Here is a 57,671-nt window from a genome sequence, read left to right on the forward strand (position 1 = left end):
GAGCCAGCTCTGCACGACGGATGAAGCCGGTCAGCAGATCGTCGACCTTCACTTCGATACCGTTTGCCTGGACTGCCGTCACGACGCAGGTCACAACAGCACCCTTCTGGATGCGGGACAGGGTGTCGGCTGCCGGATCTTCCTGAAGCTGCTTGATGCCCAGGGAGATGCGCTCCTTCTCAGGATCCACGTCGAGGACCTTGGCCTTAACGACCTGACCCTTCTCGTAGTTCGCCATGGCTGCTTCGCCAGCTTCGTCCCAGGACAGGTCGGACATGTGAACCATGCCGTCGATGTCTGCGGAGAGGCCGATGAACAGACCGAACTCGGTGATGTTGCGGATTTCGCCTTCGATGACAGAGCCAACCTTGTGCTCTTCTTCGAACTGCTCCCAAGGGTTGCGCTGGACCTGCTTGAGACCAAGCGAAATACGACGCTTGGAGCTGTCCACGTCCAGAACCATGACGTCGACTTCCTGGGAAGTAGCGACGATCTTGCCCGGATGGACGTTCTTCTTCGTCCAGGACATTTCGGAAACGTGCACCAGACCTTCGACGCCCGGCTCCAGCTCGACGAATGCACCGTAATCGGTGATGTTCGTAACGCGACCCGTGAAGCGGGCACCAGCCGGATACTTGATGGCGACGTTTTCCCACGGATCAGCTTCAAGCTGCTTCATGCCGAGGGAGATACGCTGCGTGTCCGGGTTGAAGCGGATGACCTGCACGCGAACCGGCTGACCGATCTGCAGAGCTTCGGACGGGTGGTTAATGCGCTTCCATGCGATGTCCGTGACATGCAGGAGGCCGTCAACGCCGCCGAGGTCAACGAACGCACCGTAGTCGGTGATGTTCTTGACGACGCCGTCAAGGATCATGCCTTCCTTCAGGCCCTGGATCAGCTCGGAACGCTGCTCAGCACGGGTCTCTTCAAGAACGGCACGACGGGACACAACGATGTTGCCACGTGCGCGATCCATCTTCAGGATCTGGAACGGCTGCGGCTGACCCATCAGCGGGCCGACGTCGCGAACCGGACGGATGTCAACCTGGCTGCCCGGAAGGAACGCCATTGCGCCGCCGAGATCAACCGTGAAGCCACCCTTGACGCGACCATAGATCGTGCCGTTGACGCGCTGGTTGTTGCCGAATGCACGCTCCAGAGCGGTCCATGCTTCTTCACGACGAGCCTTCTCGCGGGAAAGAACGATGGAACCGTCACGGTCTTCGTAACGCTCGACATACAGCTCGACAACGTCGCCCGGCTTTACGTCCGGAGCAGCGCCTGGCGGGCCGAATTCCTTAAGGGAAACGCGACCTTCGCTCTTGAGACCAACATCAACGATAGCGAATTCGTCGGTCAGACGGATCACGCGGCCAGTGACGACGGAGCCGTCAAAACCGGTGTCGCGGCCCAGGGTCTCTTCGAGGAGGGCTGCAAAATCTTCCATGCCGTGAGCGGCAGGGGCCTGTGTGGCTGAAGCCATGTAAATACAATATTCCCGGATTTTCGGCCTGAAACCGATCATCCACGTCTGCGCCACGCGGATCGAAATCTGGCATGACGACTCCCCGCTGCCTCAAAAGGTCAGACCGGGTCCGTTAAATTATGGCCCGCACGCAAAACGCATGACGGACGACACTTTCCCCCTTCGGGCAATGTGCTAACCCGCAACAACACCTTCCACAGGCGCTCTGTCAATAAAAAAACAGGTGTCAGACGGGCAGATACCGCAACTCAGATCCGAGTTATGCGCCGCCTGATTTCTTCATGCGCCTTTTCAAGCACTTGCTCTGCAGAAAGCTCATCCGTCTCAATCAGAAGCGCATCTGCGGCCTGCACCAGAGGCGCAGTATCCCTCGAAGAATCCCGCGAGTCACGCGCAATGATCTCAGCGATCGCAGCGTCCAGCTCAGCCTCTGTGATCGCTGCGTCCCCGTGCACTTGGCGATGGCGACGAAGGGCCCGCGCCCTAGGGGAGGCCGTGATGAAAAACTTTACGTCCGCATCCGGGAAAACAACTGTGCCGATATCCCGCCCGTCAACAACGGCCCCTGTCTGGGCGGCGAACACACGTTGACGCTCCAGAAGAGCTTCACGCACAGCAGGCTGGCTAGCTACCAGTGAGGCACCGCGGTCGATTTCCGGAACACGCAGATCGCTTCTCCGCAGATCCTCCTGCTCTAGCGCTTCCGCCTGTGCAGAAGCATCGCCCGCAGGGTCAAGACCTGCATCAATCATGCGCCTTGCAACCGCACGATACAGGAGGCCCGTATCCAGATAGGGCAAGGACAGCCGGGAGGCGAGCGCCTTGGCCAGCGTCCCCTTTCCGGCAGCTGCTGGCCCATCAACGGCAATGACGAGCGGACGGCTCATGCCCGGATATCCGCACCCAGACCATTCATGAGGTCAACGAAACCGGGGAAGCTGGTTTCAATGAAGGCCGTATCATCAATATGAACCGGCTTCTGCGCCGCCAGACCAAACACGATCCCACTCATGGCCAAGCGATGATCCATGTGCGTCGTCACGCTTCCGCCACCTAGTGGGTTCTGAAAACCACGGACAATCAGGTCATCGCCAACCACTTCGGTTTCAGCACCATTCACATTGAGCAGGGAAACCGTAGCAGCCAGACGGTCACTTTCCTTCACCCGAAGTTCTTCCAGACCACGCAGGCGGGAGGAACCTTCCGCAAAAGCGCAGGCAACGGCCAGAACGGGGTATTCGTCAATCATGGAAGGTGCACGCTCTGGCGGCACATCCACACCCTTGAGCTTGCTGTGTCGTGCGCGAAGGTCGCCTACAGGCTCGCCGCCCTCAACACGCTCGTTTTCAATGGTCAGATCAGCACCCATTTCGAGCAGGGTAGTGAACAGACCCGTCCGAAGCGGGTTCAAACCAACATTCTCAATCAGCAGATCGGAACCAGGAACCAGCAGCGCAGCCACAAGCGGGAATGCAGAAGACGACGGATCACCCGGAACTGTCACGTCCCGTGCGGTGAGCTTCACCGGTCCGGTCAGCTCGATTCGGCGTCCACCAGCATCCAGAACGGAAACATCAACATCCACGCCAAAATGACGGAGCATATTTTCCGTATGATCGCGGGTGGCGACAGGCTCTTCCACAACCGTACGGCCAACCGCATTCAGCCCGGCCAGAAGAACTGCTGATTTCACCTGCGCAGAAGCAACTGGCAGACGGTATTCAAGCGGTGTCGCCTGACCATTGCCACGCACGGCCATCGGCAAACGGCCGCCCTCACGGGACAAAAACTCGGAACCATTCTTCGAAAGCGGGTCCATCACACGACGCATTGGACGGGAGCGCAGGGAAGCATCCCCGGTCATGACGCTGTTCATTCGGTGGGAAGAAAGAATACCGGACAGGAGCCGCGCTGCTGTCCCGGAATTCCCCATATCCAGCACGTCTGCCGGCTCGGTCAGCTCACCGACGCCACGGCCGTCAATGGTCCAGACGGCGCCGTCACGCGTGATCGTCGCACCCAGCGCGCGCATGGCGTCTGCGGTGCGCAGAACGTCTTCACCCTCCAGAAGGCCGTAAACCTTCGTACGGCCATGTGCGAGGGAGGCCAACATCAGCGAACGATGGCTGATGGATTTGTCACCCGGTACGAGGGTACGGCCGGAAAGTCCCTTCGGGGACGCGGAAACTGTCAGAGGTCGCGCTTGCATGTGCACTTTCATGCGAGGGTCATTCCTGTGTGTCAATCACCCTGAAATACGTCCCCTCATGCAGATTTCGGGACACTTCGAGTTTGACATGGCGGAAACAAGCTGGCATGGCCGCGTTCCTTATCCGAGGCATTGGCAGGCTTGCGCAACATGGCAAAACCCGAACTCGGTCTAAAACGGACGTGCGTTGAGTGCGGCGCCCGCTTCTATGACCTGAACCGCGTCCCTACGGTGTGCCCGAAATGTGGCACCACCCAGCCGAACGATATCGGCCGTCTCAAGCGTAGCGAAGGACCGCTGCCTGAGGAGAAAGATCCGAACGCTCCGAAGGACGAGAACGAGGATGATGTAGACGTCGATCTGGACACGGACGATGATGCAGATGACGATGTCATCGCAGCAGACGACGATCTGGATGATGACGATGATCTCTCGAACGACATCGAAGTTTCGACTGACAAAGACGACCGCGACGACCACTAAGGTCGTCCGTGCTCTTTCCTTTGCAGCAGTATTGAGCGGCTGTGCCGGTCCGGGAGACGCCTTGTCCCCGGATGGCGCAGCCGTTCGTGCATTAAAGGACCGCCTGGAGCGTCATCCCAGCGCAACAGCAGTTCTTCAGGAGCATTGCTCCGTTCTCATTCGCGTTGTGCGCCTCCCCGTTGGAGAACAGCCTTCACAGGAAACCCTGCGTCTTCTGGAGGTCTCAGACCCTCAGCAGGTTCGCACACGTCACGTTCAGCTTCTGTGTGGGGATGTCCCGCTCTCTGATGCTTGGAACTGGTATGTGCCGGAACGTCTGACAGATGACATGAACCATCTGCTGGAAACGACGGATACGCCTTTTGGCAAAGCTGTCTCGAAGACGAATTTTTATCGCCAACGACTCGAAACACGTTTTCCAGATAACGCCACAGGAATCGTGCTCGAAAACCGTGCGGTCCTCAGACGCGCTTCAGACAACGCACCAATTTCTCTGGTTGTGGAAGATTATCTGCCTGGTGCGCTGAAACCTCAGCCCTAATTTATCGCGCAGGCGACCAGTTCAGGTGTTGCCCGCCATCCATGGCCAGCATCTGCCCCGTGACGGACGGGAGAGAAAAAAGCGCGAGCGCGGCTTCAGCGATTTCTTCGGGAGACGACCCGCGCTTCAGAGGCGTTTGCGCGCACATCTTGTCAAAATGCTCCTGAGACTGCCGACCTACTGTTGGCAGAACAGGCCCTGGGCCAATGGCATTAACGCGAATACGCGGTGCCAGTGCCAGCGCAAGCGTTTGAGTTAGCGTCCACAAGCCTGCTCGGGACACGGTGTAGCTGATAAAATGTGGCGTCAGATTCCACACGCGCTGATCCAGCATGTTCAAAATCAGCCCTTCAGCCTCTGACGGCAGGGCTGCTGCCATCGCCTGAGAGAGGACGAATGGAGCCCTCAGATTCGGCTCAAGATGCTGGTCCCAGCTTTCGCGAGTTACAGTCTCGACTTCATCACGAATGAACGCTGAAGCGTTGTTGATGAGCACACCGATCGGACCAAGCTGATGAACTGCTTCAGCAATCAGCCTGTTCACATCCGATTCACACGACAGATCTGCGCCAATCACACATCCGCGGCCGCCAATGTGATCGAGCAGATCCAGCGCTTCTGTTTTGCTGTCGCGATAATGAATGGCAACAGAAAAACCCTGCCCGGCCAACATTTCAACCAGCGCCCGACCAATCCGACGCGCGCCACCAGTCACAATCGCCGTACGGGGGACCAGAGCGGAAATCATAACGCGCGTCGTGCAATCAGGGCGGCGGCCAACGTGCCATCATCGAGCACATCCAGAGCGCCCCCCATGGGAACACCATGTCCGACACGGCTGACGACCACGCCCGTTGATGCCAGTTTTTCCTGAAGCCAGTGCGCTGTTGTCGCCCCCTCCACTGTCGCGCCAAGAGCAAGAATGACTTCTCTCACTCCACCTTCGGCAATACGGTCCAGCAGGGAAGAGACATTCAGATCTTCGGGCCCGAGACCCGCAAGCGCCGATAACGTCCCACCCAGAACCTGATAGACCCCGCGATGTACGCCAGCACGTTCAAGGGCCCACAGATCACCCACAGTTTCGACCACGCACACCAGACCGCCATCACGGGTTGAGTCCGTACAGATGTGGCAGGGATCAATGGTGTCGAGATTGCCGCAAAGGGAGCATGTGCGGACGCTTGTGGCAGCCCGTTCCATGAGATGCGCCAAAGGCAACATCCGCGCCTCTGGCTGCCGCAGCAAACTGAGCGCAGCGCGACGGGCTGACCTAGGGCCGAGCCCCGGCAGGCGAGACAGCATGGAAATCAGCTGCTCGATGTCATTGCTGATCATCATGATGTGACGCCCGCAGAAAAACTATTCAGATCAGAACGGCAGCTTCAGACCCGGCGGCAGATCCAGACCGCCCGTAACGTCGCGCATGGCTTCAGAGCTGGCCGCTTCAGCCTTGTTCTTGGCATCCGTATAGGCTGCCACGATCAGGTCCTGCAGCATTTCCATTTCATTCGGATCGGCCAGCTTCGGATCAATTTTCAGACCCCGCATTTCGCCTTTACCCGTAAGTTGAAGCGTCACGAGACCAGCGCCAGCCGAACCATCTACCGTCAGATTTGCCAGATTTTTCTGGGCCTCTTCCATTTTGGACTGCATCTGGCTGGCCTGCTTCATCAGTCCTGCAAGGTTCTTCATAACGTCTCCTGGTCTTTCAGTTCAGATCATCTTCATCAAGGAAATCAGCGTCCAGAGGCGCGAATTCCAGATCCGGAGGCGAGTCCTCCGTCAATGGTGCGGTTATTTCGGGTGGAAGACCGTATTCATCAAGGGAGTGATCTTGCACATCGCCGATTTTCGCACCGGGGAAAGCATCAAGAATGGCTTGGACCAACGGGTGTGCCTCAACCATTGCACGGTTGATGGCCACCACCTCCGCACCCTGTTCGTCCAGGGTTGGCTCACCTTCGGCTGTGGAAAGACTGATGCGCCACTGGCCGGGAAACATCTCTTCAAGAAAATTCTGAAGGAGACGGTCCGCTTTGGTGTGCTGGTCTTCCAGGCGAACCTGCACATCTGGGGGTGAAAAACGTACCAGATGCACCGACGAGCGCAGAACCCCATGCAACTGCGGCTGCTTGTCCCAAACCAGAGCGACCATCTCGCGCCATGTTCGCGGCGGGGTCGGAGGAAGTTCGGGCTCCGGGGCCAGCTCAGGAGCGGCCTCCGCATAACCCGGCTCAATAATTTCGCCGCCATTGGCCACCAGACGGACATGCGCACGAGGGCCACCCGTGTCAGTGGGCGATACGGACGTCGACAGCACAGGCGCAGTCTGCAACCCAGACGACATCTCTCCGGACGGAGTTGCTCCACCCGAAGGGCCTGATGGCAATGAGAGATCGACCCCGCCTTCAGTCAACTGACGGATCAGACGGTCAGGCGTCGGGAGAAGGCTGGCGTGGCACAGTCGAATCAGGACCATTTCAGCCGCCTGACGACGATCCGGCGCGGATTCAACTTCGTTCACACCCTTCAGAAGAATCTGCCAGGCTCGTCCCAAACTGCTGGTTGAGAGCCTGTCTGCCAACACGCCACCACGCAGTCTTTCGGCTTCTGGAAGGTCCCGGCTTTCACGAAGACCCGGCATCGCCTTAAGACGGGAAACAAGATGCAGAAGATCCAGAAGATCCGTCAGGAGAACGCCGAGATCAGCACCACGCGCATAAGCCTGATCGGTAAGGTCCAAGGCCTCTGCTGCCTTGCCAGCCATAAGGGCATCAAGCAGATCAAAGACCAGTCCACGATCTGCCAGACCCAACATGTCTGACACGGCATCGGCGTCGCTTGCACCCTGTGCAATCGCCTGATCCAGCAGAGATAATCCGTCACGGACCGAGCCATCAGCTGCACGGGCAATGAGCGCCAAAGCGTCTTCGGAAAGAGTGGCTCCTTCCTTTTCGGCAATACGCCCGAAATGTTCGGTCAGCAGCGCCTGAGGCACCCGCCGGAGGTCAAACCGCTGACAGCGGGACAGCACCGTCACCGGAACTTTCCGCAACTCCGTCGTGGCAAAAATGAACGTGACCTGTGACGGAGGCTCTTCCAGCGTTTTCAGCAGGGCATTGAACGCATTGCGAGACAGCATGTGCACTTCATCGATGATGAAGACTTTCATGCGCGCCTGCATCGGGCGGAAACGGGTCGCCTCAATGATTTCACGCACATCATCAACGCCCGTGCGAGACGCTGCATCCATTTCCAGAACGTCCGGATGCCGGTCCGCGAGGATGGCAGTGCAGTTTGCACAGACGCCACAAGGCTCCGCGGTCGGTCCACCTTTCCCGTCTGGCCCAATGCAGTTCAAGGCGCGTGCGATAATTCGGGCGGTCGTGGTTTTCCCCACGCCGCGCACACCCGTAAGCATGAAGGCATGCGCCACACGCTTCAGCTCGAACGCACGACGCAGGATTCGTACCAGCGAGTCCTGACCAATCAGATCATCGAGTGTCTGGGGGCGATATTTTCGGGCGAGGACACGATAAGGCGTGCTTTTTTCTGCCTGAACAGGAACTGGAACCTGCTCGGCCGGGGCTTCACCAAAGAAGCCACCACCGCTCTCAGGCGGCAGGGGAAGATCGTCGATATCGTCAGTCATGAAACTGGAAAGCCGTCAGAGCGGGGAATGAGACCGCACTCTGTCGGTCTTGCACCGGGGCGCCTGGCAGTAAAACTGCCGCGCCCACAGGCTGCACTAGGTAGGAGGCCGGACATTTAACCCGGATAAAACTCACTGCGGCTGCTTCCTTCCGGACCTGACCGGGTTGGCAAGGTATCCGTCCAAAGCCGACCTCCCGGCGCTCTCCTAACACGGAGATAGGGGTGTCTGACAACCCCCTATCATTCACCCGCGGCTTCACCCCCTGCATGACGCGGATCAGCAGCCCCATAAATGAGCCCGGTTTTGTGTGCGGAGAGGCTTGGACGGTCCGCAAGAATACCTTCCGCTACACCCCAGGGACGGTGCAGAGACAGCGCATATCCTTCAGATTTTAGCTTATCCATAACGTCGTCCGTCAAGGCACCCGGTTCCAGCTCCACAGCAGACGGCTCCCACTGCTCGTGGATTCGCGGCAGATCCACGGCCTGACGGATGTCCAGCCCGTAATCGAGCACGCCCAGAATGGCCGAAAGTGTGATCGTCGGAATACGGGAACCACCGGGGCTGCCGATCACCATAATCACCTTGCCATCCTTGGAGACAATCGACGGTGACATGGACGACAACGGCGTCTTGCCAGGCGCAATGGCGTTGGCTTCTGAACCCACGATCCCAAACATATTGGATGCGCCCGGCTTGGCCGAGAAATCATCCATCTCGTCATTGAGCCAGATGCCGGTGTTTCCACCCATGACACCCGAGCCGAACCACCCGTTCAGAGTATATGTCGCGGAAACGGCCATGCCGCTCTTGTCCAATACCGAGAACTGGGTCGTCTCGTGTTTTTCCTGCGTGTCAGGAGCAGCCTGGGCAGCTTGAACCGGAAGCGCCTCACCGGCCCGGAGGGTGCTGGACGGCAGGGCGTGATCAAGCGGAATCCCTGCCCTGACCTGTGCGGCATATGCCGGATCATTCAGGTGCTCGATCGGGTTCTTGACGAATGCCGGATCCCCGAGATCGCGTCGATCCGAGTACGCATGCCGCATAGCTTCAATTTCACGCTGCGCAGACGTCGCCGTGTGCAGGCCAAGGGCGTGCATATCGTAGCCGGAGAGAATGTTCAGAATTTCACATAGTGCAATGCCACCACCGCTCGGAGGGGGGGCCGTGTCGATCGTATACCCACGATAGGTGCAGCGGATCGGCTCAAGAAACCGGATATGATAGTTCGCGAAATCTGACGGCTTCAGAAGGCCACCGCCTTCTTCGCTAGCCCGCACAATTTCAGCAGAAATCGGACCTTCGTAAAACGCTTTCGGACCATTCTTGGCGACCAGTTCAAGAAAATTGGCCAGGTTTTTCTGAATCAGCCGGTCTCCAGGCTGAAAGGACGATCCGTCCGGACGCAGAAAAATAGACCGTGCGTATGGGTCCTGACGGAAATACTTCGTGGACGTGTCGAGAAGTTGCACGTCGCCTTCATTGAGCACAAACCCATCACGGGCGAGCGCTATGGCAGGGGCCATGACTTTTGCCCGCGGCAAACGCCCCCACTTCTGAAGGATCGTGTCCAAGCCTGCGACAGTCCCCGGAACTGCAACTGCTTTCCAGCCTTCCGTTGAAAGCCCCGGAATGACTTTGCCAGACGCATCCTGATACATGGTGGCTGTCGCAGCACCCGGGGCGTGCTCCCGGAAGTCCACAAACACTGTCTGCCCGGATTTCAGGCGGATCGTCATGAAGCCGCCACCGCCGATGTTCCCTGCAGCGGGATAAACGACAGCAAGCGCATAGCCAACGGCCACCGCAGCGTCGATGGCATTGCCACCTTCCGCCAGGATTTTGGCACCAGCATCAGAAGCGAGATGCTGGGCAGAAACCACCATGCCATGCTTGCCAGAGACCAGAACGCCCGGAGAGGTATGATCCGGGCCAAAAGCCAGTGGATCATGGGCAGAGCTCAAAGGGGCTGTCGTGGGAGCAGCCAGCGCTGTGCCCCCCGTCAGGCCCGCGACAATCAGGGCAAAGAGTTTTTTCATGCGCCAGCTCCTCCGTATGGGGGCTTGTTGTAACCTTTCGGGGACAGCGTGAAGATTTCACATCCGTCGTCCGTCACGCCAATCATATGCTCGAATTGTGCAGACAGCGTCCGGTCACGCGTGACAGCTGTCCAGCCATCATCAAGAATTTTCACTTCAGGTTTGCCGATATTCAGCATCGGCTCAATGGTGAAAACCATTCCCGGTACGAGCTTTACGCCCTGCCCTGGCTTTCCGTAATGCAGAACATTCGGAGCGGCATGGAAGTCCCGGCCAATGCCATGCCCACAAAAATCGCGCACGATGGAGAAGCGGTTCTTTTCCGCATGGGCCTGAATGGCATGACCAACATCGCCCAGCGTCTTGCCTGGCTTGACCTGCTCAATACCAAGCATGAGGGACTCATACGTCACCTCAACCAGTTTTTCAGCTTTCTTGGGGGCCTTACCGACGATGTACATCCGGGAATTGTCCCCGTACCAGCCATCCAGAATGGACGTGACGTCAATATTGACGATATCGCCGTTGGCCAGCTTCTTCTCACCGGGGATGCCGTGACACACAACATGGTTGATCGAAATGCAGCAGGATTTCGGGAAGCCATGATAATTCAGGGGCGCCGGCGTGGCACCGTGAGCCAGAGTGAACTCATGAATAAGAGTGTTGAGTTCTTCCGTCGTAACGCCCGGCTGCACGTGCTCGGTGATCATATCCAGCGTTGCCGCTGCAAGATGACCGACCGTTCTTAGATGTTTGAAATCTTCACTGTCATAAAGAACAATCCCACGCGAACTATCATCCATGTCTACCGCCCGATCCTCAATCTCAAAACTGGTCGGGACAAAATGCGACCGTCACGAGCGGATCGCAAGGCACGGAGGCGAGTTTTTCACCCGCGTGGGTGACGACCTGCCTTGTGATGGGCAGCAACATGGTGCGCACTGACCATGCGAACCGAGACAGCATGATGCGCAACACGCCCATAACGACGTGGTGACGTTGGCGCATCCGCCACTTCAACAGGACGGCTGGATGCAACCATCGTTCCATGATGAGCGAAACGACCACCACGACGCGCAGACGCGATCATGACAGTGCGCGGCGCGACCGGATGAAGAAGAGGCTGTGGCGCGACGCCTTCTGAAGCAAAACCATCGTCCAGAATGGACGCCATTTCCATCGAACGGCGCGCATTCGAGGACGACCCGAGCACCACACCAATCAGGCGAACGTTCCCACGGATGGCAGACGTGACGAGATTCCGCCCGGCAGCATCGGTGTAACCCGTCTTCATACCGTCAGCACCCGAATAGATTTTCAGCATCGGATCATGGTTGGGAACCAGATGACGATGGAAATAGAAGGAAGGCACGCCGAAATAGTGATAATACTGCGGGAAATCGTTGATCAGGTGCTGTGCAAGAAGCCCTAGATCATGCGCGGTCGTAACCTGATCAGGGTCAGGCAAACCGGAGGCGTTGCGGAACGTCGTGTTGGCCATGCCCAGCGCACGCGCCTGCTGCGTCATGAGCTGAGCAAAACGGACTTCGTCGCCACCACCCAGGAACTCGCCCAGAGCACAGGCAGCGTCATTCGCTGACTTGGTGACGAGCGCCAGAATGCCCTGTTCAACAGTCAGCCGGGTGCCCGGAACCAGCCCGAGCTTGGACGGAGCCTGCATGGAAGCATGAATGGAAACCGGAACTTCCTGATCCAGCGTAATCTGATGTGCTTCCAGTGCACGGAAGGTCAGATACAGCGTCATGAGTTTTGTCAGGGATGCAGGATACCGCTGAAGATCGGCGTCCGACTGGGACAGAACGGCCCCTGAATGTGCATCCATCACGAAACTGGATGTGTGGCCTGCGTATTGTGCCTTGGCAGAGCCCGCACCAACTGCAGTCAGAGCGCATAACAGAAGGGCCTTGCGGACAGGGAAACGCATTATGTGGCAGCCTCTGAACAAAACATTGAACGCTGGAAACATCGGACTGTTTAACGCAGTCCTTAATCCCGTTACTCTAGGCGCAACAAAAAGCGCCCGTCCACAAGGTTTGGGGCAGTTTGCTTAATTTTTCGTAAGCATGACCCAAACCCGACCAGAACATGTCAGGAAGATGGCGATATTCACGAAATGTACTCATCCTTACCCCCTTCTCAAGTCGGGGGAAGCGTCCCATATCATACCAGTCATGTCTTCTTACGATCTCCCTTCACCAGCCACCTCCCATTCTGAAGCCGAGTCCATTTTCGGACCAGTCAGGATGGGGTCGGGATCATCGGACCCAAAAGGTCCGACAAATCCACGCTTGCCCGATGACGAAGATCTTGAGATCAGCGTTGTCGTTCGCCCTCGTACACGAACGCGCAAGCCGTCGATGTACAAGGTTCTCATGCTCAACGATGACTACACACCGATGGAGTTTGTCGTGCACGTGCTGGAGCGGTTTTTCTCAAAGAACAGGGAAGAAGCCACCACCATCATGCTGCATGTGCATCAGCGGGGCGTAGGGGTCTGCGGCGTTTTCACTTACGAAGTTGCGGAGAGCAAGGTCGCTCAGGTTATGGATCTGGCCCGCCAGAACCAGCATCCGCTTCAGTGTACGATCGAAAAAGACTGATTTCCCGCCACAGTCATACAGGCATCGGACAATTTCTTGTTCAGCCTTACGTTTCTGACTGGCGTTACGTGTTGCACCACGACAAGATACCTCTTCCACGAGAGGTCGAGAGGAGCGCCACCCTATGCTGTCCCGTACGCTCGAACAGACGCTCCACCGCGCCCTGACATTCGCAGGTGATCGGCGTCATGAGTATGCCACCCTCGAACATCTGCTGCTGGCTCTGACAGAAGACGCCGACGCACTGACGGTTTTCCGCGCCTGCGGAATTGACCTCGACAAGCTGCGTTCGGACCTGACGGACTTTCTGGACAAGGATCTTGCCGGTCTTGCGTCCGACCGTCCGACAGAACCAAAACCAACAGCGGCTTTCCAGCGCGTAATTCAGCGCGCGGCTATCCATGTGCAAAGCACAGGCCGCGATGAAGTTACGGGTGCCAACGTTCTCGTTGCGCTCTTTGCGGAACGTGAAAGCCACGCCGTGTACTTCCTGCAATTGCAGGACATGACGCGACTCGATGCCGTGAACTTCATTTCGCATGGAATCGCCAAAGCGCCAGACCGTGGCGCTGGCCGTAAGGCTGCCGCTGCATCCAAGGATAATTCCGAGCGTGAAGAGCGTAAGGAAACAGCCAAGGACGGCGCACTTGCGACCTATTGCGTCAATCTGAACGATCGTGCCCGTGAAGGGCGGATCGATCCACTGATTGGTCGCGATCAGGAAATCGAACGCACGATCCAGATCCTGTGCCGCCGCACCAAAAACAACCCGCTGTATGTGGGTGACCCGGGCGTCGGCAAGACTGCGATCGCGGAAGGCCTAGCAAAGCGTATTGTTGAGAAAGATGTGCCTGAAGTCCTGCAGGACTGCACGATCTACTCTCTCGACATGGGCTCCCTGCTGGCTGGCACACGTTACCGCGGTGATTTCGAAGAACGCCTCAAGGCTGTCGTGACTGAAATGGACCAGACGCCCGGTGCGATCCTGTTCATTGATGAAATCCACACGGTCATTGGTGCGGGCGCGACGTCTGGTGGTGCGATGGATGCATCGAACCTGCTCAAGCCAGCTCTGGCTGCAGGCACGCTGCGCTGCATTGGCTCCACGACATACAAGGAGTTCCGTCAGCACTTCGAGAAAGACCGTGCACTGGTCCGGCGCTTCCAGAAGATTGACGTCCCTGAGCCGTCAGTCGAGGACACGATCAAGATCCTGCGCGGGCTTAAGGGCAGCTACGAGAAGCACCACAAGGTTCGCTACACTGACGAAGCCCTGCGTGGCGCCGTCGAACTGGCCGCCCGGTATGTGCATGACCGCAAACTGCCTGATAAAGCCATCGACGTTATTGACGAAGTCGGTGCGGCGCGGATGCTGGTGCCTGAGAACAAGCGCCGCAAGACCGTGACGCTGCGGGATGTGGAAGATGCAATCGCCAAGATTGCCCGCATCCCACCCAAGAGCGTCACGGCGGATGACCGCGAGACCCTGCGCCACCTGGAGCGGGATCTGCGGAACATGGTGTTCGGGCAGGACAAGGCGATTGACGCACTGGCTGCGGCAATCAAGCTGTCCCGTGCGGGCCTGCGCGATGCTGAGAAGCCGATTGGCAACTACCTGTTCTCCGGCCCTACGGGCGTCGGCAAAACGGAAGTTGCGCGTCAGTTGGCGTCGTCTCTTGGCATCGAACTGATCCGCTTTGACATGTCCGAATACATGGAGCGTCATTCGATCTCCCGTCTGATCGGTGCGCCTCCAGGGTATGTCGGGTTTGATCAGGGTGGACTGCTGACGGATGCAATTGACCAGCATCCTCATGCCGTCCTGTTGCTAGACGAAATCGAAAAGGCCCATCCGGACCTTTACAACGTCCTGCTTCAGGTCATGGATCATGGCCGCCTGACAGACCACAACGGCAAGACAGTCGATTTCCGCAACGTGATCCTGATCATGACCACGAATGCGGGTGCGGCTGACCTTTCCAAGGAAGCGATCGGTTTCGGCCGGACCAGCCGTGCGGGCGAGGATGAAGAGGCAATCAAACGCACCTTCACGCCTGAGTTCCGCAATCGTCTGGATGCGATCATTCCGTTCGCTAACCTGACGCCGGAAACCGTGGGCCGCGTGGTGGAGAAGTTCGTTCTCCAGCTCGAAGCCCAGTTGGCTGACCGTCACGTTACGATCGAAATCTCCTCTGCAGCCAAGGAATGGCTGGCCGAGAAGGGTTATGATCGCCTGTATGGCGCACGTCCTCTGGGACGCGTCATTCAGGAGCACATCAAGAAGCCACTGGCCGAGGAACTGCTCTTCGGTCGACTGGCCAAAGGTGGGGCCGTCAAGATTGGCCTCAAGAACGACGTGCTGGACTTCGAGATCATTGAAGGGACCGGCGTCAAAGGCGACAGCAGCGCCGAGAAGAAAGACGAAGCGACCAACTAGACCGCCCGTCACGAAAAAGCCCGTAGGACCTTCCTACGGGCTTTTTTTATTCGTAGCGGTGTCCGTTGACGGTCACATATCCGGGCCATGGCCATTTGCGGCTGGTGCCGTGATGCGTCCAGTCGATCCCCTGCTTGCGCAGGCTGTCGTAGTAGTACCGTCCCTGAACCTCGACGGTGTCGCCCTTCTGCACCCAGGGCCATTGGGGAGCGGTCATTTCATCAAGCCCGGAGACAATCCGGATGGACACGCCCTGCCCTACATCCAGGTAGAAATAGCCATGCCATCCGCTGCGGGTCCGCTTCGCATGGGGTGCAATGGCGATGACGCGCCCGCAAATATGCTCGGGAAGATCCGTCCGGGTGGCGCCACGTTGCTCGAAGGTCTGCTGGTCACTCAGGAATTTTGCATTGTCACAGCTTGGCGGCATCGGCGCTATCGCCTGTGCCAGAGCGGGAAGTGGCGCACCAAAACACGCCATCGCAGCCAGAAGTCTCAGACGGGACATCATCAAAAGCACTCTCCAGTCAGGAAAGTGCTTTTATGCGCCGAAACACATCCTGAAACAAATACCGTCGCCCGTTTACAGGGAGCCGAACAGAACAGCCGTATCGATCATCCGGTTCGAGAAGCCCCATTCATTGTCATACCATGAGCAGACGCGAACCATTCGACCACATTCCATGATGGCCGTCTGCGTGGCGTCAAAATTCGAAGATGCGGGTGAATGGTTGAAGTCGCTACTAACCAAGGGGGCGCTGCTATAGGCCAGCACACCTTTCAAGGGGCCTGCAGCAGCTTCCTGCATGACGCGATTGACGTCTTTGGCCGTTTCCGGTGGACGGCGGGACAGAAAGTCGAACGATACCAGAGAAACATTGGGCGTTGGCACACGGATGGACGTTCCATCCAGACGACCCTTCAAATGCGGCAGAACCAGACCAATTGCCTTGGCCGCTCCCGTGGACGTAGGCACCATGTTGAGCGAAGCGGCTCTGGCCCGGCGAAGGTCCTTGTGGCGCCGGTCAACGATCTGCTGATCTCCGGTGAAAGAGTGGATCGTCACCATGTATCCGCACTCGATACCGTAATTGTCGTCGAGCACTTTCACGAGCGGCGCCAGACAATTCGTTGTGCAGGAGGCATTGGAAATGACCGTCATATCCGGCTTCAGCATGTCATTGTTCACGCCGTAGACGATGGTTGCGTCCACATCCGTGCCAGGCGCTGAAATCAGGACTTTCCGTGCACCAGCCTGAAGAAGCGTGGAAGCTTTTTCCTTGGTGGTGAACAGTCCGGAGCATTCAAGAGCCACATCAACGCCGTCAAATGGCACCTTCGACGGGTCACGCTCGGATGAAATGCGAATGGGACCGTAAGACCGCCCGTTATGGGTCAGGGTCAGCATATCGCCTTCGACGTGGACTTCCCCTGGCAGGCGGCCATGCACGCTGTCATATGTCAGCATGTGAATCTTGTCTTCAACGGACCCAGGGCCATTGATGGCGACGGGCACAACGTCATCCCGGCCGCTTTCAAGAATGCTGCGAAGGGCCAGTCTGCCAATACGGCCAAAACCGTTAATGGCGATCTTTACTGTCATTGTCTTTGGTCTCCGTCAGGGAAAACCGCCGCAAAGGCGGTTTGTCCCGGCAGGTGTGAAAGCGCCGGGACAGTCGTGCCGAGGGGCAGGATCACAGACCGATCCGGTTGAGTGGCTTGCCCGCCATCAGGTTCCGCTCGATTTGCTCAAGGGAAACACCGCGGGTTTCAGGCACAAATTTCAGGGTGAGGTAGATGAAGAACGCATTGAACGCCGCGTACATCCAGAAGGTCTGGGCATTCCCGATGGTGTTCAGGAGCGTCAGGAACGTCAGGCCGACGATCATGTTCGTGACCCAGTTCGTGAAGGTGGAGCAACCGATGCCGAAATCGCGCCCTTTGATGGGCTGAACTTCCGAGCATAGGATCCACACCAGTGGACCGGCAGAGAACGCAAATCCGACGATGAAGGCCAAGAGCATGATCACGGCGCCATATCGCGCAAGTTCGCTATTGCCGGTTCCGAAGTAGAGCAGCGTTCCGACTGAAGCCATGCCGATCGTCATGATGATGAAGCCGGCAATCAGCATTGGGCGACGGCCCCATTTGTCCACGAAGCCAATGGCAATGAACGTCGACAGCACATTCACCAGACCGACAATCGCCGTGCCCCACATGGCTGCGTTATCGCCAAAACCTGCGACTTCGAAGATGCGGGGAGCGTAGTACATCACCACGATGATGCCTGTGAACTGCTGCATGGTCTGGAGCAGGATGCCCAGAAAAACAGAGCGGCGGAAATTGGCGTTGGCCTTGAACAGGCCGTAGCCACCTTCAATCTGCGCAAGCTGCTCTTCAATGTCCGAGATCTCGGCGCGCGCATCGCCTTCATGGCCACGCAGTTGATGCAGAACCGTAAAGGCTTCGTCCTTACGGCCCCGCAATACGAGCCAACGGGGGCTGTCAGGCAGCAGCAGCACGCCAAGCAGAAACACGACGCCTGGAATAGCGACAATGCCGAGCATCCAGCGCCATGAGCCGGAATAAGCCAGCAGCGCATCAGAGATGAACGCTACAAAAATCCCGACTGTAATCATGAGCTGGTAAACCGAGATCAGAGACCCACGGTAGTGCTGATGCGCAATCTCGGAGATGTAAAGTGGAGCGGTAAAGCTTGCGATGCCAACAGACACGCCAAGCACCATACGCCCCACAATCAGCAGCGTGACGGATGTTGCCAGCGCGCACAGCAGCGACCCGAGAACAAACAGGACAGCTGAAGACAGCAGCAGGCGCTTCCGGCCGAAGAGATAGGACAAGCGCCCACCGCAGACGGCACCTACCGCCGCACCAACCATCATCGATGAGACGATGCACTCCTTGCCGAAGTCCGTGACGTTGAATTCCAGACCGATGAATTTCAGAGCCCCTGAAATCACACCCAGATCGAGACCAAACATCAGACCCGCAACAGCAGCCAGAATTGCCGTCAGGACACTTTTACCATTCAGAGACACTGGCGGCGGTGGTGCCGAAAGGTCGATGCCACTCATTGCCTTATTCCTTACTTCAGATTCCCATTATGGGAATAGTCTTTCAACGCAGCATGTTCTCAGGTTGTTTATTCAAGTAAAATCAAATAAAAGAGACGAGTTATATTTCTTTTTATTTGAATTTACATGTTTGGATAGTTCGGCCCATCGCCTCCCTGCGGCGTTGTCCAAACGATATTCTGGCTTGGATCTTTGATGTCGCAGGTTTTGCAATGCACACAGTTCTGGAAGTTAATCTGGAACCGTGGCTGTTCATTCTCCGGACGCAGAACCTCATACACGCCCGCCGGGCAGTAACGCTGGGCAGGCTCAGCGTAGAGCGGCAGGTTCACCTGGATTGGGATGGATGGATCACGGAGTGTCAGATGGCAGGGTTGGCGTTCTTCGTGGTTGGTGAAGGCAAACGCCACATTGGTTGTGCGATCAAAGCTGAGTTGCCCGTCCGGCTTGCGATATTCAATCGGCTTGAAACTGGCAGCCAACCCTGTTGCCGCGGCATCGGACTTTCCATGTCCGAGCGTTCTGAAGGGAGAGTGCCCGGTCAGAGTTGTCATCCACATATCCAGACCACCGAGCGCAACACCGCCCAGGAGGCCAAACCGCTCCCAGAGAGGTTTGACGTTACGGACGGCCTTTAAGTCTGTCCCGACAGGGCCGTTTCGCAGTTCTTCCTCATAATCCGTCAGTTCATCCTGAGCGCGCCCAGCCGCCAGCGCTACGCGGGCCGCATCGGCAGCGGCAATGCCGGAGAAAATGGCGTTATGACTGCCCTTGATGCGCGGAACATTCACAAGCCCGGCGGAACACCCGAGCAGAACGCCGCCAGGGAAAGTCACTTTCGGAATGGACTGCCAACCACCTTCGGATAGCGCACGCGCACCATAAGCCACGCGTTTTCCGCCCTTCAGCAGTTCGGCCACCATCGGATGATGCTTGAACTCCTGAAACTCACGGTAAGGGTCCAGATACGGGTTTTCATAGCCCAGATGGACGACAAACCCGACGCAGACCTGATTGTTGTCGAGATGGTAGATGAAGGACCCGCCACCCGCCTTGCTGTTCAGCGGCCACCCCATGGTGTGTGTGACTGTGCCTTCATGATGCTTGGCGGGATCGATCTCCCAGATTTCCTTGAGGCCCAGCCCGAATTTCTGCGGATCCTTGCCCTCGGAAAGCGCGAAACGATCCATTAGCTGACGAGCCAGTGATCCCCGCGCACCTTCGGCGAAGAACACGTATTTCCCGCGCAGTTCCATACCAGGTTCGTAGGCATCACCCGGCGTTCCATCGGGGTTTTTACCGAACTCGCCAGCCACCACACCCGCAACGCGACCCTGTTCGTCATAAACGACTTCGCTTGCCGCCATACCGGGGAAGATTTCCACTTCCAGACCCTCTGCGACCTGTGCCAGCCAGCGGCAGACATTCCCCAGCGAGACAATGTAATTCCCGTGGTTGTCCATGAGCTTTGGCATCAGAACATTCGGCAGGCGGATCTGGCTCTTTTCCGTCAGCAGGAAGAAATTGTCTTCCCTCACCGGCACGGTGATGGGCGCATCCATGGTCCGCCATTCGGGAAGCAGCACATCCAGCGCGCACGGATCAATGACCGCGCCTGACAGGATATGCGCCCCGACTTCAGACCCTTTATCCAGTACGACCACGGAGAGGTTCGGCTCATTCTGTTTGAGCCGGATCGCCGCGGAGAGACCGGCAGGGCCAGCGCCGACGATGACAACGTCATAGTCCATGCTTTCCCGTTCGATCGTAGTCATGGTCTTTCTCCTCCCTGCAGACTGCCAGGGCCTGTCAGAGTTTTGCCGTCAGTTCGGGAAGGATGGTGAAGAGGTCTCCCACCAGCCCATAATCCGCGACCTGGAAAATCGGGGCGTCTTCGTCCTTGTTGATGGCGACGATCACCCGGGAATCCTTCATGCCCGCCAGATGCTGGATCGCCCCGGAAATACCGACTGCGATATACAGATCAGGCGCCACGATCTTGCCCGTCTGCCCGACCTGCCAGTCATTCGGCGCGTATCCGGCATCCACGGCCGCACGGCTGGCGCCGATGGCAGCATTCAGCTTGTCCGCAAGCTTGGCGATGGTGTCGAAGTTCTCTTTCGATCCCACGCCGCGGCCGCCTGAAACGATGTTCTTCGCAGCCGTCAGTTCCGGACGTTCGGATTCAACCGCCTTGTCTTCCACCCAGGACGAGAGACCCGGATCGGCAGGCACGGAGACATTGTCCACACTGGCTGAGCCACCTTCACCAACAGCCGAAAAGGCCGCCGTACGAATGGTGAAAACCTTTACCGGATCGGAGGACTGCACCGTCTGGATCGCATTGCCAGCATAGACCGGACGATCGAACGTCTCGGCATCCTTTACGGCCGTTACGTCTGACAGGATCATGACATCCAACAAAGCCGCAACGCGTGGCAGAACGTTCTTGGAGAATGCCGTCGAGCCCGCAGCGATATGGCTGTAACCGGACGCCAAAGACACGATGAGGGCGGCGACAGGTTCAGCCAGTTCATGAGCCAGAGACGCATCATCTGCCAGCAGGACCTTGGACACGCCCTCAAGCTTTGCAGCTTCGGCGGCGGCTTCCGTGCCGTTCTGGGTAGCAACAAGAACTGTCACATCGCCCAGCGCTTTGACGGCAGACAGGGCCTTGGCAACGGTATCGGTTACGAGGTGGCCATTGGCCACCTCAGCGAGCAGCAGAACAGACATCAGATCACTCCTGCTTCATTTTTGAGTTTCGAAACCAGCTCATCAACGGAACTGACCTTCACACCAGCCTGACGCTGAGGCGGTTCAGCCGTGCGGATGACCTTCAGACGCGGCGTAATGTCCACTCCGAGGTCAGACGCCTTGCGTTCTTCGAGCGGCTTCTTCTTGGCCTTCATGATGTTGGGCAGCGCGACATAACGCGGCTCGTTCAGGCGCAGATCGGACGTGATGATGGCAGGCAGCTTCACGCGGATGGTCTGAAGACCACCATCAACCTCACGGCTGACGGTTGCGCTGTCGCCTTCAATCTCGACAGACGATGCAAAGGTGGCTTGTCCCCAGCCCAGCAGGGCGGCGAGCATCTGACCAGTCGCGTTCATGTCGTTATCGATGGCCTGCTTGCCCGCGATGACGAGGTTTGGTTTCTCATCCTCAATCACCTTCGCCAGCAGTTTGGCGACGGCGAGAGGCTCGATATCCACATTCACATCCGTCGTGGCTTCGACGAAAATGGCACGGTCCGTGCCCATGGCGAGCACAGTGCGTAGTGTTTCTTTCGCCTGCGGCACACCGATAGAGACAGCGACCACTTCCGTGGCGATGCCTTTTTCCTTGAGGCGGACGGCTTCTTCGATGGCGATTTCGTCAAACGGATTGACCGACATCTTGACGTTCGCAAGCTCGACCCCAGATCCGTCACCCTTTACGCGGATGCGGACGTTGTAATCGACGACACGTTTGACAGGGACGAGGATCTTCATGATGCCCTCCGATGGGTCAGCAGACAGTGCGGAAGCGTTCGACCATCGTGTCCAGCACGTCAGCCGGGTGGCGCTTCCACCAGTTGTTCGCGGAAAAGATTTCCACCTCGCAGAAGCCGGAATACCCGGCGGCTTCCACCTCCCTGCGGATCCCCCGCAGGTCCGCAACGCCGTCCCCCATCATCCCGCGGTCAAGCAGGATGTCTGTTGTGGGAACGAGCCAGTCACAGAGGTGAAAGCCCAGAATGCGGTTTCCCGCACGAGCGAGCTGGCGTGGCAGGTCCGTGTCCCACCACACATGGTAGATATCGATCGCAACGCCCACGCTATCCGACGCCAGAAGGTCGCACAGATCCAAGGCGTCACGGGTGGTCGTGAGGCAGGAGCGGTCTCCGGCATAGGCCGGATGCAGCGGCTCCAGCGCGAGTTTCACGCCACAGGCTTCAGCGTAGGGAATGGCCTTCGCCATCCGGTCCGCCACGATGTCCAGGCTGTGAGCCACGCCCTTCGTGCCGGTTTCCACACCACCGACAACGATGGTCAGAACATCGGTTCCGAGCGCGGCTGTCTGATCGATGGACTGACGGAAATCCGACAGGATCGCCTCTTCGCTCTGAAGGCCCAGCGGACCGACCAGAAAGGGCGTCCGGCACAGGCCGACAACCTGCACCCCGGCCTGACGCGCCCGGTCTCCAATTTCCGCAGCCCGGCCTTCAATCTCCCGCCGCCAGAACACGATCCCGCCGATGCCACGTTCAGCACAGGCGTCGATCGTCTGTTCCGGTGACCACCCTGCCCCCACACTCGGCACATTATGGCCAAGCGTTGCGGTATTGAGGGCGAGAGCCGAATGATCGTGGCGAAAGTCCCGCATGATCAGGCCCCGTACACCGACAGAAGCGACTTCATGCGGTGCACAGCCAGATCCGGGTTCCGCAACAGGCCGCAGCCATCTGCGAGACGGAAGATCTCCGTGAAATGCTGGAGGGACCGCATGGACTGCGCACCATTCAGCATAACGAAGTGATCCTGAAAGCCATTCAGCCAGGCCAGAAACACCACACCCGTCTTGTAGTACTGCGTCGGGGCCTGAAAGATCACACGAGCGAGTGGAACAGTCGGGTCGAGTGCGTCGTGAAAACCTTTCACGTCCCCCTCGCCGAGCAGTTTTACACCACGAGCCGCAAGCGGCGCGATCGGATCGAAAATGCCGAGAAGCGCGTGGCTGTAACCCTGCTCGTCACCAGCGATCAGTTCCGGGTAATTGAAGTCATCACCCGTATACATCCGCACGCCCTTTGGCAGGCGACGGCGCATGATGATTTCCTTCTCCTTGTCGAGAAGGGAAATCTTGATGCCGTCCACCTTCGAGACGTTTTCTTCAATGATGCTCAGGACTGTTTCCAGCGCCTCATTGAAATCATCCGTGCCCCAATAGCCTGCCAGAGCCGGATCGAAATCCTTGCCCAGCCAGTGCAGAACGACAGGCGCATCACAGGCAGAGAGCACCTCGCGGTAGACCCGCTTATAGTCCTCAGCACTGGACGCCACGCGGACGAGGGCTCGGCTGGCCATCAGAATGACGCGTGCGCCAACCTTCTGGATCGCCTCGACCTGTTCCAGGTACGCCGCCAGTACATGATCGACAGAGCGTGCATCCTTCGGGTCCAGATGGTCTGTCCCCGCACCGTTCACGACCATCGCATCCGGCAGTTCGGCCTTGGTGCGACGGATCAGATCCAGCGCGCCGGGCCAGTCCAGCCCCATGCCGCGCTGGGCCGTATCCATGGCTTCCGCAATGCCGAGGCCCATGCCAACGAGATAGCGACGGAACTCAAGCGTCTTCTTCCAGTCGATCGTTGCGCGGCCGGACGGTGCATTATCCGTGAACGGATCAGCGACGACATGGGCCGCCGAATAAACGATCCGGGCCGGATTAGCCGGAAGGACACTGCGAGGAACAGGAGTACCGATCAGATGGTAATCCATCTTCCGGCCGGTTTCGTCGGGCAGGATGATCTTCATAACCGTTTCTCAGAAGCGCGGCACAAGCATTCCGGCATCCGCCGAAATGACCTGGCCTGTGGTGTAAGGCAGTTTCCCGGTGGCAAGGGCCGCAATGATGCGTCCCATGTCCGAGGGCTCTCCAACACGGGGAAGCAGGGTCAGCCCCTCTTCCGCGCGCTGGCGGTAGTGCTGAATGACGGCAGCCGTCATTTCTGTAGCGATCAGGCCAGGCTGAACGTCATAAACCGCGATATTCTCGATCCCGAGACGCACAGCCAGAGCCTTGGACACCATGGCCGCCGCAGCCTTTGACGCGCAGTATTCAGACCGTTGCACCGCCACAGCCGTCGCGTTCGACGATGTGACGTTGACGATCGAATGGAACGCATCGGCTGACCGTTCCCGGCTCAGAAGACGCTTTGCGAAAGCCTGTGACAGGAAGAACACCGCCTTCGCATTGATCGTCAGGCAGCGGTCCCAGCTTGCTTCGGACACGTCCAGCAGGTCACCCCGCTGGAGGACGCCGACGCCCGCATTGTTCACCAGCGTTGTCAGCGGGCCGAGTTCGTCTTCAATCCGCGCCAGAACACCGTCATGGGCGCTGATGTCGGACACATCGAACGGGGCGGCTACAACCTTGGCGCCCAGCCCCTCCAGACGGGCCACGGCTGCACGCAGTTCTGCATCATCAACCGGTCCATTTACCGCTAAAGAAAAGCCTTCTTTAGCGAGCGCTTCCGCGGCGGCCAGGCCGATCCCGCGTGAAGAGCCGGTGACGAGAGCGACCTGTCTCATGTACGGGCGCCCTTCTTGAGCAGTTCACGCGCTATGATCATGCGCTGGATCTGGTTCGTACCTTCATAGATCTGTGTGATCTTGGCATCGCGATACAGACGCTCAACTTCAAAGCCACGGATGTAGCCGGAGCCACCAAAGACCTGCACAGCATCCGCCGTACGGGCCACAGCCACGTCACCAGCAAAGCATTTTGCCATGGAGCAGGAGCGCGTGGCGTCCTGACCGTTATCGATCTTCACCGCAGCGGAATGAACCAGCAGACGGGCCGCTTCGATGTCCTTGGCCATATCGGCCAGAAGCCACTGAACACCCTGGAATTCAGAGATGTGCTTACCGAACTGCTTGCGCGTTCCGGCATAATCGACAGCGGCTTCAAGACCAGCCTGTGCAATGCCAACAGCGAGCGCTGCGATGCCAACACGCCCCTTGTCCAGCACACTCATCATCATGTGAAAGCCACGGTTCATCTCGCCCAGAAGGGCATCCGGGCCGAGGCGCACATCGGAGAAATCAAGCGCACCAACCTGGCTGGCCCGCTGACCCATCTTGTGCTCTTTCGGGCCGCGCTCAACGCCTTTGGCATGCAGGTCCACAATGAAAATGGACATGCCACGGTTTCCGGCTTCCTTGTCCGTCCGCGCCAGAACGAACCCGAGATCCGCCACCGGGGCGTTATGGATCCAGATTTTGCCGCCGTTCAGAATCCAACCATCGCCATCACGTTCAACTGTGGTGCGAATGCCGGACACGTCCGTGCCGGCTTCCGGCTCGGTGATGCAGTAAGCAACCTTGCGCTTCATGGAGAGAATGTCTGGCAGCAGCTTCTTCTGCTCATCCGTGCCGTGACGCACCAGAAGCGTGGAAATCAGTTCCACCAGGCCACACTGATCGGCGATGCTGGCATAGCCGCGGGACAGTTCTTCCATCACGACGGCATAGGTCAGGGTATCGAAGCCGGGCCCTCCGAGCTCTTCCGGAACTGCAATGCCGAACAGGCCAAGACGGCCCATTTCTTCGTAGATTTCGGCCGGAAAGCGTTCTTCACGGTCGAGGGCCTCAGCAGCAGGGCGGATGACTTCATCCACGAAAGACCGTGTGGTCTCGCGAACCTGCTCCTGCATTTCATTGAGAAACATAACCCGATTCCCTTAATTAGTAACTAACCAGTTAGTTAGTATGGTGACTGATCTGTTTTCAAGGCCATTCTGCGTTTTGAAATCAAAAGAACTTGATGCTCATAATACCCAGAATGAATTCGTTCTCGCTAAGGAACAGTTTTTACTTCGCCATCTTTTTCTACCTCAGCAGAATAGCGCGAAAATCATTGACGTTTGTCCCGGTAGGACCTGGCACAAACAGGTCATCTAGTGCCTCAAAGGCAGTATAGGCGTCGTTTTCCGTCAGCAGGACGGACGGATTGATCCCGCGCGCGCGCAGTCGTCCCATACTTTCGCCATCCGCAAAGGCGCCGGCATTGTCCTCAGACCCGTCAATTCCATCTGTATCCGCAGCGAGTGCGGAAACCGGAAGACCTTCAGCCGCGAGCGCAAACGACAGGAGAAACTCCGTGTTGCGACCACCCCGTCCACGTCCATGCAATGTCACGGTTGTTTCTCCCCCCGAGAGGATGACAACCGGCTTCTGGAATGGCTGATTACGAATAATCACTTCACGCGCGATCGCTGCATGGACCTTCCCGACATCCCGGGCTTCCCCTTCAATCGCGTCGGAAAGGATAACAGCAGGAATTCCAAGATTTCGGGACGCTGCGGCTGCCGCCTCAAGAGACAGATGAGCCGACGCCACGATACGAACTTGGTTCCCGACAAATGCCGGATCTTCCGGACGCGGCGCCTGCCCCAGTTCTCCGTCGAGCCATGCTTGCACTTTAGGCGGCAGGGCGAGCTTCCAGGCCTTGGCCATATGCCGCGCGTCTTCGCGTGTTTTCGTATCAGGCACGGTTGGTCCAGAGGCCACCTGTGCCGGATCATCGAACGGCACATCCGAGACTATGAGTGAAACGACTCTCGCCGGGGAAGCCGCGGCGGCCAGACGACCGCCCTTAATCCCCGAAAACTGCTTACGGATGCTGTTCATGACAGAAATCGGCGCGCCAGAAGACAGGAGAACCCGGCTGAGCTCCGCTTCATCTTCCAACGTGAATCCTTCTGGCGGACATGGCAGCAAGGCTGACCCACCTCCGCAGATCAGAGCAACGACCAGATCATCCGGACCTAATCCGCGCACCGCCTCAAACAAAGCCGCCGTTGCAGCCAGACCGGCTTGATCCGGAACCGGATGGGAAGCCTCCAGAACGCGGATCTGTTCTGTAGGGTAGCCATAGCCATAACGGGTGACGACAACGCCTTCCAGCGGACCATCCCACACGCGCTCGAAAGCTGCTGCAAGCTGGGCTGCCCCCTTCCCGGCCCCAACCACGACCGTCTTGCCTTTCGGGCGTTCCGGCAGGTTGGCAGCCAGCACGAGGTCTGCGTCAGCGGCCGTAATGGCGGCATTGAACAGACCTGTCAGGAAACTGTGATCGTCGACTGTCATGGCTTCTTTCAGACTCCACTCACGGAAAAGACGGCCTGGGGCGTTCAGAGCGTGAGCCCCATCACGGCATCCCTGAACAGAACGGCATCCATTTCCTTCAGTTCAGGAGAAACCTTCAGAGGCGTGGATGCCTGATCGAGCACGTCTTTCTGCAAGTCGATGCCCGGCGCGATTTCCGTGACCGTGAGTTCACCGTTCAGAAGCTTGAGAACACAGCGTTCCGTCACGTAGGTGACGTCCTGCCCTGTTTCGGTGGCTCTGCGCCCTGAGAAGCTGACCTGATCCACCTCTGGCACGATCTTGGAAATCTTGCCTTCCCGATCAATCACGAGACGGCCGTCCTCAATGTGCATCTTGGCTCCGGCATTGAAATTGCCTGAGAAGATGATGCGCTTCGCCCGTGCCGTAATGTCTACGAAACCGCCCGCCCCTGCCGTCCGATGCGGCGTGGCAGCAAGGCGGCTGACGTTGACAGACCCATCAGCCCCGATCTCAAGGAAGGACAGCAGGGAGCAGTCAAAACCGCCCGCCTGGAAGTAGCTGAACTGGTGGGGAGAGGCGACGAAGGCCTCAGCATTACTGGCGCAACCGAACTTGAAATCCAGCAGCGGAACGCCGCCAACCGGCCCCTGTTCGATGACCCATGTCACGCTGCCATGCAGGCCTTCTTCCAGCAGGATACGTGGCACGTTGGCGGAAATCCCGAAACCAATGTTGACCGCCCAGCCATCCTTCAACTCCTGCGCCACACGTCGCGCAATCACCTTGCCCGGATTGAAGTCCGGAATGGCGAAAGACGACAGAGGCCGGAAAATCTCGCCGGAAATTGCTGGGTCATAAGGCGTAGCAGTCGTCTGCAACTGATCCGGAGCTTCCACAACAACGTCCACCAGAATACCCGGCACTTTGACGTCATGCGGCTTCAACGTGCCCTGTTCTGCCACGCGGCGGACTTGCGCGATGACCAGCCCACCATTGTTATGAGCTGCCAGAGCCATTTCCATGGCACCAAGGGTGGCGCCTTCCTGCTCGAACGTCAGGTTGCCATTTTCGTCCGCTGTCGAGGCGCGAATGATCGCAACGTCCGGCTTGAGCGCCGGGAAATACAGCCAGTCTTCGCCTTCAAAGTCCATGTGACGCACGATGGGATTCGAGCGGGCAGTTTCGTTCATCGCACCGCCTTCCCGCTTCGGGTCCACGAAGGTATCGAGACCAACTTTCGTCAACACGCCGGGACGCAGGGCCGCACCTTCGCGCAGCATGTCGAAGATAACGCCAGATGGAAGGTTATAAGCAGCGACGTCCTCGGCCAGAATGCGCTGCCAGATAAGCGGTGGCTCAGCATTGCTGGGACCGGACGGGTAAGACCCACCGATGATCTTTTTGATCATGCCAGGCTGGGCGATATGATCCACGCCCTTGGTTCCAAACATGTCACCCGTCGCGATCGGATGGATCGTCGTCAGGTTCTTCGGGGCCGCTTCCTTTTCAAAACGCTCCCCGAGCGCCTTCAGAACATCGTCGGGGCACAGAAGCCCGGACGATGCGTTGATCGCAATGGTGGAACCATCCTTGATAAGACTGACGGCTTCCGCTGCGGTTCTGGTCTTGGTCATTGCCTTTGATCCACTATAACTATCTTGTTAGTTACTTATGATCTTGTAAAAATCGCGACGCATGAGGCGCCGCTTGAGAAGGTTATCGTTCTCAAGCATTCCCCAGAATAAAGTCCGCCGCTCGCTCACCAATCATGACCGTTGCGGCATTGGTGTTAGACCCAAGCAATGATGGCATGACCGAGCTATCACAAATCCGGATGCCCTCCAGGCCATGCACATGCAGGCGTGGATCAACAACGGCCATCTCGTCCCTGCCCATCTTGCACGTGCAGGTCGGATGGTAGGATGTACGCCCCTGCTGACGAGCATAATCCTCATATGCCTTGAGCGTACGGCCGCCGCCTTCTGGCAGGCAAACCTTGCTGATGTATTTTTGCAGCGAGTGGCTACCGAACATTTCGTAGCTCAGGCGAACGCCCTCGGCCGTTGTCCGCAGATCGTCCGGGTGACCCAGAAAATTCGGATCCACAATCGGTGCTTCCCGAGGGTCAGACGAACGCAACGTGACAGACCCGCGCGCTTTTGGACGGAGCGTATAGCTGTTGAGCGTGATGCCAGACGTCCCTTTCGGAACAGACGCCACACCCGCTTCCGCGCCAGCGCCCGCCAGGAAGTGGAACTGAAGATCCGGGCAGCTTGCAGCAGGATCGCCGTACCAGAAGGCTCCGCCTTCCACGACGTTCGACGCCACTGGACCACTTCTGAACAGCGAGTATTGCAGGCCAGCCCACATCATCCACTTGTACTGGTTGTACTTGTCGAAACTGTCATGGCCTTTCAGCTCAGCAACAATATCGACACCAAAGTGATCCTGAAGATTCTGACCCACACCCGGCAAATCATGAACAACGGGAATACCGTGCTCTTTGAGATGCGCAGCCGGACCAACACCAGACAGCATCATCAGCTTTGGCGTTCCGATTGCACCGGACGTGACCAGCACTTCCTGCTCAGCACGGGCAGTGTGCATCTGCTTGTCTGCAATGTACTGCACGCCGACTGCACGCTTCCCCTCGAAGACAACCTTCAGCACCATCGCGCCAGTAATCACCGTCAGGTTCTTACGCTTCAGAGCGGGACGCAGATATCCAACGGCCGTAGAACAGCGCCGGTTATTGCGCACCGTAAGCTGGTAAATGCCAGCACCCTGCTGAACTGGACCGTTAAAGTCAGGGTTATACGGAATTCCGATTTCCTGGCAGCTCTGTACGAAGGCGCGGCTGACGGGGTTCGGGCAATCCAGGTTCGACACGCCGAGTGGACCATCCGTTCCGTGCCATGATCCGGCAAGAATGGAATTTCCCTCAGAGCGGATGAAGTACTTCTGGATGTTCTTGAACCCCCAGCCGTCAGCTCCCTCCTGCTCCCACCGGTCGAAATCAGATGGATGGCCACGTGTGAAAACTTCGGCATTGATGGATGAACCACCACCGAGAACACGCGCCTGCACATACGGGATCTGGCGGTTATTGGCGTGCTTCTGCGGTGTGGTGACAAGCCCCCATGTCAGGGGACCTGTCGTCATTTTCGCAAAGCCAACCGGCATGTGAATGAGCGGATTGGTGTCACGCTTGCCTGCTTCGATCAGGCAGACGCGCACCGCCGGGTTTCGGGAGAGACGGGCGGCAAGAACACATCCTGCCGAGCCGCCACCAACGATAACGTAATCGAAACCAGTCATCATTATGCGATCCAGTGCGTCCGTTTGCCGAGATCTACGTGAACGGATTTGATCTGGGTGTATTCTTCCACCCCATACATACCCGCTTCACGGCCCCAGCCAGACTGCTTGAAACCACCCAGCGGCATTTCAGGGCCGCCAGCCATGATCGTGTTAACCCAGAAGCGCCCGGCCTGAACCTTGCGCGTCACCTTCAGGGCCTTGCTGATATCCTTCGTCCAGACAGACGCCGCCAGACCATAAACCGTGTCATTGGCCAGGGAGATCGCTTCTTCCAAGGTGCTAAACCGGAAGACGGACAGCACCGGACCAAAGATCTCGTCCGTCGCAATGGACATATCCGGCTTCACATTTGTGAAGAGCGTTGGCGCAATGTACTGCCCACGACCCAGATCGACCTTATTACCGCCACACAGAACGCGCGCGCCTTCGGCCTTACCCTTCTCGATATAGTCGAGAATGGTCTTGTTCTGAGCATCCGTCGTAATGGCGCCAATCTGCGTTTCCGGGTCAAACGGGTCACCCACGCGGATCTTTTCCATCTTGGCGACAACAAGCTTTTCAAACTTGTCAGCCACAGACTCTTCAACGATCAGACGGCTGGACGAGACGCAGCATTGCCCGGTGTTAAAGCTGATCCCAAAGGCCACCGCATCGGCCGCATCTTCCAGATCGCTGTCCGCAAAGACGACAATCGGGTTCTTGCCACCAAGCTCTAGGCCAAGCTTCTTGAGGTTGCTGTCTGCGGACGCATGGATACAGGACCGGCCAACACCCGTGGAACCAGTGAAGGACAGCATATCCACATCCGGATGCTGCGTCAGAGCCTGACCGACACTCTTTCCGGTGCCCGTCACGACGTTATAGACGCCCTTTGGCAGGCCGGCTTCCGTCAGAATATCGGCCAGCATCAGCGTGGTTGCGCTGGTGACTTCCGCTGGCTTCACGACGACCGTACAGCCTGATGCCAGAATGAACGGCACGCGCTCACACAGGATCATAAACGGGAAGTTCCAAGGCGTGATGAGGCCAACGACACCCACCGGCTCGCGCAGAACCATTCCAAACAGGCTTTCGCCCAGATTGTTGAAGCTGTCGCCGTGCAGAAGGCGCGCGGCACCGGCAGCCATCTCGAAACAGGAAATACAGTTGTCGATCTCAGCCTTGGCCTGAGAAATCGGCTTGCCGTTCTCCAACACTTCCCAGAAGGCGATATCATCGCGACGCTGCTTCAGAAGCTCAGCCGTTTTAAGCAGGATCGCACTGCGTTCTGAGCTTGCCAGACCAGCCCATGTGCCGTTCTCAAACGCACGACGCGCGGCGGCTACCGCATCATTCAGATCGTCTTCCGTGCAACGTGCAATTCGCGTGACAATAACATCATGACTGGGAGACTTGCGCTCGAACATCTCACGTCCGTGGCGCCACTCACCATCGATGAAAAACCCAAAGTCACGAGCCACTCCGGATGGAGCCAGTTTCTGTGCCATCTTGTTCATTGACGGCTTCTCCCTGTCTTTTTTGACGAGCGCTCAATGACGCATCGTCGTTTCAGATTGTCCCGTGAGCAGACGGTCAGCGCACCAGGATTGTTTAACGGTCAAGATGCTGTTGAACCGCCTGTTGTGAGCGGTGCGCTGGAAAAGGATTTATCTCTTACCCAGGCATCGGTTTGAAAATATTACCCTCCACAAGAAAGCCGCCCCTTCGAAAATGTTTCCGAAAAAACCGCCACCGCGGAATATTTTTCTCAATTCTGCCCCCTGGTTTCGCCCCTCCACAATGGAGAGATCAAAGCGCCTTTCGCACCATATGGTTACTTTGGTAGCGCAGAATGAAAAATCTCATAAATCACGTTATAGTGATAAGTAAATCTCTTTTATATGTTATTTTTTATGTGATGTTTTGACGTCTGCGCGTTTCCGGCCATAAAGCGGGAACTTCAGGCCCGGCTCCAGCAAAAAGCGAGATTTCCCGTTGAGTGCACAGTCCCCAGACACACAGTCGCCCCGCCCTCGAATCCGCGATGCAGAAGCTACAAAAAGCCGGATTCTCGAGGCCGCAAAAAAAGAGTTTGCAAAAAACGGCCTTGAAGGGGCCCGCGTTGACGCAATCGCGCTGGAAGCCAATGCCAATAAGCGCATGATTTATCACTACTTTGAAAGTAAAGAGAGACTCTTCCAGACAGTTCTGGAAAATGCGTATTTCGATATTCGCGAATCTGAGAAAAAGCTGGATCTGGATAGCTTAGATCCCCGGGAAGCCCTTGAACGACTCGTCCGCTTTACCTGGAATTATTATATCCAGAACCCTGAGTTCATTTCACTGGTGAATAGCGAGAATCTGGCACAGGCCCGGCATTTAAAGTCTTCAGAAACCGTCAAGATTGTCAGCAGACGCTTCGTCGGACTCGTTGACACGATTTTAAAGCGCGGTGTGGCGCAGGGACTTTTCCGAAAGGGCGTTGACCCGGTCCAGCTCAATATCACTATAGCAGCCGTCAGCTACTACTACTTCACCAACCAGTATACAGGATCGATCATTTTCGAACGGGAGTTGATGTCCGAGGCTGCTCAGGCAGAGCGCATTCGCTTTAACATCGAGACGATTTTGAGAATTGTTTCTCTGTGAGCCTTAGCCCTAAAATTCACTGAGCGAGAAAACGCGTTTTCTAGGCCAGTTAAGCCTAAGAATTTTAATTGAGCATCATATTTCAAGAAGAAAAGACTGGTGCTGCTGGACAGGATTGAACTGTCGACCTCTCCCTTACCAAGGGAGTGCTCTACCACTGAGCTACAGCAGCAGTACCGGTGCCTTGGCGCGCTTCGTATCTCTTCAGCGCGCCAAGTGCAACCCCCTTAATCGTCGCGATGTACCTTTTCCATGCGCTCGTGACGTTCCTGAGCGTCGATGGAAAGCGTAGCAATCGGACGTGCTTCCAGGCGCTTCAGACCAATTGGCTCGCCGGTTTCCTCACAGAAACCGTAGCTTCCGTCTTCGATCCGGAGCAGAGCCATATTGATCTTGGCAATAAGCTTACGCGCACGGTCACGGGTTCTCAGTTCGAAAGCACGATCCGTTTCGACGCTTGCACGGTCTGTAATGTCAGATTCATGAATCCCGCCTTCTGAGAGACTGGCAAGTGTGCCGTCAGCCTCTTTCAGCAGGTCCGCACGCCAGCGCAGAAGCTTCTGCCTGAAGTACTCCACCTGGAGGGGGTTCATGAATTCTTCTTCGTCGGAAGGGGTATAATCCGGCGGTAGCGTAATCATGCGCATCCAATCCCAGCTAATCCGCCAACGTCCGATCGATAGCCGCGGGCGATAACGCGCGGCTTATAGCCATCACAGATCATTTCGCCAACCCCGTAGATCTTTATTCCATCTCTCCTTCAACCGCAGAATTCCGCGCCCGTGTTAGGTGTTTCTTTACGATACCGCGTCATCCTGAGTGTCAAAGGGTCTTTGTTACAGTTTAACCCGTCAGGATTTCACTGAACTTTCATGTCTGTCCTCTTCAGCTCTCATCCAATTTTTCGGCGCCTAACCGCTATTTTCTGCGCTTTTATCCTGGGCGCCCCGTCTCTGACGCTGGCTGCCACTGTCCGCATCAAGGACATCACAGACATGGAAGGCGTCAGAACCAACCAGTTGATTGGCTATGGCCTCGTGGTCGGCCTCAACGGCACAGGGGACCGGCTGACAAATTCCATTTTTACCCGAGAGACTCTGATTTCCATGCTCAACCGGCTCGGTGTCAACATTCGGGATCAGGAGACACAGTTACAGACTCATGACGTCGCAGCAGTCATGGTCACGGCGGACCTACCGGCGTTTGCCCATGGCGGAAATCGGATTGACGTCACGGTCTCAGCAGCCGGGGATTCCTCCTCCCTGACAGGGGGAACACTCCTCGTTACCCCCCTCATGGCAGCAGATGGCGAAGTTTACGCCGTCGCGCAGGGTAGCCTGGCGACAAATGCCTTTAGTGCCCGCGGTGCTGCTGCTTCCGTGACCCGCAACGTTCCGACCAGTGGCCATATCGCAAATGGTGCAGTTGTAGAGCGTGAGGTTCCGTTCGATCTCAGTCACCGCAAGAATCTGCATCTCAGCCTACGGAACCCTGATCTGACGACAGCAAGCCGAATGGCAGCCGTTATCAACCGCACAATAGGTCCCATCGCTGTTGTCGAGGATCCTCGAACAGTCCTGCTGGACCTCAGTACCCGTGACCCGGTCCCCACGCTGTCTCGCATTGGAGACCTGCTGGTGACACCCGACAACCCAGCCAAGGTCATCGTGGACGAAGCCAGCGGAACAATCATCATGGGCGCTGATGTCCGTATCAGCACAGTGGCGGTTGCGCAGGGCAATCTAACCGTTCAGATCACGGAAACTCCACAGGTTTCTCAGCCTGGGCCGTTTTCAAACGGTCAGACCGCTGTTGTCCCTCGTACCAATGTCAAAGTTGATACGGGCAAGAATAACCATTTAGCCGTTCTTCCGGGTGGAACGACTTTACGGGAACTGGTGTCGGGCCTGAATGCACTCGGCGTTGGCCCTCGTGACATGATCAGTATTTTGCAGGCTATCAAAGCAGATGGAGCCCTGCAGGCAGAGCTGGAGATGCGCTGATGACTGTCTCAGATCTACCGTCGTTATCACAGGGCTATGCCCTTCACGATAATGCCCCGGATGCTGCCAAGACCCTCAAGGCCGCGAGGGATTTTGAATCCATGACCATCAACCAGATGCTTCAACCCATGTTCCAATCCAGCGATGACAGTCAGAATATGTTCAGTGGGGGAGCAGGAGAGCAGCAATTCCGTCCCATGCTGGTCGAGCAGATTGCGAAGCAGATGGAAAATAACGGGGGCCTGGGCATGACGGACGCTATCAATCGGCAAATGCTGGCTATGCAGGAACAGAAATGATGACCACGTCCATCATTACGGCAATGGAAGAGCTCATTGCGATTCTGGCACTTGAAAACAATGCTCTGTCAGAAGCACGACTTCCTGACGCTTTGAAGCTTATCCCTCAGAAACAGGCTGCCGCGACAAAACTGGAGACGGCAGTCGCAACCGCCTCTGAAAAGGATGCCTGCGCCTTTACTGGCACACCTCTCCTCCCCGAGCACAGTAGTCTTCTGAAAAAAATGATTACGCTGGGCAAGCGTAATGGCGAGTTGCTCCAGCACGCAATTGCCTCGCAGAAACGCGTCATAGAACTGCTGACGACTTTTCCATCGTCAGAAATGGTGCAGAGTTACGGCCATAAGGGGGCTTACGCCCATGAAGAGGCAAAACGTCAGGCACTGTTTGTGAGCCGTGCCTGATCGAGACTGGAATCAGTCTTCCGCCAGAACCTGCCGACTAACCTTGACCTTGGCAACACGACGACGATCCATTTCGAGCACTTCGAAAAGCCATCCCTCGAAAGCTACCTTATCGCCTCTGGCCGGAACACGGCGCAACAAGGCCAGTATCACCCCACCCAAGGTATGATAGCTGCCGCCTCCTGGGAGCTCGGGTAGATCAAGGCGCGAGCGCAGTTCATCGGCCGGCATGAAACCCTCAAACAGGTATTCATCTCCCCCCTCAGCGGCCTGAAGCTCGAAGGAATTGGCTTCGGTTTTCTCTTCACCAACAATGGCCTCGAAAACGTCAGACGGCGTCACGATACCTTCGAAAGAGCCGTATTCGTCCAGAACGAAAGTTATGCCGATATTCACGCCGCGCAGGCGTTCAATCATGTCCTGAGCGCTCAGACTGTCAGGAATGACAGGTGGCTCCCGCAATGCTGCCTCAATGGACACCGGCATTCCCAGCAACAGACGATCCATGATGTCTTTGGCAAGAATGACACCAACCGGATGATCGACGTCCCCCTCACACACCACGATACGCGCATAGGATGACTGCCTGAGCTTGCGCACGAGCGTTTCCTGATCAGCGTGGCGATCTACCCAGAACAGCTCATTACGAGGTGTCATGATGGCTCGGACGGGACGGTCAGCCAGCCGGAGCAGACGTTCGATCATGGCCTGTTCGTCCGTTTCCAGAACGCCGGCGCGCGCGCCTTCCGCCAGAACCGCTCGGAGCTCTTCCTCCGTCACAGCGGCACGGGTCAGAGGCCCGACACGAAGCAGGCGCAGTACAAGCGATGAAGTGCCGCTCAGAAGCCACACGACAGGCTGAGCGACGCGGGCAACGACCACCAGGAGCCAGGACAGGCGAGACGCTATGATCTCAGGCTGCTGCAAGGCAATCTGTTTGGGAACCAGTTCACCAAATACCAGCATCGCAAAAGTTATGATCGCCACGACCAGAACAATCGAGAGCTCACCCGCAAAGGGGTGCAGAGCGGGAACGGTTGCTATCCAGTCCCGGATGTTGGCTTCAATCTGGCTTCCACCAAACGTACCTTCCAGAATTGAAACCAGCGTCATGCCGATCTGGACGGTAGGAAGAAACGCATGCGGGTCTTCCGCAAGGCGGAGTGCTGCGGGCGCACCGCGGAAACCCTGCTTTGCAAGGACTTCCAGCCGAGGGCGCTTGGCTGAAATAAGTGCCAGCTCTCCCATGGCAAAAACAGCATTCAGAAGAATAAGCAGGCAAATAACAAAGATCGGGGTCAACATGGTCCGGCCGGAGTAATGAGACCCTGATGATAGTCAGGACTGCCGTTCGACACCATGACATTCATGCCACACTCGTAGTTCTGTATGACAGAATACAAAAAAACCGGCCTCGAAGGCCGGTTTTTCTGCATAATCCAGTCCAAAAAAGACTGTGTCAGTCAGCGGCGTCAGCTGCCGCAGTCACAGTATTGGCTGCCGGGCGGCCATTTACACGGACACGCGGACCACGCGCCGGCTTGCCACCTGTCGTGATTTTTTCCATCTGCTGCTCAACCTGCGCTTCATAGCCGTATTCGGCAGGGCGCTGGTTAGCGAGCGAGATTTCCGGGACCATCGGCTTTTCAGTTTCCGGTCCGAACAGTGCGACCTTGGCGATGTGCCAGGGACGACGAACGGCATCCATCACAGCTGTGGATTCGTAGCCTGAGTGAACCATGCAGTCAGCGCATTTCTCGTATGCGCCTGTGCCATACTTCTCCCACTCGGTGTCGTCCATCAGCTCTTTGAAGGTTTTGGCATAGCCTTCACCCAGCAGATAGCAGGGACGCTGCCAGCCAAACACGGTACGGAGCGGCTTGCCCCATGGCGTGCAGTGGTAGTTCTCGTTGCCAGCCAGGAAGTTCAGGAACAGCGGCGACTGTGTGAAGCGCCACTTCTTGCCCTTACCCAGACGGAAGACATCGCGGAAAAGCTGCTTGGTCTTCTGGCGGTTCAGGAAGTGAGCCTGATCCGGAGCGCGCTCGTAAGCATAGCCCGGAGCTGTCATGATGCCATCAACGCCCAGAGCCATGACTTCATCGAAGAACGCAGCCAGACGCTCAGGAACCGCACCATCAAAGACCGTGCAGTTAATGGAAACGCGGAAGCCACGAGCCTTGGCAGCCCGGATTGCTGCCGTCGCCTTCTCGAACACGCCGTCCTGACAGACTGACGAGTCATGCATCAGCTTGTCACCGTCCAGATGCACGTCCCAAGAGAAGAAGTGGGATGGCTCGTAATCGTCGAGCTTCTTCTCAAGGAGAAGACCGTTTGTGCAAAGGTAAACGTACTTCTTGCGCGCAATCAGACCCTTGATGATCTGAGGCATTTCCTTGTGCAGAAGGGGTTCACCACCTGCAACGGCAATGACGGGGGCGTCTGCTTCCGTGTCGGCATCCAGACATTCCTGCAAGCTCATGCGCTGGTTCAGGATCTGTGCCGGGTAGTCGATTTTACCACAACCGGCACACGCCAGATTGCAGCGGAACAGCGGTTCGAGCATCAGGACCAGCGGATATCGCTTGCGGCCCGTGAGGTGCTGCTTGACAACGTACCGTCCGACTCGGACAGCCTGCATCAAAGGAACGGCCATTATAATCCTCTGGTTCTAGCCACCGACAGTGTACGCCGTGACAGCGCGCCGGGGCCCTAAACATCTGAATGAGGCCCGTATGGCCTAGGCAATGTCGGTTTGTGTTAACCGGCACCGAGAAGGCGCATCGGACTCTTGATTGACTGGCTATAGCCTCATTGCCATGTGGGCCTCAATGTCGTTGGTTGCAATTCTATGTAGTGATGTGGCCATTCGACCACAGAACGATTTCCGCATCCGGCGGTTGATACCGTGCAGCAAGAGCATGACCTCTTGCATAAAACGTCTCAGAGGACGAAAGCATGACCATGAATTCCCGATTTGCCCAGAACGCGACTCTGTCCCTTCTTGTGACCAGCCTCTTCGCAGGCGTCCCGGTGGCAGCAGCGCAAGCCCAGACCGCCCCATCAGCCAGCGAAAGCTCTGCATCCGCGCCAGCCGCGCCAATTCAGGGTTTATATGATGCTCTGAAAACTGCGCAGACGACAGGCAAGACCGCACAGCAACGCGCCACAATGATTGCGCCGGCCGTTGACCATGCGTTTGATCTTGAGGCCATTCTGCGTCGCTCTGTGGGGGTGCGCTATAATAATCTGAGCGCAGCTGATCGCACCCGTCTGCTTGGATCGTTCCGTCAGTTCACAATCGCGCGATATGCATCTTCTTTCAAACCGGGAAGCAACGCCGTCTTCACTATCCTGCCGCAGACCCGCCCAAACCCAACGGGTGGCCAGATTGTGGATACGACCATTGGCGGCGGCTCTGATGGTGGCACGCCAATCGATTACATCATGACGAGTGGCCCCTCAGGCTGGCGCATCACAGACATTCTTCTGGATGCCCATATCAGCCAGGTTGCCGCACAACGTGCCGATTTCGGCGGCGCTCTGTCTCAGGGCGGTGCAAGCGGTCTTGCAGATCTGCTGGACCGGAAAACGACCAAATTCCTGCATGATTGAGTCCCGCGCGGCTACGAAGCTCTTCCTTCCTGATGTGAAGGGGAGATAAAAGACCGCCGTGCCTTCACCTCTCTCCATTGCAGCTGGCTTCTGTACACTCGTATCTGTAGCTGGAAATATTCAGGCCCTTACGGGGGCGACCCTTCTTGCACGTTTCCGCACGCGGGAACGTCGAGAGGACGAGGCCGTCCGCATGTCGGGCAGGCGTTGGCCAGCTGTTACAGTACTCAAGCCTCTTCACGGCAATGAGCCTCTGCTCCGGGAAGCGCTTGAGAGTGTCTTCGCGCAGGACTATCCGGACTTCCAGATTGTCTTTGGCGTTCACGACGAAGCCGATACGGCTCTGTCTGTCGTGCAGGATCTTCGTCAGAAATACCCTCAGATCCCAGTCAGCATTGTGATCAATTCGGACGAACACGGTCCGAACCGGAAAGTCAGCAACCTCATCAACATGTTCGATGAGGGGCGCCACGATGTTCTGGTCATTTCAGACTCTGATATTCACTGCGCTCCGACTTACCTGAAGCACGTCGTTTCCAGCCTTGAAGCTCCAGGTGTCGGACTTGTGACGACTCTTTATGCCGGGCGCACAGCTGGTGGAACGCTGGTCCAGCAACTTGGCGCCTGTCAGATCAACCACAATTTCCTGCCAGGCGTGATGATGTCACGCCTGCTGGGTCGTCAGGACTGTCTGGGCGCCACCATGGCTCTCACACGACAGACACTGACTGACATTGGCGGACTGGAAGCTCTGGTCGATCACGTGGCGGACGATGCTGAACTTGGTCAGCTTGTTCGTCAGCGTGGTCAGGGTATCGCCATTGCGCCGTCCCTCACCCATACCACTGTTGGCGAACACACCCTCAGCGAGTTGCTCTCCCACGAGTTACGCTGGGGCAGAACCGTCAAGAATGTGGAACCCGTCGGCTATGGCCTGTCTTCCATTCAGCTTCCGCTGTTCTGGGCCGTCACAGCCGTTCTTTTTCGTCCCAATACATGGTGGACCTGGCTTCTGCTGGGGCTGACCTGGGCCATTCGTGGCCTTGGAAGCCGCATTATAGACCGTGCAACGGAGTGTCCTTTGCCCGCTGCAATCCCTCTTCTGGTCATCCGTGACTGGCTCTCCGCAGCCATCATGGTGGGCAGTGCAAGAGGGTCACGCGTTGCATGGCGCGGCAGAACGGTCCATATCGCCCGAAGAAAACGTAAATCTTCGGCGCGCGCCACAGCGTTCCAGTCTGGCGCCACCACCCACAGGAGTGTCCGATCATGATGAGAACCCTTTTTCTCCAGCCTCCTTCCTTCGACGGCTTCGATGGTGGTGCTGGTTCCCGTTATCAGGCCAAGCGTGAAATCAAGTCTTTCTGGTTTCCAACATGGCTGGCTCAACCGGCAGCTCTGGTGCCCGGCTCCCGCCTGATCGACGCCCCGCCGGCGAAGATGGGCATGGATCCGATCCTTGAGGACGTGAAGAATCGCGACCTCGTCGTCATGCACACCTCCACGCCGTCCTTCGCATCAGACGTCCGCGTGGCGCAGATGATCAAGGACGCCAACCCGAAGATCATGATCGGCATGGTCGGCGCCAAGGTTGCCGTGCAGCCTGACGAGAGCATGAGACAGGGTGGCCCGATCGACTTCGTGGCGCGCAACGAGTTCGATTTCACGATCAAGGAAATCGCCGAGGGCAAGCCGCTGGCGGAAGTGGACGGCATCACTTGGCGTAACGCTGACGGCGAGATCATCGCGAACAAAGAACGCGCGATGATTGAGGACATGGACAGCCTCCCGTTCGTAACGGAAGTCTACAAGCGTGATCTCAACATCAACGACTACTTCATCGGCTACCTGAAACACCCATACATTTCCATCTACACGGGCCGTGGCTGCAAATCCCGCTGCACGTTCTGCCTGTGGCCGCAAACGGTTGGCGGCCATCGCTACCGCACGCGTAGCCCGGAGCATGTTGCGGCCGAGATCCGTCTCGCCAAGCAGTACTTCCCGGATGTGCAGGAATTCATGTTCGATGATGACACCTTCACGGACGATCTGCCGCGCGCCGAAGCCATTGCCCGCGAAATGGGCAAGCTGGGTGTTACGTGGTCCTGCAATGCCAAAGCGAACGTTCCTTACGACACGCTGAAGATCATGAAGGAAAACGGCCTGCGCCTTCTCCTCGTGGGTTACGAAAGCGGCAACCAGCAGATCCTTCACAACATCAAGAAGGGCATGCGCGTCGAAGTCGCCAAGGAATTCACGAAGAACTGCCACAAGCTGGGCATCAAGATCCACGGCACGTTCATTGTTGGCCTGCCCGGCGAGACGAAGGAAACCATTCAGGAGACCATCGCTTTCGCCAAGGAAATCAACCCGCACACGCTGCAGGTTTCCCTGGCCGCTCCTTATCCGGGTACGGCACTCCACAAGCAGGCCACTGAGAATGGCTGGCTGAACGTCGATGCGGCCGAACTGATTGACGAGAACGGTGTGCAGATTGCTCCCCTGCACTACCCGCACCTGTCGCACACGGAAATCTTCGAAAGCGTCGAGGAATTCTACCGGAAATTCTATTTCCGCGGCTCCAAGATCGCTTCCATCCTGAACGAGATGATCCGCAGCCCGCAAATGATGAAGCGTCGTCTGCGCGAAGGTGTGGAATTCTTCCAGTTCCTTAAGGACCGTCACGCGGCCTGAGACCGTCCCTGACGGCCTCGTTCTCTCGAAAAGGGGCATGGCTTGACGGCCATGCCCCTTTTTTCATGACCCTCGCCCCCTGTTCCGGAGCTTCATCATGACCCGTCGCGCCATTGTTTCCGCCGATGATTTCGGCATGAGCCTGGAAGTCAACGAAGCCATCGAGGCAGCCCATCGTAAGGGCGTCCTTTCAACAGCGAGCCTGATGGTCGCCGGAGATGCCGCAGCAGACGCTGTCCGTCGGGCGAAAGCCATGCCTGACCTGAAAGTCGGATTGCACGTCGTCGCGATCGAAGGGAAATCCGTATTGGATCTTCCCGCCATCACGGATGAACAGGGCTGGTTTGGTCGCAACCAGCTGCGGCTTGGCGTCGAATATTTCTTCAGTCCCCATGCCCGAAGCGCCATCCGCCGGGAAATCGAAGCGCAGTACCGCGTCTTTGCCCGTACAGGCCTTCCGCTGGATCACGCGAATGCCCACAAGCATATGCATCTCCACCCCACTGTCGGGCGCTTCCTGATTGAATCGGGGCTGGAGCATGGCCTGAAAGCTGTGCGCTCTCCGTTTGAGCCACCTGAGCCTGTGGACGCAAAAGATAGCATCGGTGATCGCGCCTTGCGTCGCTGGATTGGAGTCCTTCGCCATCAGATCCACAAAGCAGGCCTCAAGACCAATGACTGGTGTTTCGGGCTGCGCTGGTCTGGCCATATGACCCCTGACCGCATTCAAGCCCTCATTCCGAAACTTCCCCAAGGCGTCAGTGAAATTTATTTCCACCCCGCCACAGCTCAAAACGCCATGATGCATCGCTTCATGCCCACCTACGATCAGGAGGGTGAACTCGCGGCGCTTCTCGATCCCGGTGTTCGCGATGCTTTCACACGTGAAAACGTAAGGCAGATTGGCTGGTCGGATCTTTAAGGCGTCAGACCGCTCGTTTTTTTGCTGTTTACTCGCTCCGTTCCGAGATCATTATGATATCAGGGAACTGTAGACTTTTGAATTAACAAGGATTTAGAGGGGTGAAGGCAGGAATGAACGGACGGCATGTTTTCAAACAACTGTTTTTTCTCGTCGGGCTTGTAGCCTCACCAGCCTGGGCTAATCCATCCACAGTTCTGAGCGTCAAAGACGGCGATACCGTTCATAAATTCAGCGTTGAAGAGCTTCTGCACCGCCCGGAAACCCAGAGGCTCGATCTGTCCCATATCAAGCAGCCTCTAGGACCAGACGTTCCCGCAATGCCACTTTCAGCGCTGATCCATCAGGATGATGCGCTGGCTTTTCAGGCTACAGATCTTTTTACGGCGGAAATTCCCAGGAGTGTCTTTGAACAGGCACGCAAACATCACGTCACTGCGTGGATCGCCATTGAAGACAAGGAGTGGCCTAAACGCCGTCCTCACGGCCATGACCTTGGACCGTTTGCCCTTGTGTGGACCGGTGAGGAAGTTGGCATCATCAAGCAGGAACAATGGGTCGACCAGCTCGCTGCCATTACCCCATCCTCAAGTAATGAGCTTCCGTCTGGCACGAGCGAACCCGCCGCAAAAGGCCAGGTCATTTTTGCGGAAAACTGCCTGCCCTGCCATCAGCTCATGGGCGTTGGCGAAGGAAGCATGGGACCGGATCTCGGGCGCCCCATCCCGGTAACAGAGTACATAACCCCAAAAGGATTCCGGGCCATCATCCGCAACCCCAAGCAGGTCAGGAAGTGGCCAAGCGAACACATGGAGTCTTTTCCGGAAAGTGCCATCTCGGAAAGCGATCTGGATGCACTCTGGACCTATCTTCAGGAAGTCGGCCAGTCAGGATTGGCCCAGAAACATCTTTGACGCACAGAGCTGCGGGATGATCCGGGAAATAACTTCCCGGATTATCCCGTGATGTATCAGGCGCGCAAAGCAAAATCTTCCTGCGGCCGCGCACCAAAGCGCGTGATGATGGCACCAGCAGCCTGATTGCCGAGCTTCGCGCACGTCACAAGGTCATGCTGCTTGCTCAGGCCAGCAAGGAATCCGGCCGCAAATGCATCACCAGCGCCGGTCGTATCCACAACCTTGACCGGCGTAGTCGGAACGTCGTGACGCTCACCCTTGCTGATGACGACAGCGCCCTTCTCGCTCCGCGTGACGATAGCCAGCTGAGTTTCTGCAGCAACCTGACGCAGAGCGTCTTCGAAATCAGTCGTTTCGTACAGCGTCAGAAGCTCGGCTTCGTTGGCAAAGAGAATATCGACGTGACCGGCAACGAGCCCACGGAATGCCGCGTGATGACGGCCCACGCAGAACGTGTCTGACAGCGTCAGAGCAACCTGACGGCCAGCCTTGCGGGCCAGCGTGGCGGCATGTTCGAAAGCCGCCTGAGCATGGGGCTTATCATACAGATAGCCTTCCATGTACGTGATGGCAGCATCCGTGACTGTCTCTTCATGAACATCTGCCGGTGTAAATTCCGTACAGGCCCCGAGATAGGTGAACATGGTGCGTTGTCCATCGGGCGTCACGAGCACGATGCAGCGCGCGGTCGGAATTTTTTCAGACGCAGCGAGTGGCTGGGACGGGAAAGTCAGGCCCTGATCACGGATATCCTGCGTAAAATGCGTCCCGGCCTGATCTTCAGCAACCTTGCCGAGATAAGAGACTTTTGCGCCCATACGAGCCGCAACCACCGCCGTATTGGCACCAGAGCCGCCACCGGCAACACGTTCAACAGCAATACGGTTTTCAATGTCCTGCGCGGTTGCCGCATCGATGAGTGTCATGCTGCCTGGAGTTGCACCAAGATCGGCAATAACAGCCGGGTCAACAGAGGCAAGAACATCGACAATAGCGTTGCCGATGCAGAGGAGATCGTGCTTGGGGGCTGACATTAAGGCTCCAGAGTTCACAAAAAGGCAAAAAATCGTTCAAGACGCCATCTGCGCCATTAAATCAACACGATCATAGGTGCCCTCTGGGAACACGCCAACACCCGGGACGAATGCACTCTCCTGTTCTGCGCATGTCAGATTATGACATTTGCACGCAAGCGCGGGTTGTCCGTTCGGGGCGTGACCGTGTAAGCCTTGTCAGAGGCCGTTCCTGACGAACCCTGCACCAGCAGGTCCGGTGTCGAGCGGCCGAGACATAGTCCTTGTTCTTTCCAGATCCGTAGCGGGGTTTCCTTGTTCAGAAGACGCAAACCGGAAGAAGACGCAAAGCCTGCCGAGACAAGCAAGCTCGCCGGGCAGCCCATCTTTCCCAACCGGCCGGATGCTTCCAGCCAGACCACTCCTGCGTCCGGATCCGGAACAGCCAGCCCTCAGCCCAACCAGCAGAAGGACCCCGCATCTATGGGTCGTACCCCTTTCCCGGCGCCGCCATCCCCGAACAACCTGCCGGGCGCAACGCCGGCAACTGCGCCCCGTCCGGGTGCAGCAGGCGTACCGGGAGCACCGCGCCAGACGGGTCCGGAGCGTCGCACGCTGGTCGTCGGCCGTGGTATCAGCGTTCAGGGTTCGGTTCAGGATGCCGAGCGTCTGGTCGTTGAAGGGACTGTCGAGTCCAGCATGATTCAGGCGGCGGAAGTCGTTGTTGCACAGGGCGGTGTCTTCCGCGGTGCGATCGAAGTTGAAGATGCAGAAGTTGCCGGCACGATTGACGGCACCCTAACTGTCAACGGCAGCCTTACGATCCGCGGCAGCGGTCGTCTGATCGGCAAGGCAAAGTGCCGTCGTCTGCAGGTTGAAGATGGTGGCCAGATCACCGGTCAGCTCGAAATGATCACGGATGGCGTCGCCCCACGTTCCCCGATCGTGGAACCTGCGAAGGCTGCTCCGGAAGCTGCTGAGGAAAAAGCTGAAGGCTGATCCGGCCTCCATCTTTCTCTGAAGGTATCGAAAAAGCCCGCTTCCCATGACTGGGGAGCGGGCTTTTTCGTATACACAATGACCAGAAAAGAAAACTTCCGATACAAATCCGTTTTTTTCTATAATAAATTTGCTTTTAATAAATATATATTCATTACACGCCGTATAGAATTCACGGCATCAAACAACAGATTAAATCTGCATTTAATTAAATCTCTGTATTAAATGGGAGTTTAAATCTAACTTTACAACATAATGTGTATATCGGCGCATCTACCTAAACCGCATCAGGACGCGCCAACCAATGAATGCCATTGTTGTCACCGCGCTAAGACGACCCTTAACGTTCGTCGTCCTGTCGATTCTGATTGTGATGCTTGGCATCCTCTCGATCCTCAGGACGCCAACGGACGTATTCCCCAATATCAAGATTCCGGTCGTCGCAGCGGTCTGGACCTATCCAGGTCTTCTGCCACAGGAATTTGCTGGCCGTATTACCTACAACTTCGAACTGGCTGTTACGACAACAGTTCAGAACATCGAGCATATGGAGTCCAACTCCTATTATGGTCGGTCGATTGTAGATATTTACTTCCAGCCCGGCACGCCCATCGGGGAAGCCGAAGCAGAAGTGACGGCAATTTCGCAGACAGTGCTCTTGGGCCTTCCGCCCATGGTGCCTGCGCCAATGATCATGGCCCTGAACCCGTCTCAGGTTCCCGTCATTGCCCTACAGATCACATCTGACAAACAAACACCATCCGATCTGTTCAAACTCGGCGTAATTACGGTTCGCCCGCTGCTCGCAACCGTTCCGGGTGCCGTCGTGGCTCACCCGAATGGCGGCATGGACAGCTTTGTCATGGTCTCCATGAACCAGGCGGAACTCCGGGCCCATCACCTTGCCGCGGCTGACGTTCAGGCTGCCCTACGCAAGCAGAACATCGTTCTGCCAGCCGGTGACCAGAAGATCGATGCAACCGACTGGATGGTGCAGACCAATGCAGCCCCGCAGAGCATGGAAGACATCGCCAATATCCCCGTCAAACGGGTTGGCAATGCGGTCATCTATGTGAGGGACGTTGCGGACGTCTATCGCGGTGGGCATCCTCAGACAAACCTGGTGCTGGTGAAGGGCCGTCAGGCTGTAGAAGTCATTACCCAGAAGGGTGGTACCGCCTCCACTCTGGATGTTGTGGCTGCGACCAAGGCGCTTCTTCCGCGTCTGCGTCGAATTCTGCCGCCTGATGTGCATGTCTCGATCCTTGAAGACGCCTCCGTGATGGTGAAAGACCAGATCAAGGACGTCGTTCAGGAAATGATCACGGCCGCGTTCCTGACCGGTATTGTGGTTCTACTGTTCCTTGGCTCCTGGCGCTCCACCGTCATCATCGCAACATCCATCCCGCTGGCCATTCTGTGTGCGCTCATCGGGCTGGGATGGGCGGGTCAGTCCATCAACGTGATGACACTGGGTGGTCTGGCTCTTGCCGTTGGTATTCTTGTGGATGACGCCACCGTCATGATCGAGAATATCGATACCCATCTTGAAATGGGCAAGGATCTGGAACTCGCCATCATTGATGCGGCAAACCAGATCGTCATCCCGACCTTCGTTTCCACAACCTGCATCTGCATTGTCTGGCTGCCACTCTTCGAACTGGATGGCGTGTCAGGCTACCTCTTCATGCCAATGGCAGAAGCCATCATCTTCGCGATGATCGCGTCCTTCATCCTGTCCCGTACGCTCGTGCCCACCATGGCCAAGTATCTTCTCGCAGGACAGGTTCACCATGGCGCGCATGGTGAAACCGATCATGGCCACCCTGAACCCAAAGGCTTCTTTGGCCGGTTTCAGGCTGGATTCGAAAGCCGCTTCAATCGGTTCCGTGACGGCTATGGCAGCCTGCTGGAGCGCTGCATCAGCCGCCGTGGCGCTTTCGTCGGCATCTTCATGCTGATCTCTATTGCTTCAACCGGACTCTATGCCTTCGCAGGACGAGACTTCTTCCCTGAAGTGAAGTCCGGCACTCTCCAGATGCATATGCGTGCACCTCTGGGAACGCGTATCGAGGTTGCTGGCCGTATCGCTGCCCTCGTGGATGATCGCATTCATCAGGATCTGGCAGGCAAGGTTGAAAGCATCATTTCTGATTGCGGCCTGCCGGAAGGCCCCCACAATCAGGCGTTCATGCCCACACCAAGCGTCGGAACGCAGGACTGCGACCTGACGATTGCCCTGAAAAATGATGCCTCCCCTGTCTGGGACTACCGCAAGCTGCTCCGCAAGGATCTGTCACAGCGTTTCCCCGGCACGGTCTTCACATTCCAGCCTGCTGATCTGACCCAGAAAATCCTGAACTTTGGATCTTCTGCTCCGATTGACGTTCAGATCTCCGGTCCGGATGCCCTGCTAAACTACGATTATGCTCGTCACATCATTGGCAAGATCCGTCAGGTTCCAGGTGCTGCGGACGTCACCATCCAGCAGACCATGTCCACGCCAACGCTGATGGTTAACGGTGATCGGACCTTCGGTCAGGCAACAGGCGTGACGGAAGCCGATATTGCCCAGAACGAACTGTACACGCTCTCGGGCTCAGCCGTTGTGGACCCGCAGTTCTGGCTTGACCCGGAAGACAACGTCACCTTCCCGCTGAACCTTTACACCTCACAGGATCAGATGACGCATCTGAGCGATCTGCTGACCATTCCGGTGGACAAGGGTGAAGGCAACACAGAGAACATCGACCCGCAGCTTCTGGGTGCCGTTGCCAACGTGATTGCAGCCGGAACACCGGGCGAAGTGTCTCACTACAACTCGATGTCCGAGATGGACATTTACGTAAACGTCGAGGGCACGGACATGGGTTCCGTTCTGGACGGCGTGAAAAAAGTACTGGCGGCCGACGCACATAACGTCCCGCGCTCGGCTGAAATCGACGTCCACGGACAAGCCACCACCATGCATGGTGCCTACTCACAGCTTGTCTTCGGGCTCTGCGTTTCCGTGGTGCTGATCTATCTGCTGATCGTTGTGAACTTCCAGTCCTGGCTTGATCCGTTCATCATCATCACGGCGCTGCCGGGTGCTCTGGGCGGTATTGCCTGGGCTCTGTTCCTGACAAATACGCGTCTGTCCGTTCCGGCTCTCACGGGCGCCATCATGTGCATGGGAACGGCCACGGCCAACTCCATCCTCGTGGTCTCGTTCGCCCGTGAACGCCTCGAAATCCACGGTGACGCCCTCAAGGCAGCACTGGAAGCCGGCTTTGGCCGTATCCGCCCCGTGCTCATGACCGCACTCGCCATGATCGTTGGCATGATCCCGATGGCCATTTCGAACTCCACGAACGCGCCACTGGGCAAGGCTGTCATCGGCGGTCTGCTGGTCGCAACGATCTCTACGCTGCTCTTTGTCCCCTGCGTTTACGCCATCCTCCACAATCGTTCTTCGCGTCAGAAGGAAACTGTCTAATGGCCAGCTCTCCGAAAATCTTCGCCATTGCGGGAAGCTGCGTTCTCGCGCTTTACGTGGGCTTCATCGTTGTCGAAAAAACCCATGCGGCAACGGAACTGAAGGCTGACACTGAAGCTGGCGCGATCCAGAACGTTGCGGTCGTCACGCCCAAACAGTCACCTGAAAAGGTTGCCCTGACGCTCCCCGGCACGATTGATGCCTGGTATCAGGCGCCGATCTACCCGCAGGTCTCTGGCTACGTGAAGATGTGGTACAAGGACTATGGTGCACACGTGAAGGCTGGCGACGCTCTGGCCGAGATCAATGCCCCTGCCCTTGATGCACAGTATGCGCAGGCCAAGGCAGATCTGGACTCTGTGATGGCGAAGTACCACCTCGCCACAGTGACGGCCGAGCGCTGGCGCGCCATGGGGCGGTCTCAGTCCGTTTCAGGGCAGTCCGTCTCGGTGTCCAACGCAAACGAACAGTCTGCCCATGCAGAAGTGGATGCAGCACAACGTAACGTCGATCACTTCGAAGCACTCGAGAAGTTCAAGACCATCGTTGCACCGTTTGACGGCGTCGTGACGGCCCGTAACATCAACGTCGGTGATTACGTCAACAATGGCGGCGGCGGCCTGAACTCAACGGGTGGCGCATCCGAACTCTTCACGGTTGCAGATGTACAGAAGCTGCGTCTGTTCGTGTCGGTGCCAGAAACATTCTCCTATGTTCTGCAGCCAGATCTGACGGCGACCATCAGTGTGCCCCAGTATCGTGGCCGCACGTTTGAAGCGCATTACCTGACGACATCACGCGGCTTCGACCCGACCACCCGTACAGCCGTTGCCGAGTTTACGCTTGAGAACAAGGATGAAGTGCTGTGGCCGGGCACCTTCGCCTCTGCAGCGCTGAAATCCCACAATGAAGACGCACATCTCTACGAAATCCCGACCAGTGCTCTCGTCTTCGAAGAAAAGGGCATGCAGGTCGCCGTCGTCGATGAAAACAGCCGCGTCCATTATCGGAACGTCACCGTCGGTCGCATGGCCGACACGTCAACCGAAATCCAGAATGGCATTTCCCCGACAGACCGCATCATCTCCAACCCGCCAGCCGATGTGCTGGAAGGCGACAAGGTCAATATCGTGGAAGGTCAGCGCGGCTATAACCAGTCAGGCTATGGGAAAGACCAATGATCAGCCCCATCCTTCGCCGTTTTTCACTCGCCTGCGGTTCAGCCCTCTCCCTTCTGGGGCTGTCAGCCTGCGATCTCGCCCCGACCTACAAGGCCCCCAGCTTCGTTGTCCCGGCGAGCTGGCAGGGTCAGGCACCGTTCGCTGTCGCCACGCCTGCTGATACGCTCCTTCCGGAAAACTGGTGGATCATGCTGCATGATCCACTCCTGAACGAGCTGGAAGAGCGCGCAACGGCAGACAACGGAGACATTCAGGCAGCAGCAGAACGCTTCATTCAGGCACGGTCCCTCGTAGCAGCGGCGCGGTCCGAACTGCTCCCCCATGCCAGCCTGGAAGCCGGTGCGTCAGACAACAAACAGTCTGCTGACCGTCTGTTCCGCAATGGTGCCACCCTCACGCAAACGGAAGAGGATTACGGTGGCCTCGTGTCCTGGGAGCCGGATTTCTGGTCGTCCATCCGGAACCGCGTTCGGTCCCAGAAGCAGTTTGCCCAGCAACGCGCGGCAGACTTCGCCATGGCACGCCTGAGCACACAGGCTGAACTGGCGCGCGATTATATTGAATTGCGCGGCTATGACGCACAGGATGCGATCTACTCACAGTCCATCGCCTTCTATAAGCGGGCGGTCACCATCACGGAAAATCAGGTTCAGAATCAGGCAGCCCCACGTCTGGATCTGGCCCGTGCTCAGGCACAGCTCTACACCACGCAGGCCGCTCAGCTGGATATTCAGGCTGCCCGTCAGGTCACGGAGCATGCCATTGCCGTTTTAACCAACTCGTCTCCATCGGCGTTCCATATTCCGCAGGTTCAGACGTTCAGCTTCATCCAGCCGAGCATCCCAACCACCGTGCCTTCCGAACTGCTGCAACGTCGGCCAGACATTGCGTCGGCCGAACGCGAAATGGCTCAGGCCAACCGGGAAATCGGCATCGCCCGTGCGGCATTCTACCCGCATATCGCTTTGAAGCTGGGCGGCGGTTTTGCATCCAATGGCTTCGATCTGGCCAATCTGGCCAATTCACTCTGGACGTATGGCGCCAGCCTCGACATGCCGCTCTTTGATGGTGGGCTGCGTCGGGCGGAACTCCAGAGAACCTGGTCTGCATACCGGGAAACGCGCGACGAATACCGCATGAAGGTTCTTGATGCCTTCCGCGAAGTCGAAGATGGCTTGTCCCGGACTGAGCGCCTCTCCAAAGAAAACACTGCCCTGGAGCAGGCCGTCAAAGCCAATCTCGACACCCAGAACATGACCATGACCCTTTATCAAGGTGGCGTTGGCACATACCTGGAAGCGATTTTCAGTCAGGAAAATACACTGGAAAGCCGCATCCATCAGGTGGAGGTCGCCACGCGCCTTTATACGGCAGATGTGGACCTGATCCGCAGCCTGGGTGGCGGGTGGTCCGTCAAGGCGCTGCCAACCATGGACCAGACATTGTCTATCGCGCCGCTCCAGTATGATAATCTGCACCACCCGAAGGCTGTTGGAGATGTCACGGCATCACAGCATCCGGAGCAGTTCGAGAACCTCACGGGCACCGCACCTTCGACGCCCGGCCTCGGTCATGACAGGCAACTCCCCTCCCTGCCAATGGGCGATCTGGCGAACCATCCCTGAACAGACGGATGGCCAGAAATAGCCAATAAAAAAAGCCGTCCATTTGGACGGCTTTTTTTTAATCGCGACGGTCGCGGATTTTGACGTAGGCGATGGCCGCATGTTCCGCACAGTAGGGCTTACCCGGCAGAGGGGTTGCGCCACAGAAATGGAACCCCGGGGTGCCCGGATCACCGATCGGCCAACAGCAGGACGGGCCACGACGCGTCGGACGATCAATGCTGGCCGTAAAACGCGGCGGCGGAGCCGGACGGACCGGCGGAGCCACACGGGGTTCCGGAGCAGGCGGCTTGGCGGGCGCTTCAGCCTTCAGGGGTGGAACCGCAGCTGCGCGTGCAACTTGAGCAACCACAGGACGGGCCGCCACAGTTTCTGCTGCCTTTGCAGGAGCAGCCTTGGGCGCATCCACCTTGGCTGGGGTGGCCTTGGCATCTACCTTGTCACCCAAAAGGTCAGCAGTTGCTTCGGCAGGTGCCGCAGACTTCCGGGTGGGGGGCTTGCGCCGTGGCACTTCCGTTGACGGCGTTTCGCCATCCTTGACCTTGCGGTTCCGGATGGGTGACGGGCGAGGCGGCAGGCCAAGGCGATGCGCCTTGCCAACAACAGCATTCTTCGTGATGGAAAGCTGGCGGCCGATTTCGGCGGTCGAAAGTCCCTGACTCCACAACTCGCGAAGTCTGGCGATCGTCTCGTCCGTCCAGTCCATATATCGTTCCTCTGTCGCGCATCCGGGCCTGTCTTGGCCCACTATCCTGTTACCCGCCGACCCTTTTTACAGGACCGGAATCTTTTGGGTGACGTTCCTTACCAGAAAGTCATGCCCGCGTCGAAGGTGCTTGTCACGCGTCTGCAGGTTCACCGTCTGGTGCAACCCGCTGAAGCTCAACACATCCCTTTACGACAGCCAGTGCGATCTCGCCACGTACGAGCGCCAGCGCATCCAGCCCAAAAACTTCACGACGCCAGCCCTTAAGAGCACCGACATCTGTCTCACCAAGTGCAATCCGGTCCAGATCTTCGGAAGACGCCACCAGACGCGGCGCAACTTTGTGCATTTCACACTTGGCTGTCTGAAGCACCCGAAGAAGCGCAACTAAAGCCGCGGACGGGCGTCCACGATCGGATTTGGACGGTGGCTTGGGCAGTTCGGACTCCGGAAGGTTTTCACCGACACGAACGACTTCCAGAAGCCCCTGCCCCATACGTCCTTCAGCAAAGCCGCGCGTTACACCCCGGACACGCGCTAGCGTCTCAACGTTTTCCGGCTTGATCGCAGCAATTTCGAGCAGACTTTCATCCCGAATAACCCGCTGGCGGGGAATATCGGCGTTCTGCGCCTCTTTTTCACGCCATGCTGCTATCTCACGCAGGATACCAAGCATTCTGCGATTATTCGTGCGGGCTTTCAGCTTTTCCCAAAGACGGCGCGGATCAGGGCGGAATGTCTCTTCGGACGTCAGAACAGCCTGTTCGGCATCAGCCCAGCGCAGGCGACCTTCCTCTTCAAGCTGCTTACGAAGCGCAAGATAGACTGTGCGAAGATGCGTCACATCCGCTGCTGCGTAAGCAATCTGCGCCTTCGTCAGGGGACGGGCTGACCAGTCACTGAACCGATGAGCTTTGTCGATCGCATTGCCAGTGATAGCCCCAACCAGACTGTCATAGCCGACCTGATCGCCAAATCCGGCCACCATCGCTGCAACCTGTGTATCAAACAGGGACTGCGGAAGCCGGTCGAAAATATGAAGGAAAATTTCAAGGTCCTGCCGCGCGGCATGGAACACCTTGATGCATCCGGGCTCATCTAGGAGTTCGCCCAATGGAGCCAGATCAATGCCCGGCGCCAGCGTATCAATAACGGCGACGTCTTCGGCACCAGCAAGCTGCACGAGGCAGAGCTCGGGCCAGTAGGTCTTTTCCCGAACGAATTCCGTATCGATGGTAACGAACGGCTCCTGCTTCAGCTTGTTGCAGAGCCGTGCAACCTCCTCGCTGGAGGTCACGATGACGGGGGACGGGAAATCAGAGGCTTTCGGACGCATGGCCCGATCCTACACAAAGGAATCGCCTCTGACCACGCCCCCACTGCCCTCGAATGAAGGACAGTGGATAGCGAGTAGCCATCAGATCAGATGGACTTCTCGATCCAGGCCTTGAGCTGGCTCTTCGGCATTGCACCCATCTGCTGGGCCACCGGCTTGCCGTCCTTGAAGACGATCAGCGTCGGGATGCTGCGGACGCCATACTGCGTCGGGGCTTCCGGGTTGGAGTCGATGTTGACCTTCGCGACCTTCAGGCGGCCCTGATACTCAGCGCCAATTTCCTCAAGCGCCGGGGCAATCATCTTGCACGGACCGCACCATTCTGCCCAGAAATCGACCAGAACCGGGCCATCAGACTTCAGGACGTCTGTTTCAAAGCTGCTATCCGTAACGGCAACCGTATTTGCGCTCATGGACGTGTTCCTTGTGATGAAACGTGTTTCTGTAAACCGATATCGGCTTCTCTGGTCAGGACTGCAAGAGCCTGCCCGTTAAATCAAGACTCCTCCAGTACACGATCCAGAAGCTCATCTGGAAGGACCATTACAGAGGGCCCCTCCGTCCAGACCAGGGAGCAGTGGATGGCAAAATCGGGGTGCAGTTGCTGGAGAACAGCCCGATAGGCCGCCATCTGCCGCACATAGGCCACGGGTGTGCGCTCAACGCGAATCGGGGGAGTACGGTTCGTTTTGTAATCACAGATCCAGATTTCTCCGTTCCCGATCCACAGACGATCCACCTGCCCCAGAACCACGCGCCCCTCACTGATGCCCGATATTGGCTGCTCTGCCCGACTACCTGCCTGAAACAGAGGTGCGAGATCCGGATGGCGCAGGACGCCCATGACCTGATCCGTCAGACGCTCAACCTCGCTCTCTGTCAGCCCGAGCGCAGGTCTGGAAAGCCAGCGGGTTGCAAGAGCTAACCGGTCCTCGGATGGCGTTTCCGGCAGAAGCTGAAGCAGGCGATGGATCATCGTGCCGCGCCGCATGGCCTGTTCCCGAACTGGCTTTGGCCTGCCAGCCAGAAGTTCCAACGGAGATCGGGCTGCGGGCACTTCGCCAAACTCCGCGCCATCCGGCCGGCTCGGCGCCAGAGGCCGGGTCATGGCGTCTTCCATCGGCGCAACATCCGCGCGCCAGTCGGGCGCACGACCTAGCCAGACCGGCAAGTCCAGCATGGGCGCGACGATTTGCGGCGCGGCATCGGGCGCAGGAGCCACGCTCCGCTCTTCTTCCAGAACTAGACGGTCTCCGTCCCAACCCAGTCCCAGCGGTTCGGGTCGCGCATTGGCGAGCGTTTCGAACCCGGCCTGACACTGACGATACCAGCTTGTCTCATCCGGCTGGCGTTTCGTGGACGCTCCGCAGATCACCAGCCAGTCACTGGCGCGCGTCAGGGCTACGTAGAGCAGACGGTTGTTTTCCGCCCGGGCCTTCTCTGCATCCCGGGCAGACAAGGCGGTCGTGACATCCGTTCCGGCATCTTTCTTTGGCACCCAGATCGGAAGGTCCAGCCCGGCGGCTTCTTCCCATAGGAAGTCTCCACTGGCTGGCGCACGGGACAACGTATCCGGCATCACGACCAGACGAGCCTGCAAGCCCTTCGATCCATGCACGGTCATGACGCGGACAGCCCCGGTTTCGCTTTCCGCTTCACGCTTACTGGTGATTTCGCTGGCTTCCAGCCAATGCAGAAACCCCTGAAGCGAAGGGGGGTGCAGTCCTTCGTATCGTAGGGCGGCTGTCAGCAGTTCGTCCACAGGTTCAGCCGCTTCCGGCCCAAGACGACGCAGCAGTCTTGTGCGCCCACCATGCGGGCCAAGCGCTTCGGCCAGCAGGCGATACGGCGTGGCATAATCCACCCGTGCATAGAGCGCGGACAGCATCGTCCATGCTGCCTGCCACTCCGCACGCTCCCGATGACGTTCCCGCAGGACAGTCCAGAGCGGCTGGCCTTTCGGGCCAAGGGCGTGGGCACGACCATCTTTTGTCGCCAGCGCCATCAGGGAATCATCACTCAGCCCACCGAGGGGTGAGGTCAGAACCGCCGCCAGTGTCAGATCGTCCTGTGGCAAAAGCAGTGCGGCACAGAGCGTCATGAGGTCGCGCACGGCCACCTGCTGCGTCAAACCGACGCGCACCAGTGTCGCGACCGGCACGTTCCGCGACTTCAACGCCCGAATCAGGGAGCGCAGGAAGGATGAACGGCGCGGCACGAGAATCAGAACATCGCCCGCTTTCAGAGGCGCCTGACCTGGCTGTGGCGAACGGCCAATCTGTTGATCAATCCACCCGGCGAGCGCCTCCGCCAGACGCTGTGGCGCACTGCGCTGGCCGGTATTGGCTTTCGGAGCCTGCCAGGGTGTCAGACCTTCATCATCGTCCTCGCCTTCCAACACCGGAACGAGCGGCCAGAGCTCAACACGCCCCCCTTGCCCCGGACGTGCGGACACATGAGGAAGCAGCGCCTCCTGCCCCTGTTCCAGAAGACCATGAGCCGCGTTCGGTTGAGAAAAGACAGCATCAACGAAAGATAGAACGGGCGTGACGGAGCGGAACGAAACATTCAGATCTGGGTCACGCCACGGCAGACCCGCATTCTGAACGCGGCGGGCAAACTCGGCTCTCCAGCTATGAAACTGTTCAGGGTCAGCGCCCTGAAATCCGTAAATGGACTGTTTGTAGTCGCCGACCGCGAACACAGTGCGGGGTCTCGGCCCCTGCTCCCATGCGCCCTCACCGGAGAAGAACTCGGATGTCAGAGCCCCGGCAATCTCCCACTGAAGGCCGGAATTATCCTGCACCTCATCCAGTAGAAGATGGTCGATCCCGCCATCTAGCTTGTAGAGCACCCAGGCCGCACCTGGATCTTCAAGCAGATTCCGCGTTTCCTGAATAAGGTCGTTGTAGTCCACCAGTCCACGCGCAGCCTTGCCCTCTCGGAAGCTGGACAGCATCGGCGCGGCAAGCGACAGAAGCGCACGGTTCAGGGAAAGAAGCACGGCGCGCTTGATGCTCTCGGTTAGGTCCAGCAAGCGCTGGCCTTCCTCTTCCAGCAGCGGCACGATCTCAGGAACAGCGTCCTGTGCTTTCTTGCTGATGATGCGGTTCATCTG

General features: G+C 57.5%; 51 protein-coding genes, 1 tRNA gene and 1 other RNA gene (2 of these 53 only partly in view). 18 read left to right on the forward strand and 35 right to left on the reverse strand.

Going from position 1 to position 57,671, the window contains the following annotated elements; all coding sequences use genetic code 11:
* The 3 genes from rpsA to aroA all read right to left on the reverse strand — a co-directional run.
* A protein-coding gene (rpsA, locus tag GCE01_RS03435) for a 30S ribosomal protein S1 (protein ID WP_086633806.1) crosses the window boundary here: on the reverse strand, positions 1 to 1,486 show its 5' portion. It extends 224 nt beyond the left edge of the window; the window shows 1,486 of its 1,710 coding nt (coding positions 1–1,486); the start codon lies at positions 1,484 to 1,486; its stop codon lies off the left edge, out of view.
* Between the two features lie 251 nt (positions 1,487 to 1,737).
* Complete coding sequence (gene cmk, locus GCE01_RS03440; protein ID WP_099210929.1) at positions 1,738 to 2,376, reverse strand: (d)CMP kinase; 639 nt, start codon at positions 2,374 to 2,376, stop codon at positions 1,738 to 1,740.
* Complete coding sequence (aroA, locus tag GCE01_RS03445; RefSeq protein ID WP_099211139.1) at positions 2,373 to 3,698, reverse strand: 3-phosphoshikimate 1-carboxyvinyltransferase; 1,326 nt, start codon at positions 3,696 to 3,698, stop codon at positions 2,373 to 2,375. The genes cmk and aroA overlap by 4 nt, the downstream gene beginning before the upstream one ends.
* Before the next feature lie 150 nt (positions 3,699 to 3,848).
* On the opposite strand from aroA, the gene GCE01_RS03450 reads away from it, so the two are divergent.
* Together GCE01_RS03450 and GCE01_RS03455 are read left to right on the forward strand one after the other, a co-directional pair.
* Positions 3,849 to 4,181: a TIGR02300 family protein gene (locus GCE01_RS03450; RefSeq protein ID WP_046900134.1), complete on the forward strand. Its 333-nt coding sequence runs from the start codon at positions 3,849 to 3,851 to the stop codon at positions 4,179 to 4,181.
* Positions 4,123 to 4,722: a chorismate--pyruvate lyase family protein gene (locus GCE01_RS03455; protein ID WP_244591063.1), complete on the forward strand. Its 600-nt coding sequence runs from the start codon at positions 4,123 to 4,125 to the stop codon at positions 4,720 to 4,722. The genes GCE01_RS03450 and GCE01_RS03455 overlap by 59 nt, the downstream gene beginning before the upstream one ends.
* 1 nt (position 4,723) lies before the next feature.
* On the opposite strand, the gene GCE01_RS03460 is transcribed toward GCE01_RS03455, so the two are convergent.
* From GCE01_RS03460 to GCE01_RS03495, 8 genes are all read right to left on the reverse strand, one after another.
* On the reverse strand, positions 4,724 to 5,470 hold the full coding sequence (locus GCE01_RS03460) for an SDR family oxidoreductase (RefSeq protein WP_099210933.1): 747 nt from the start codon (positions 5,468 to 5,470) through the stop codon (positions 4,724 to 4,726).
* Complete coding sequence (gene recR / locus GCE01_RS03465) at positions 5,467 to 6,060, reverse strand: recombination mediator RecR (RefSeq protein WP_167386111.1); 594 nt, start codon at positions 6,058 to 6,060, stop codon at positions 5,467 to 5,469. The genes GCE01_RS03460 and recR overlap by 4 nt, the downstream gene beginning before the upstream one ends.
* A 33-nt stretch (positions 6,061 to 6,093) precedes the next feature.
* The gene (locus GCE01_RS03470) at positions 6,094 to 6,417 is read right to left on the reverse strand and encodes a YbaB/EbfC family nucleoid-associated protein (RefSeq protein WP_046900138.1); all 324 of its coding nucleotides are present in this window, start codon (positions 6,415 to 6,417) and stop codon (positions 6,094 to 6,096) included.
* Positions 6,418 to 6,433: 16 nt separating this feature from the next.
* Positions 6,434 to 8,377: a DNA polymerase III subunit gamma/tau gene (locus GCE01_RS03475; protein WP_099210935.1), complete on the reverse strand. Its 1,944-nt coding sequence runs from the start codon at positions 8,375 to 8,377 to the stop codon at positions 6,434 to 6,436.
* A 100-nt stretch (positions 8,378 to 8,477) separates the two neighbouring features.
* Positions 8,478 to 8,574: signal recognition particle sRNA small type (gene ffs, locus GCE01_RS03480), an RNA gene on the reverse strand.
* Between the two features lie 45 nt (positions 8,575 to 8,619).
* On the reverse strand, positions 8,620 to 10,419 hold the full coding sequence (ggt, locus tag GCE01_RS03485) for a gamma-glutamyltransferase (RefSeq protein ID WP_099210937.1): 1,800 nt from the start codon (positions 10,417 to 10,419) through the stop codon (positions 8,620 to 8,622).
* On the reverse strand, positions 10,416 to 11,222 hold the full coding sequence (map, locus tag GCE01_RS03490) for a type I methionyl aminopeptidase (RefSeq protein WP_099210939.1): 807 nt from the start codon (positions 11,220 to 11,222) through the stop codon (positions 10,416 to 10,418). The genes ggt and map overlap by 4 nt, the downstream gene beginning before the upstream one ends.
* An 86-nt stretch (positions 11,223 to 11,308) precedes the next feature.
* Positions 11,309 to 12,364, reverse strand: coding sequence for a D-alanyl-D-alanine carboxypeptidase family protein (locus GCE01_RS03495; protein ID WP_046900142.1), 1,056 nt, complete (start codon positions 12,362 to 12,364; stop codon positions 11,309 to 11,311).
* Between the two features lie 247 nt (positions 12,365 to 12,611).
* Here GCE01_RS03495 and clpS point away from each other — a divergent pair, with 247 nt between their 5' ends.
* Together clpS and clpA are read left to right on the forward strand one after the other, a co-directional pair.
* Positions 12,612 to 13,040, forward strand: a complete 429-nt coding sequence (gene clpS / locus GCE01_RS03500; protein WP_373321858.1) for an ATP-dependent Clp protease adapter ClpS — start codon at positions 12,612 to 12,614, stop codon at positions 13,038 to 13,040.
* 124 nt (positions 13,041 to 13,164) lie between these two features.
* Positions 13,165 to 15,477 (forward strand): ATP-dependent Clp protease ATP-binding subunit ClpA, encoded by a 2,313-nt coding sequence (gene clpA / locus GCE01_RS03505; RefSeq protein ID WP_099210941.1) that lies wholly within the window; start codon positions 13,165 to 13,167, stop codon positions 15,475 to 15,477.
* Between the two features lie 46 nt (positions 15,478 to 15,523).
* Here the strand turns inward: clpA and GCE01_RS03510 are convergent, their stop codons facing one another.
* The 14 genes from GCE01_RS03510 to GCE01_RS03575 form a co-directional block, all read right to left on the reverse strand.
* Positions 15,524 to 15,988 carry a DUF3465 domain-containing protein gene (locus GCE01_RS03510; RefSeq protein ID WP_099210943.1) on the reverse strand — a complete coding sequence of 155 codons (465 nt, stop codon included), beginning with the start codon at positions 15,986 to 15,988 and terminating at the stop codon, positions 15,524 to 15,526.
* Positions 15,989 to 16,060: 72 nt separating this feature from the next.
* Positions 16,061 to 17,080, reverse strand: coding sequence for a type I glyceraldehyde-3-phosphate dehydrogenase (gene gap, locus GCE01_RS03515; protein WP_099210945.1), 1,020 nt, complete (start codon positions 17,078 to 17,080; stop codon positions 16,061 to 16,063).
* 91 nt (positions 17,081 to 17,171) lie between these two features.
* Positions 17,172 to 18,572: a sugar porter family MFS transporter gene (locus tag GCE01_RS03520; RefSeq protein ID WP_099210947.1), complete on the reverse strand. Its 1,401-nt coding sequence runs from the start codon at positions 18,570 to 18,572 to the stop codon at positions 17,172 to 17,174.
* Between the two features lie 122 nt (positions 18,573 to 18,694).
* Entirely contained in the window at positions 18,695 to 20,347 is a 1,653-nt protein-coding gene (locus GCE01_RS03525) for an electron transfer flavoprotein-ubiquinone oxidoreductase (RefSeq protein WP_099210949.1), read from the reverse strand.
* A gap of 34 nt (positions 20,348 to 20,381) precedes the next feature.
* Positions 20,382 to 21,308 carry an electron transfer flavoprotein subunit alpha/FixB family protein gene (locus GCE01_RS03530; RefSeq protein WP_099210951.1) on the reverse strand — a complete coding sequence of 309 codons (927 nt, stop codon included), beginning with the start codon at positions 21,306 to 21,308 and terminating at the stop codon, positions 20,382 to 20,384.
* Positions 21,308 to 22,069 (reverse strand): electron transfer flavoprotein subunit beta/FixA family protein, encoded by a 762-nt coding sequence (locus GCE01_RS03535; RefSeq protein WP_099210953.1) that lies wholly within the window; start codon positions 22,067 to 22,069, stop codon positions 21,308 to 21,310. The genes GCE01_RS03530 and GCE01_RS03535 overlap by 1 nt, the downstream gene beginning before the upstream one ends.
* Positions 22,070 to 22,085: 16 nt before the next feature.
* The gene (locus GCE01_RS03540; protein ID WP_099210955.1) at positions 22,086 to 22,943 is read right to left on the reverse strand and encodes a sugar phosphate isomerase/epimerase family protein; all 858 of its coding nucleotides are present in this window, start codon (positions 22,941 to 22,943) and stop codon (positions 22,086 to 22,088) included.
* A 2-nt stretch (positions 22,944 to 22,945) separates the two neighbouring features.
* Positions 22,946 to 24,094 (reverse strand): dihydrodipicolinate synthase family protein, encoded by a 1,149-nt coding sequence (locus tag GCE01_RS03545; protein ID WP_099210957.1) that lies wholly within the window; start codon positions 24,092 to 24,094, stop codon positions 22,946 to 22,948.
* A 9-nt stretch (positions 24,095 to 24,103) separates the two neighbouring features.
* Complete coding sequence (locus GCE01_RS03550) at positions 24,104 to 24,871, reverse strand: 3-ketoacyl-ACP reductase (protein ID WP_099210959.1); 768 nt, start codon at positions 24,869 to 24,871, stop codon at positions 24,104 to 24,106.
* A complete protein-coding gene (locus tag GCE01_RS03555) occupies positions 24,868 to 26,010 on the reverse strand; it encodes an acyl-CoA dehydrogenase family protein (RefSeq protein ID WP_046900154.1) in 1,143 nt (380 codons plus the stop codon). Before GCE01_RS03555 ends, GCE01_RS03550 begins: the two co-directional genes overlap by 4 nt.
* 160 nt (positions 26,011 to 26,170) lie before the next feature.
* Entirely contained in the window at positions 26,171 to 27,430 is a 1,260-nt protein-coding gene (locus GCE01_RS03560; protein WP_099210961.1) for a glycerate kinase type-2 family protein, read from the reverse strand.
* Between the two features lie 44 nt (positions 27,431 to 27,474).
* Positions 27,475 to 29,046, reverse strand: a complete 1,572-nt coding sequence (locus GCE01_RS03565) for an acyl CoA:acetate/3-ketoacid CoA transferase (protein ID WP_099210963.1) — start codon at positions 29,044 to 29,046, stop codon at positions 27,475 to 27,477.
* A gap of 91 nt (positions 29,047 to 29,137) precedes the next feature.
* On the reverse strand, positions 29,138 to 30,730 hold the full coding sequence (locus GCE01_RS03570) for a GMC family oxidoreductase (RefSeq protein WP_083956318.1): 1,593 nt from the start codon (positions 30,728 to 30,730) through the stop codon (positions 29,138 to 29,140).
* A 2-nt stretch (positions 30,731 to 30,732) separates the two neighbouring features.
* The gene (locus GCE01_RS03575) at positions 30,733 to 32,229 is read right to left on the reverse strand and encodes an aldehyde dehydrogenase family protein (protein WP_064273575.1); all 1,497 of its coding nucleotides are present in this window, start codon (positions 32,227 to 32,229) and stop codon (positions 30,733 to 30,735) included.
* Between the two features lie 36 nt (positions 32,230 to 32,265).
* On the opposite strand from GCE01_RS03575, the gene GCE01_RS16785 reads away from it, so the two are divergent.
* On the forward strand, positions 32,266 to 32,406 hold the full coding sequence (locus GCE01_RS16785) for a hypothetical protein (RefSeq protein WP_167386104.1): 141 nt from the start codon (positions 32,266 to 32,268) through the stop codon (positions 32,404 to 32,406).
* A gap of 301 nt (positions 32,407 to 32,707) precedes the next feature.
* Positions 32,708 to 33,361 carry a TetR/AcrR family transcriptional regulator gene (locus GCE01_RS03580; protein ID WP_099210965.1) on the forward strand — a complete coding sequence of 218 codons (654 nt, stop codon included), beginning with the start codon at positions 32,708 to 32,710 and terminating at the stop codon, positions 33,359 to 33,361.
* A 97-nt stretch (positions 33,362 to 33,458) separates the two neighbouring features.
* Here GCE01_RS03580 and GCE01_RS03585 read toward each other — a convergent pair.
* Positions 33,459 to 33,533: transfer RNA gene (locus GCE01_RS03585), tRNA-Thr, on the reverse strand.
* A gap of 55 nt (positions 33,534 to 33,588) precedes the next feature.
* Positions 33,589 to 34,002, reverse strand: a complete 414-nt coding sequence (gene dksA / locus GCE01_RS03590) for an RNA polymerase-binding protein DksA (RefSeq protein ID WP_046900902.1) — start codon at positions 34,000 to 34,002, stop codon at positions 33,589 to 33,591.
* Between the two features lie 231 nt (positions 34,003 to 34,233).
* Between dksA and GCE01_RS03595 the strand changes: the two genes are divergently transcribed.
* Genes GCE01_RS03595 through GCE01_RS03605 form a run of 3 tightly spaced genes read left to right on the forward strand, consistent with a single transcriptional unit; the run spans position 34,234 to position 36,067 of the window.
* Positions 34,234 to 35,364 carry a flagellar basal body P-ring protein FlgI gene (locus GCE01_RS03595; RefSeq protein ID WP_099210967.1) on the forward strand — a complete coding sequence of 377 codons (1,131 nt, stop codon included), beginning with the start codon at positions 34,234 to 34,236 and terminating at the stop codon, positions 35,362 to 35,364.
* Positions 35,364 to 35,663, forward strand: coding sequence for a rod-binding protein (locus GCE01_RS03600; protein WP_086634242.1), 300 nt, complete (start codon positions 35,364 to 35,366; stop codon positions 35,661 to 35,663). Before GCE01_RS03595 ends, GCE01_RS03600 begins: the two co-directional genes overlap by 1 nt.
* Entirely contained in the window at positions 35,660 to 36,067 is a 408-nt protein-coding gene (locus tag GCE01_RS03605; RefSeq protein ID WP_244591065.1) for a flagellar protein FlgN, read from the forward strand. The genes GCE01_RS03600 and GCE01_RS03605 overlap by 4 nt, the downstream gene beginning before the upstream one ends.
* Positions 36,068 to 36,079: 12 nt before the next feature.
* Here GCE01_RS03605 and GCE01_RS03610 read toward each other — a convergent pair whose 3' ends face one another.
* Both GCE01_RS03610 and hpnH read right to left on the reverse strand, forming a co-directional pair.
* Entirely contained in the window at positions 36,080 to 37,372 is a 1,293-nt protein-coding gene (locus tag GCE01_RS03610) for a hemolysin family protein (protein WP_064273570.1), read from the reverse strand.
* 154 nt (positions 37,373 to 37,526) lie between these two features.
* Positions 37,527 to 38,723 carry an adenosyl-hopene transferase HpnH gene (hpnH, locus tag GCE01_RS03615; protein ID WP_099210969.1) on the reverse strand — a complete coding sequence of 399 codons (1,197 nt, stop codon included), beginning with the start codon at positions 38,721 to 38,723 and terminating at the stop codon, positions 37,527 to 37,529.
* Positions 38,724 to 39,025: 302 nt separating this feature from the next.
* Here hpnH and GCE01_RS03620 point away from each other — a divergent pair, with 302 nt between their 5' ends.
* The 5 genes from GCE01_RS03620 to GCE01_RS03640 all read left to right on the forward strand — a co-directional run bounded on the left by GCE01_RS03620 (position 39,026) and on the right by GCE01_RS03640 (position 44,212).
* A complete protein-coding gene (locus GCE01_RS03620) occupies positions 39,026 to 39,682 on the forward strand; it encodes an ABC transporter substrate-binding protein (protein ID WP_099210971.1) in 657 nt (218 codons plus the stop codon).
* 58 nt (positions 39,683 to 39,740) lie between these two features.
* Positions 39,741 to 40,955: a bacteriohopanetetrol glucosamine biosynthesis glycosyltransferase HpnI gene (gene hpnI / locus GCE01_RS03625; protein ID WP_099210973.1), complete on the forward strand. Its 1,215-nt coding sequence runs from the start codon at positions 39,741 to 39,743 to the stop codon at positions 40,953 to 40,955.
* A complete protein-coding gene (hpnJ, locus tag GCE01_RS03630) occupies positions 40,952 to 42,376 on the forward strand; it encodes a hopanoid biosynthesis associated radical SAM protein HpnJ (RefSeq protein WP_086634238.1) in 1,425 nt (474 codons plus the stop codon). Before hpnI ends, hpnJ begins: the two co-directional genes overlap by 4 nt.
* 97 nt (positions 42,377 to 42,473) lie before the next feature.
* On the forward strand, positions 42,474 to 43,298 hold the full coding sequence (gene hpnK / locus GCE01_RS03635) for a hopanoid biosynthesis-associated protein HpnK (protein WP_099210975.1): 825 nt from the start codon (positions 42,474 to 42,476) through the stop codon (positions 43,296 to 43,298).
* A gap of 113 nt (positions 43,299 to 43,411) precedes the next feature.
* Entirely contained in the window at positions 43,412 to 44,212 is an 801-nt protein-coding gene (locus GCE01_RS03640) for a c-type cytochrome (RefSeq protein ID WP_244591066.1), read from the forward strand.
* A gap of 56 nt (positions 44,213 to 44,268) precedes the next feature.
* Here GCE01_RS03640 and GCE01_RS03645 read toward each other — a convergent pair whose 3' ends face one another.
* Both GCE01_RS03645 and GCE01_RS16790 read right to left on the reverse strand, forming a co-directional pair.
* Complete coding sequence (locus tag GCE01_RS03645; protein ID WP_099210979.1) at positions 44,269 to 45,249, reverse strand: adenosine kinase; 981 nt, start codon at positions 45,247 to 45,249, stop codon at positions 44,269 to 44,271.
* Positions 45,250 to 45,383: 134 nt separating this feature from the next.
* A complete protein-coding gene (locus GCE01_RS16790) occupies positions 45,384 to 45,650 on the reverse strand; it encodes a hypothetical protein (RefSeq protein WP_167386095.1) in 267 nt (88 codons plus the stop codon).
* On the opposite strand from GCE01_RS16790, the gene GCE01_RS03650 reads away from it, so the two are divergent.
* From GCE01_RS03650 to GCE01_RS03665, 4 genes are all read left to right on the forward strand, one after another.
* Positions 45,544 to 46,227 carry a bactofilin family protein gene (locus tag GCE01_RS03650; protein WP_249211332.1) on the forward strand — a complete coding sequence of 228 codons (684 nt, stop codon included), beginning with the start codon at positions 45,544 to 45,546 and terminating at the stop codon, positions 46,225 to 46,227. The genes GCE01_RS16790 and GCE01_RS03650 overlap by 107 nt on opposite strands.
* A 304-nt stretch (positions 46,228 to 46,531) precedes the next feature.
* Entirely contained in the window at positions 46,532 to 49,705 is a 3,174-nt protein-coding gene (locus GCE01_RS03655; protein WP_099210981.1) for an efflux RND transporter permease subunit, read from the forward strand.
* Positions 49,705 to 50,886, forward strand: a complete 1,182-nt coding sequence (locus GCE01_RS03660) for an efflux RND transporter periplasmic adaptor subunit (RefSeq protein ID WP_099210983.1) — start codon at positions 49,705 to 49,707, stop codon at positions 50,884 to 50,886. Before GCE01_RS03655 ends, GCE01_RS03660 begins: the two co-directional genes overlap by 1 nt.
* Positions 50,883 to 52,511: an efflux transporter outer membrane subunit gene (locus tag GCE01_RS03665; protein WP_099210985.1), complete on the forward strand. Its 1,629-nt coding sequence runs from the start codon at positions 50,883 to 50,885 to the stop codon at positions 52,509 to 52,511. The genes GCE01_RS03660 and GCE01_RS03665 overlap by 4 nt, the downstream gene beginning before the upstream one ends.
* Before the next feature lie 58 nt (positions 52,512 to 52,569).
* Here GCE01_RS03665 and GCE01_RS03670 read toward each other — a convergent pair whose 3' ends face one another.
* The 4 genes from GCE01_RS03670 to addA all read right to left on the reverse strand — a co-directional run.
* Positions 52,570 to 53,217: a GcrA family cell cycle regulator gene (locus GCE01_RS03670; protein ID WP_046900173.1), complete on the reverse strand. Its 648-nt coding sequence runs from the start codon at positions 53,215 to 53,217 to the stop codon at positions 52,570 to 52,572.
* Between the two features lie 133 nt (positions 53,218 to 53,350).
* Positions 53,351 to 54,553: a ribonuclease D gene (gene rnd / locus GCE01_RS03675; protein WP_099210987.1), complete on the reverse strand. Its 1,203-nt coding sequence runs from the start codon at positions 54,551 to 54,553 to the stop codon at positions 53,351 to 53,353.
* Between the two features lie 86 nt (positions 54,554 to 54,639).
* Positions 54,640 to 54,966: a thioredoxin TrxA gene (gene trxA / locus GCE01_RS03680; protein WP_007283421.1), complete on the reverse strand. Its 327-nt coding sequence runs from the start codon at positions 54,964 to 54,966 to the stop codon at positions 54,640 to 54,642.
* Between the two features lie 83 nt (positions 54,967 to 55,049).
* On the reverse strand, positions 55,050 to 57,671 hold the 3' portion of the coding sequence (gene addA, locus GCE01_RS03685) for a double-strand break repair helicase AddA (RefSeq protein ID WP_099210989.1). Its footprint extends 936 nt past the window's final position; only the last 2,622 of its 3,558 coding nucleotides appear in the window; its start codon lies off the right edge, out of view — the gene reads right to left on this strand; its stop codon occupies positions 55,050 to 55,052.

This window comes from Gluconobacter cerinus, from assembly GCF_002723935.1.
In the GTDB taxonomy this organism is placed as follows: Bacteria; Pseudomonadota; Alphaproteobacteria; order Acetobacterales; family Acetobacteraceae; genus Gluconobacter; species Gluconobacter cerinus.

Excerpts from the sequence above, each read along its gene's own strand:
- cmk (WP_099210929.1), bottom strand. The coding sequence starts at position 2,376 with ATGAGCCGTCCGCTCGTCATTGCCGTTGATGGGCCAGCAGCTGCCGGA.
- aroA (WP_099211139.1), bottom strand. The coding sequence starts at position 3,698 with ATGCAAGCGCGACCTCTGACAGTTTCCGCGTCCCCGAAGGGACTTTCC.
- GCE01_RS03450 (WP_046900134.1), top strand. The coding sequence starts at position 3,849 with ATGGCAAAACCCGAACTCGGTCTAAAACGGACGTGCGTTGAGTGCGGC.
- GCE01_RS03455 (WP_244591063.1), top strand. The coding sequence starts at position 4,123 with ATGATCTCTCGAACGACATCGAAGTTTCGACTGACAAAGACGACCGCG.
- GCE01_RS03460 (WP_099210933.1), bottom strand. The coding sequence starts at position 5,470 with ATGATTTCCGCTCTGGTCCCCCGTACGGCGATTGTGACTGGTGGCGCG.
- recR (WP_167386111.1), bottom strand. The coding sequence starts at position 6,060 with ATGATCAGCAATGACATCGAGCAGCTGATTTCCATGCTGTCTCGCCTG.
- GCE01_RS03470 (WP_046900138.1), bottom strand. The coding sequence starts at position 6,417 with ATGAAGAACCTTGCAGGACTGATGAAGCAGGCCAGCCAGATGCAGTCC.
- GCE01_RS03475 (WP_099210935.1), bottom strand. The coding sequence starts at position 8,377 with ATGACTGACGATATCGACGATCTTCCCCTGCCGCCTGAGAGCGGTGGT.
- ggt (WP_099210937.1), bottom strand. The coding sequence starts at position 10,419 with ATGAAAAAACTCTTTGCCCTGATTGTCGCGGGCCTGACGGGGGGCACA.
- map (WP_099210939.1), bottom strand. The coding sequence starts at position 11,222 with ATGGATGATAGTTCGCGTGGGATTGTTCTTTATGACAGTGAAGATTTC.
- GCE01_RS03495 (WP_046900142.1), bottom strand. The coding sequence starts at position 12,364 with ATGCGTTTCCCTGTCCGCAAGGCCCTTCTGTTATGCGCTCTGACTGCA.
- clpS (WP_373321858.1), top strand. The coding sequence starts at position 12,612 with ATGTCTTCTTACGATCTCCCTTCACCAGCCACCTCCCATTCTGAAGCC.
- clpA (WP_099210941.1), top strand. The coding sequence starts at position 13,165 with ATGCTGTCCCGTACGCTCGAACAGACGCTCCACCGCGCCCTGACATTC.
- GCE01_RS03510 (WP_099210943.1), bottom strand. The coding sequence starts at position 15,988 with ATGATGTCCCGTCTGAGACTTCTGGCTGCGATGGCGTGTTTTGGTGCG.
- gap (WP_099210945.1), bottom strand. The coding sequence starts at position 17,080 with ATGACAGTAAAGATCGCCATTAACGGTTTTGGCCGTATTGGCAGACTG.
- GCE01_RS03520 (WP_099210947.1), bottom strand. The coding sequence starts at position 18,572 with ATGAGTGGCATCGACCTTTCGGCACCACCGCCGCCAGTGTCTCTGAAT.
- GCE01_RS03525 (WP_099210949.1), bottom strand. The coding sequence starts at position 20,347 with ATGACTACGATCGAACGGGAAAGCATGGACTATGACGTTGTCATCGTC.
- GCE01_RS03530 (WP_099210951.1), bottom strand. The coding sequence starts at position 21,308 with ATGTCTGTTCTGCTGCTCGCTGAGGTGGCCAATGGCCACCTCGTAACC.
- GCE01_RS03535 (WP_099210953.1), bottom strand. The coding sequence starts at position 22,069 with ATGAAGATCCTCGTCCCTGTCAAACGTGTCGTCGATTACAACGTCCGC.
- GCE01_RS03540 (WP_099210955.1), bottom strand. The coding sequence starts at position 22,943 with ATGCGGGACTTTCGCCACGATCATTCGGCTCTCGCCCTCAATACCGCA.
- GCE01_RS03545 (WP_099210957.1), bottom strand. The coding sequence starts at position 24,094 with ATGAAGATCATCCTGCCCGACGAAACCGGCCGGAAGATGGATTACCAT.
- GCE01_RS03550 (WP_099210959.1), bottom strand. The coding sequence starts at position 24,871 with ATGAGACAGGTCGCTCTCGTCACCGGCTCTTCACGCGGGATCGGCCTG.
- GCE01_RS03555 (WP_046900154.1), bottom strand. The coding sequence starts at position 26,010 with ATGTTTCTCAATGAAATGCAGGAGCAGGTTCGCGAGACCACACGGTCT.
- GCE01_RS03560 (WP_099210961.1), bottom strand. The coding sequence starts at position 27,430 with ATGACAGTCGACGATCACAGTTTCCTGACAGGTCTGTTCAATGCCGCC.
- GCE01_RS03565 (WP_099210963.1), bottom strand. The coding sequence starts at position 29,046 with ATGACCAAGACCAGAACCGCAGCGGAAGCCGTCAGTCTTATCAAGGAT.
- GCE01_RS03570 (WP_083956318.1), bottom strand. The coding sequence starts at position 30,730 with ATGACTGGTTTCGATTACGTTATCGTTGGTGGCGGCTCGGCAGGATGT.
- GCE01_RS03575 (WP_064273575.1), bottom strand. The coding sequence starts at position 32,229 with ATGAACAAGATGGCACAGAAACTGGCTCCATCCGGAGTGGCTCGTGAC.
- GCE01_RS16785 (WP_167386104.1), top strand. The coding sequence starts at position 32,266 with ATGACGCATCGTCGTTTCAGATTGTCCCGTGAGCAGACGGTCAGCGCA.
- dksA (WP_046900902.1), bottom strand. The coding sequence starts at position 34,002 with ATGATTACGCTACCGCCGGATTATACCCCTTCCGACGAAGAAGAATTC.
- GCE01_RS03595 (WP_099210967.1), top strand. The coding sequence starts at position 34,234 with ATGTCTGTCCTCTTCAGCTCTCATCCAATTTTTCGGCGCCTAACCGCT.
- GCE01_RS03600 (WP_086634242.1), top strand. The coding sequence starts at position 35,364 with ATGACTGTCTCAGATCTACCGTCGTTATCACAGGGCTATGCCCTTCAC.
- GCE01_RS03605 (WP_244591065.1), top strand. The coding sequence starts at position 35,660 with ATGATGACCACGTCCATCATTACGGCAATGGAAGAGCTCATTGCGATT.
- GCE01_RS03610 (WP_064273570.1), bottom strand. The coding sequence starts at position 37,372 with ATGTTGACCCCGATCTTTGTTATTTGCCTGCTTATTCTTCTGAATGCT.
- hpnH (WP_099210969.1), bottom strand. The coding sequence starts at position 38,723 with ATGGCCGTTCCTTTGATGCAGGCTGTCCGAGTCGGACGGTACGTTGTC.
- GCE01_RS03620 (WP_099210971.1), top strand. The coding sequence starts at position 39,026 with ATGACCATGAATTCCCGATTTGCCCAGAACGCGACTCTGTCCCTTCTT.
- hpnJ (WP_086634238.1), top strand. The coding sequence starts at position 40,952 with ATGATGAGAACCCTTTTTCTCCAGCCTCCTTCCTTCGACGGCTTCGAT.
- hpnK (WP_099210975.1), top strand. The coding sequence starts at position 42,474 with ATGACCCGTCGCGCCATTGTTTCCGCCGATGATTTCGGCATGAGCCTG.
- GCE01_RS03640 (WP_244591066.1), top strand. The coding sequence starts at position 43,412 with ATGAACGGACGGCATGTTTTCAAACAACTGTTTTTTCTCGTCGGGCTT.
- GCE01_RS03645 (WP_099210979.1), bottom strand. The coding sequence starts at position 45,249 with ATGTCAGCCCCCAAGCACGATCTCCTCTGCATCGGCAACGCTATTGTC.
- GCE01_RS03655 (WP_099210981.1), top strand. The coding sequence starts at position 46,532 with ATGAATGCCATTGTTGTCACCGCGCTAAGACGACCCTTAACGTTCGTC.
- GCE01_RS03660 (WP_099210983.1), top strand. The coding sequence starts at position 49,705 with ATGGCCAGCTCTCCGAAAATCTTCGCCATTGCGGGAAGCTGCGTTCTC.
- GCE01_RS03665 (WP_099210985.1), top strand. The coding sequence starts at position 50,883 with ATGATCAGCCCCATCCTTCGCCGTTTTTCACTCGCCTGCGGTTCAGCC.
- GCE01_RS03670 (WP_046900173.1), bottom strand. The coding sequence starts at position 53,217 with ATGGACTGGACGGACGAGACGATCGCCAGACTTCGCGAGTTGTGGAGT.
- rnd (WP_099210987.1), bottom strand. The coding sequence starts at position 54,553 with ATGCGTCCGAAAGCCTCTGATTTCCCGTCCCCCGTCATCGTGACCTCC.
- trxA (WP_007283421.1), bottom strand. The coding sequence starts at position 54,966 with ATGAGCGCAAATACGGTTGCCGTTACGGATAGCAGCTTTGAAACAGAC.